This window comes from Micromonospora aridisoli, assembly GCF_056150025.1.
In genome coordinates this window covers 1-57671 of record NZ_JAXCFK010000019.1, presented here as the reverse complement: position 1 = coordinate 57671, position 57671 = coordinate 1, and the positions used below count along the sequence as shown (strand labels likewise).

Annotated in this window: 35 protein-coding genes and 1 pseudogene (1 of these 36 running past the window's edge); 20 read left to right on the top strand and 16 right to left on the bottom strand. The window is 71.7% G+C overall.

Features of this window, described 5'->3' with window-relative positions; all coding sequences use genetic code 11:
• Positions 1 to 878, bottom strand: the beginning of a protein-coding gene (locus SM447_RS27435) for a LuxR C-terminal-related transcriptional regulator (RefSeq protein ID WP_474575768.1). 1906 nt of this gene lie to the left of the window's left edge; the window shows 878 of its 2784 coding nt (coding positions 1-878); the start codon lies at positions 876 to 878; its stop codon lies off the left edge, out of view.
• A gap of 83 nt (positions 879 to 961) precedes the next feature.
• Complete coding sequence (locus tag SM447_RS27430) at positions 962 to 2824, bottom strand: hypothetical protein (protein WP_474575767.1); 1863 nt, start codon at positions 2822 to 2824, stop codon at positions 962 to 964.
• A gap of 293 nt (positions 2825 to 3117) precedes the next feature.
• Between SM447_RS27430 and SM447_RS27425 the strand changes: the two genes are divergently transcribed.
• From SM447_RS27425 to SM447_RS27400, 6 genes are all read left to right on the top strand, one after another.
• Positions 3118 to 3453, top strand: coding sequence for a YciI family protein (locus tag SM447_RS27425; protein WP_474575766.1), 336 nt, complete (start codon positions 3118 to 3120; stop codon positions 3451 to 3453).
• Positions 3450 to 4760, top strand: a complete 1311-nt coding sequence (locus SM447_RS27420) for an RNA polymerase sigma factor (protein ID WP_474575765.1) — start codon at positions 3450 to 3452, stop codon at positions 4758 to 4760. The genes SM447_RS27425 and SM447_RS27420 overlap by 4 nt, the downstream gene beginning before the upstream one ends.
• Positions 4761 to 4865: 105 nt before the next feature.
• The gene (locus tag SM447_RS27415; RefSeq protein WP_474575764.1) at positions 4866 to 5438 is read left to right on the top strand and encodes a hypothetical protein; all 573 of its coding nucleotides are present in this window, start codon (positions 4866 to 4868) and stop codon (positions 5436 to 5438) included.
• A gap of 152 nt (positions 5439 to 5590) precedes the next feature.
• Positions 5591 to 6697, top strand: a complete 1107-nt coding sequence (locus SM447_RS27410) for a hypothetical protein (RefSeq protein ID WP_474575763.1) — start codon at positions 5591 to 5593, stop codon at positions 6695 to 6697.
• A 124-nt stretch (positions 6698 to 6821) separates the two neighbouring features.
• Positions 6822 to 8480: an NAD(P)/FAD-dependent oxidoreductase gene (locus SM447_RS27405; protein WP_474575762.1), complete on the top strand. Its 1659-nt coding sequence runs from the start codon at positions 6822 to 6824 to the stop codon at positions 8478 to 8480.
• Positions 8477 to 9925 carry an ATP-binding protein gene (locus tag SM447_RS27400; RefSeq protein WP_474575761.1) on the top strand — a complete coding sequence of 483 codons (1449 nt, stop codon included), beginning with the start codon at positions 8477 to 8479 and terminating at the stop codon, positions 9923 to 9925. The genes SM447_RS27405 and SM447_RS27400 overlap by 4 nt, the downstream gene beginning before the upstream one ends.
• 53 nt (positions 9926 to 9978) lie before the next feature.
• On the opposite strand, the gene SM447_RS27395 is transcribed toward SM447_RS27400, so the two are convergent.
• The 5 genes from SM447_RS27395 to SM447_RS27375 all read right to left on the bottom strand — a co-directional run bounded on the left by SM447_RS27395 (position 9979) and on the right by SM447_RS27375 (position 19975).
• Positions 9979 to 11379 (bottom strand): rhodanese-like domain-containing protein, encoded by a 1401-nt coding sequence (locus SM447_RS27395; protein WP_474575760.1) that lies wholly within the window; start codon positions 11377 to 11379, stop codon positions 9979 to 9981.
• A 202-nt stretch (positions 11380 to 11581) separates the two neighbouring features.
• Positions 11582 to 15961, bottom strand: a complete 4380-nt coding sequence (locus SM447_RS27390) for an ExeM/NucH family extracellular endonuclease (protein ID WP_474575759.1) — start codon at positions 15959 to 15961, stop codon at positions 11582 to 11584.
• Between the two features lie 129 nt (positions 15962 to 16090).
• Positions 16091 to 16783, bottom strand: coding sequence for a hypothetical protein (locus SM447_RS27385; protein ID WP_474575758.1), 693 nt, complete (start codon positions 16781 to 16783; stop codon positions 16091 to 16093).
• Positions 16780 to 18264, bottom strand: coding sequence for a type VII secretion protein EccE (gene eccE / locus SM447_RS27380; protein WP_474575757.1), 1485 nt, complete (start codon positions 18262 to 18264; stop codon positions 16780 to 16782). The genes SM447_RS27385 and eccE overlap by 4 nt, the downstream gene beginning before the upstream one ends.
• Before the next feature lie 31 nt (positions 18265 to 18295).
• Positions 18296 to 19975: a right-handed parallel beta-helix repeat-containing protein gene (locus SM447_RS27375; protein WP_474575756.1), complete on the bottom strand. Its 1680-nt coding sequence runs from the start codon at positions 19973 to 19975 to the stop codon at positions 18296 to 18298.
• A 187-nt stretch (positions 19976 to 20162) separates the two neighbouring features.
• Between SM447_RS27375 and SM447_RS27370 the strand changes: the two genes are divergently transcribed.
• From SM447_RS27370 to SM447_RS27360, 3 genes are read left to right on the top strand one after another with little or no spacing between them, the layout of a single operon-like run.
• On the top strand, positions 20163 to 20546 hold the full coding sequence (locus SM447_RS27370; RefSeq protein ID WP_474575755.1) for a YwqJ-related putative deaminase: 384 nt from the start codon (positions 20163 to 20165) through the stop codon (positions 20544 to 20546).
• Positions 20543 to 21028, top strand: a complete 486-nt coding sequence (locus SM447_RS27365; RefSeq protein ID WP_474575754.1) for an SUKH-3 domain-containing protein — start codon at positions 20543 to 20545, stop codon at positions 21026 to 21028. Before SM447_RS27370 ends, SM447_RS27365 begins: the two co-directional genes overlap by 4 nt.
• Positions 21022 to 22281, top strand: coding sequence for an SseB family protein (locus SM447_RS27360; protein WP_474575784.1), 1260 nt, complete (start codon positions 21022 to 21024; stop codon positions 22279 to 22281). Before SM447_RS27365 ends, SM447_RS27360 begins: the two co-directional genes overlap by 7 nt.
• Positions 22282 to 22305: 24 nt before the next feature.
• On the opposite strand, the gene SM447_RS27355 is transcribed toward SM447_RS27360, so the two are convergent.
• The 5 genes from SM447_RS27355 to eccCa all read right to left on the bottom strand — a co-directional run bounded on the left by SM447_RS27355 (position 22306) and on the right by eccCa (position 30706).
• Complete coding sequence (locus tag SM447_RS27355) at positions 22306 to 22812, bottom strand: hypothetical protein (protein ID WP_474575753.1); 507 nt, start codon at positions 22810 to 22812, stop codon at positions 22306 to 22308.
• Between the two features lie 30 nt (positions 22813 to 22842).
• A complete protein-coding gene (gene mycP, locus SM447_RS27350; protein ID WP_474575752.1) occupies positions 22843 to 24135 on the bottom strand; it encodes a type VII secretion-associated serine protease mycosin in 1293 nt (430 codons plus the stop codon).
• A gap of 108 nt (positions 24136 to 24243) precedes the next feature.
• Positions 24244 to 25956 (bottom strand): WXG100 family type VII secretion target, encoded by a 1713-nt coding sequence (locus tag SM447_RS27345; RefSeq protein ID WP_474575751.1) that lies wholly within the window; start codon positions 25954 to 25956, stop codon positions 24244 to 24246.
• Between the two features lie 34 nt (positions 25957 to 25990).
• Positions 25991 to 26611 (bottom strand): hypothetical protein, encoded by a 621-nt coding sequence (locus tag SM447_RS27340; RefSeq protein WP_474575750.1) that lies wholly within the window; start codon positions 26609 to 26611, stop codon positions 25991 to 25993.
• A gap of 132 nt (positions 26612 to 26743) precedes the next feature.
• Complete coding sequence (gene eccCa, locus SM447_RS27335) at positions 26744 to 30706, bottom strand: type VII secretion protein EccCa (RefSeq protein WP_474575749.1); 3963 nt, start codon at positions 30704 to 30706, stop codon at positions 26744 to 26746.
• A 142-nt stretch (positions 30707 to 30848) separates the two neighbouring features.
• Between eccCa and eccD the strand changes: the two genes are divergently transcribed.
• Positions 30849 to 32237: a type VII secretion integral membrane protein EccD gene (gene eccD / locus SM447_RS27330; RefSeq protein ID WP_474575748.1), complete on the top strand. Its 1389-nt coding sequence runs from the start codon at positions 30849 to 30851 to the stop codon at positions 32235 to 32237.
• Positions 32238 to 32245: 8 nt separating this feature from the next.
• On the opposite strand, the gene SM447_RS27325 is transcribed toward eccD, so the two are convergent.
• The gene (locus tag SM447_RS27325) at positions 32246 to 32992 is read right to left on the bottom strand and encodes an SUKH-3 domain-containing protein (protein ID WP_474575747.1); all 747 of its coding nucleotides are present in this window, start codon (positions 32990 to 32992) and stop codon (positions 32246 to 32248) included.
• Between the two features lie 141 nt (positions 32993 to 33133).
• Between SM447_RS27325 and eccB the strand changes: the two genes are divergently transcribed.
• The 3 genes from eccB (at position 33134) to SM447_RS27310 (ending at position 35353) form a co-directional block, all read left to right on the top strand.
• Entirely contained in the window at positions 33134 to 34561 is a 1428-nt protein-coding gene (gene eccB, locus SM447_RS27320; protein ID WP_474575746.1) for a type VII secretion protein EccB, read from the top strand.
• Positions 34562 to 34718: 157 nt separating this feature from the next.
• Positions 34719 to 35048 carry a WXG100 family type VII secretion target gene (locus SM447_RS27315; protein WP_093411131.1) on the top strand — a complete coding sequence of 110 codons (330 nt, stop codon included), beginning with the start codon at positions 34719 to 34721 and terminating at the stop codon, positions 35046 to 35048.
• 14 nt (positions 35049 to 35062) lie between these two features.
• The gene (locus SM447_RS27310; RefSeq protein WP_093411129.1) at positions 35063 to 35353 is read left to right on the top strand and encodes a WXG100 family type VII secretion target; all 291 of its coding nucleotides are present in this window, start codon (positions 35063 to 35065) and stop codon (positions 35351 to 35353) included.
• 81 nt (positions 35354 to 35434) lie between these two features.
• Here the strand turns inward: SM447_RS27310 and mycP (SM447_RS27305) are convergent, their stop codons facing one another.
• Complete coding sequence (gene mycP / locus SM447_RS27305; protein WP_474575745.1) at positions 35435 to 36733, bottom strand: type VII secretion-associated serine protease mycosin; 1299 nt, start codon at positions 36731 to 36733, stop codon at positions 35435 to 35437.
• Positions 36734 to 36883: 150 nt separating this feature from the next.
• Here mycP (SM447_RS27305) and SM447_RS27300 point away from each other — a divergent pair, with 150 nt between their 5' ends.
• The 3 genes and pseudogenes from SM447_RS27300 to SM447_RS27290 form a co-directional block, all read left to right on the top strand.
• Positions 36884 to 37276 (top strand): YbaB/EbfC family nucleoid-associated protein, encoded by a 393-nt coding sequence (locus SM447_RS27300; protein ID WP_474575744.1) that lies wholly within the window; start codon positions 36884 to 36886, stop codon positions 37274 to 37276.
• On the top strand, positions 37273 to 37614 hold the full coding sequence (locus tag SM447_RS27295) for a hypothetical protein (protein ID WP_474575743.1): 342 nt from the start codon (positions 37273 to 37275) through the stop codon (positions 37612 to 37614). Before SM447_RS27300 ends, SM447_RS27295 begins: the two co-directional genes overlap by 4 nt.
• Positions 37615 to 37659: 45 nt before the next feature.
• Positions 37660 to 43914: pseudogene (locus SM447_RS27290) on the top strand (toxin glutamine deamidase domain-containing protein); the annotation flags it as partial.
• Between the two features lie 3741 nt (positions 43915 to 47655).
• Here the strand turns inward: SM447_RS27290 and SM447_RS27285 are convergent.
• Positions 47656 to 48048, bottom strand: coding sequence for a hypothetical protein (locus tag SM447_RS27285; protein ID WP_474575783.1), 393 nt, complete (start codon positions 48046 to 48048; stop codon positions 47656 to 47658).
• Between SM447_RS27285 and SM447_RS27280 the strand changes: the two genes are divergently transcribed.
• From SM447_RS27280 to SM447_RS27270, 3 genes are read left to right on the top strand one after another with little or no spacing between them, the layout of a single operon-like run.
• Positions 47941 to 54360 carry a toxin glutamine deamidase domain-containing protein gene (locus SM447_RS27280; protein WP_474575782.1) on the top strand — a complete coding sequence of 2140 codons (6420 nt, stop codon included), beginning with the start codon at positions 47941 to 47943 and terminating at the stop codon, positions 54358 to 54360. The genes SM447_RS27285 and SM447_RS27280 overlap by 108 nt on opposite strands.
• A 2-nt stretch (positions 54361 to 54362) precedes the next feature.
• Complete coding sequence (locus SM447_RS27275; protein ID WP_474575742.1) at positions 54363 to 55232, top strand: DUF6406 domain-containing protein; 870 nt, start codon at positions 54363 to 54365, stop codon at positions 55230 to 55232.
• 46 nt (positions 55233 to 55278) lie between these two features.
• The gene (locus SM447_RS27270) at positions 55279 to 56148 is read left to right on the top strand and encodes a DUF6406 domain-containing protein (protein WP_474575741.1); all 870 of its coding nucleotides are present in this window, start codon (positions 55279 to 55281) and stop codon (positions 56146 to 56148) included.
• Positions 56149 to 56165: 17 nt separating this feature from the next.
• Here SM447_RS27270 and SM447_RS27265 read toward each other — a convergent pair whose 3' ends face one another.
• Positions 56166 to 56708 (bottom strand): hypothetical protein, encoded by a 543-nt coding sequence (locus SM447_RS27265; RefSeq protein ID WP_474575740.1) that lies wholly within the window; start codon positions 56706 to 56708, stop codon positions 56166 to 56168.
• A gap of 67 nt (positions 56709 to 56775) precedes the next feature.
• Here SM447_RS27265 and SM447_RS27260 point away from each other — a divergent pair, with 67 nt between their 5' ends.
• Positions 56776 to 57027: an SCO4848 family membrane protein gene (locus SM447_RS27260; RefSeq protein ID WP_474575739.1), complete on the top strand. Its 252-nt coding sequence runs from the start codon at positions 56776 to 56778 to the stop codon at positions 57025 to 57027.
• The last annotated feature ends 644 nt before the right edge of the window (positions 57028 to 57671 follow it).

Sequence of the window (57671 nt, the reverse complement as noted above, 5' to 3'; positions counted from 1 at the left end):
AGCCCGACCGAGGTCAGGGCCGTTTCGGCGAGGTTCAGCGGCAGGTCGTCGAGGCTGAGCACCAACAGGGCCAGCCGTTGACGCCGATCGAGAGCCTCCAGCCGGAGGCCGAAGTAGGCCTCCATCCGACGGCCCAGGCTCGGCAGCACCATCGTGGACGGCGGTGCCGCGGCGGCACCCTCGTGCAGCAGAGCCGCGCCGAGTTCGACCAGCGCGAGGGGCGTACCCTCACCGAGTCGGACGACCCGGTCGACGGCGGTACGGGTCAGGCCGGGGTAGAGCTCGCGGAGCAGCGCCCGCGACTCCGCCTCGGACCATTCACCGACCTGGTGCAGCCGGGTGGCGACGCCGGCCAGCCGTTCGAGCAGCGCCGCCGAGTCCGGGCCAGCGTCGGTACGCGCGGCGAGCACCGTGACGATCCGCTCGCCGTGCAGTCGGCGAAGGGCGAAGACGAGGCAGGACACGCTGGCTTCGTCGAGCCACTGCACGTCGTCGACGACGAGGGTGGCGCCGCCGGCCCGGGACAGCCCGCGCAGCAGGTCGAGCAGTGCGGTGGCGACGGCGATGGGCCGCAGGGTCGCCGACCCGCCGCGATCCATCCGCAGCGCCGCCCGCAGCGTCACCACCGCCGGACCCGACCGGTCGAGCACGGGTGCGACAAGTTCGTGCAGACCCGCGTACGCGATCCGCGCCTCCGCCTCGTGCCCGGTGGCGCGGAGCACCGGAGCGGGCAGGTCCCGCTCCGTCAGGCGGTCCAGCAGCCAGGTCTTGCCCGCGCCGACGCAGCCGTGCAGGACGACCACCGGGGACCGCTCGTCGTCTCGGGCGGGGTGGGCGAGCACCTTGGCCACGGCGTCGTACGTCTCGCGCCAGCCCACGCCCCACCTCGCTCCCTCGCAGGAACCCTCGCACGGTGCCCGTCGGGCGGCAAGGAGGCCGAAGGGAGGACGGTGGTGGGCGATCAGGACCGTCGGGTGAGCACGATCGTCGGTTTCTTGCCGTCCGGTGCGGCGAAGGAGTACGTCAGGGTGTCGCCGTCGATCACGTAGTCGGCCGTGTTTCCGAGTGCGGTCCGGAACCCGTCGACGCCGGGCAGGGGTGTGGTGCGACCGCCGAGCGTCATCGAGCCGTCCCCCTCGATGTCCGACACGGTGAACGTGAGCCCGGTGTCGGTGTAGCGTCCGGTGAACCGCGCGGTCGCCCGGCCCGTCACGTCGGCAACCCGGCAGGTGGCCTGGTAACCGGCGGAGAACCCACCCTCCGCCGTGAACGTGACCACCCAGGGCCCGTTGCAGGAGGGCATCGTGCCGTACTCCGCCGACATCGCCCGCATCACGTTCGCGACGTCGGTGACCCACTCGCCGACGAGCCCGCCCGACTCGCACAACTCCTCGACGGTGAGCAGTTCGGCCACCACGGCGACCTCACCGGCGGCGGTCGCCCCCACGGCTGCGGCACCCTCTCCCGGTCCGGCCTGGGGCACCCCCGGCCGTGCCGCCCCACCTGGGCAGGCGCATCCCCCCTCGGTTAGGCAGAACAGTGCGTCGCCACCGGGTGCCAGCTCGACCGTGCCGGCGAGCGGCATGGCGACGGCCCCCGCCGCACCGCCCTCGACGGTGACGCGTAGCACCTCGCCACCGGACGCGGCGATCCGTACCGGCAGCGCGCCGAAGGCGGGCACCCGCATGCGGGCCTCGACGGGGACGGCCGCGACGGTCAGGACCGGAGCGACGCGGGAGTCGGTGATCCCCGGACCACGGGACTCCCAGACCTCACCGAGCTCGGGTGAACGGACGAGCGAGGTCGCGACGCGGCGTACCGCCTGGACTGCGGTGCGGTCGAAGAGCGTCTCGACCGCCCGGGCGCCCCGGCGACCCAGCATGGGCAGCATCGTCCGCCACGGATCAGCCCCGGCCGCGTCGGCCACCGCGTACAGACCGATGGCGTCGTAGCTGCGCGTGGTCAGGGCCTTCGCCGGCTGCAACAGCCAGGTGTCCCAGCGCGCCGCGCTCGATCCGGAGCCGCCCACGTAGGCTTCGCCCGCCCACTCGGCCTGACCCTCGACGATCCACAGTGGTGCGCCGTCGAGGTTGCGCCGCGGCGCGGCGTCGTACTGGAAGCAGTGCCAGACCTCGTGCGCGACGGTGCTCGTGATCGAGTCGTCGTCGTCGGAGAAGAGCGTGCGCGGCAGCGCGATGCGACAGGCCTGCGCCCTGCCACCGGCGTCGACCACCGGGGTCATCAGGGCGTCGCCGCCGGTCCTCGCGTCCGCCACCGTGCGTACCCGCACCGGCAGCCGCAGCCGGTGCCCGGTCCGCCCCTCGAGGTCCGCGACGACCCCCGCCACCAGGCCGGTCAGTTCCTCGTTCGACGGCACCGTGGCGGGCGCCACCGTGGTCGACCCGCGACGTGCGGGCGCCTGACCCGGTTGGAGGACGAGTTCCTCCTCGTCGGCGGAGGGCTCGACGATCGTCCTGATCCGCTCGGCGACCGGTGGTTCGAGAGCGGGCAGTGCCTGCGCGACCGTACGCAGGGCCAGTGCCGCCAGCGGCGGCGCGGTCGATCCCGCCTCCGTCCAGGGCTCGACGCCCGGCAGCGGTTCGACGAGGCCGGCCACCATCCGCTGTGCCTGGTCGACCGGTAGCGCGCCGTCCTTGTCCAGCAGCTCACCGAGCGCCAGCAGCGCCGGATCGGGCCGCGCCTCGACCGCGTCGCCGTCGGACTGCGCCGGCTTCTTCTCGGCTCCGGTGCATCCGGAGGTCGCCACGAGCAGGACGGCGAGCAGGAGCGCGGGCAGCGGGCCTCGGCGACCGCGTCGTGACAAGGAGACCTCCGCTTGCTGTCCTGGTCCCGGGTCTGGCGGTCCGCCGCCGCCTGGGCGAGCGGGTAGCCGAGCCGGATGTGCGTCGGTAGACGGTACGGACAACGGGTCACCGGTACATCCGTGACGAGCGCCGGAGTGCAGGGTCGGTTGCCACCCGGACCGGCCGACGGCGGATGCTGGTTCCTCGGGAAACCGGGGTGACCGGAAATGTTGGTCGCGGGTTGTCCGCTCACCCGACCGCCGTTCGTCACGCAGATGAACAGTCGACACGACGAGGTAGAGGGAGACCTGACGTGAAGTACCTGATGTTGGTCTGCACCGATCCGGAGCCCGATCCGGAGCCGCGCAACCACCCCGACGTCGAGGTGTGGGTGGCGGAGAACGACGCCGCCGGCCGGCGCTTGCAGGGCGCGCAGCTGGCACCGGCCTCGGCCGCCACCACGGTCCGCGTCCGCGGCGGCCAGCTGCTGGTCTCCGACGGGCCGTTCGCCGAGGTCAAGGAGATGATCGTCGGCTTCGACCTGCTGGAGTGCGCCGACCTGGACGAGGCGATCGAGGTCGCCCGGGCCCATCCGATGGCCTGGGCGGGTCGCATCGAGCTTCGCCCGTTCGCCGACTTCGAGCAGTGACTGAGCACGCCGCCGTGGATGCGGCACCGCCGGCACCGGCCGGAACCGACGGCACGGCGGCGGGTCGGGAGGCCGGCAACGGGGGTACGGCGGCGGGTCGGGCCGCGGCGGCGGAGGCCGTCGCGGCCACGGCCGTTGAGGCGTACCCGCAGATCGTGGCGGCCCTGATCCGGATCACCGGCGACTGGACGCTGGCCGAGGACTGCACGCAGGAGGCGCTGGCCCGGGCGTTGGCCCGCTGGCCGGTCGACGGGGTACCGGCCAATCCGGCGGGCTGGCTCATGACTGTCGCTCGTAACCAACTTCTCGACGTGCTGCGGCGGGCGTCGGTCGAGCGGCGAAAGCTGCGTGACGTGGCGGTGCTGGCGCTGACCGCCGCGACCGAGGAACCGGTACCCGACGAGGAGGTGGTGGACGACCGGCTACGGCTGATCTTCACGTGCTGCCATCCGGCCCTCGCGCCGCAGGCGCGGGTCGCGCTGACCCTACGGACCATCTGCGCGGTGCCGACCGCCGACATCGCCCGGGCCTTCCTGGTCAGCGAGTCGACCATGACCCGACGGCTCACCCGGGCCAAGGCGAGGATCGTCGACGCGGGCATCCCGTACCGGGTACCGCGTGGTCACGCCCTGACCGAGCGGCTGCCCGGGGTGCTGGGTGTGCTCTACCTGCTGTTCACCCAGGGGTATGACGCGGACGGCGAACCGGCCTTCGCCGCCGAGGCGATCCGGTTGGCCCGGTTGCTGGTCCGGCTCATGCCGGAGCAGCAGGAGGCGGTGGCGTTGCTGGCGCTGTTCCGGTTGCAGCACTCCCGCCGTACCGCCCGGCGGGACACCGACGGCAACCTGATCCCGCTCGACCGGCAGGACCGGTCCCGCTGGGACCACGCGGCGATCGCCGAGGGTGTCCGCCTGCTCGCCGGGTTGACGCAGCCCGGCCCGTACGCGTGGCAGGCCCGGATCGCCGCCTGCCACGCCACCGCGCCCAGCGCCGAGGCGACCGACTGGCGGCGGATCGCCGACTGTTACGACCAGCTGTTTCTGCTCCAGCCGACACCGGTGGTCGCCCTGAACCGCGCGGTGGCACACGGGTACGCGTACGGTCCCGCGGTGGGGTTGGCCCTGCTCGCCGAGGCGCGGGCCGGTGGCGGGCTCGACGGGTATCCGCTGACCCTCGCGGTGGAGGCGGATCTCACCGCCCGGCAGGGTGATCGTGATCGGGCGGCGGCGTTGTTCCGCGAGGCGGCGGAACGGGTGCACGGCGACGCCGAGCGACGGGCGCTGCTCGACCGGGCCCGATCCGGGTGATCGGTTCAGGTTCGAACCGGCGGCCCCGAGGCGCGAAGCCGCATGTCCCGGTCGAGCCGGGCGGCGGCGACGACGGGATCGGTCGATACTGCGAGGGTGACGAGGATGACCTGTGTGGTGGCGGTCGTGGTGCTCGCGTCGGCGGCGGCCTGCGACAGCGGACCGCCGCAGGTCACCCCGGCGGTGTCGACACCCGCGTCCACGACCTCGCCGGGGGAGTTCTCGGCGCCACCGCTCGCGCTGCCCACCGCGGGGCCCGGCGACGCCTGCCCGGTCACCGAGCCCCGGCCCTGGTCCGACAGCGACCAGGCGCACCGGGTGCTCGGCCCCGGCCCGCTGTATCCGGTGGCCGACTATTTCCCGGGCGGCGTCCTGCAACTGCGCGACGAGGACCGGGAGCAGAACGGCACGTACACGAAGAAGGTCCGGTGGATCGGTTCCGGCTACACCGGGCCGGTGCTGGTACGGGCGGCGCGGATCGACGCGCCGGGCGATGCGACGGTGACGTTCTCCTACCTCGGTGAGTCGCGCGACGACGGGCACCACGCCGTGCTGAGCCACCCGGACAGCGACCTGCCGGCCACCACGACGGTCAGCGGCCCGGGTTGCTACGCGTACCAGGTCGACGGGGTGTCGTTCAGCGTGACGGTCGTCTTCCGCGCCGTCCCGGCATCCTGAGCGCAGCTACCAGTCCGGTCGGCTTCCGTCGTGTATGGACGTCCTCACGGATGGCGGAAAAACCGTAGGCGGTGATTGGCCGTGCGGGGGAGGGCTTCCAACGCGCCGTGGCGCAGAGTGACGGTACGGATCCGCTACGGAAGGGGAAGCGTGTGCGGTTCGTTCGGCTGAGCTTGGCGGGAGTCCTCGTCGGTGCGCTGGTCGCGCCGGGGGTGGCCGTCGCGGCGACTCCGTCACCGGCCGGTGTGCCGGTCACGGTCGCCTGGCGGGATCTTGGCACGCTGGGCGGTGCGTGGAGCACGCCCACCGATGTGAACGACGCCGGCCAGGTGGTCGGCTACAGCGAGACCGCCGACGGGGGTAACCGGGCCTTCCTGTGGCATCGGGGCGTCCTCACCGACCTGGGGACCCTGGGCGGCAGAAGTGCGGCGTTCGCGGTCAACAGCCACGGGGAGGTGGTCGGCAGCAGTGACGGCCGTCCGGTCCGGTGGCGTGACGGCGTACCGACCGAACTGGTCGCGGTGCGCGGCCAGGCTGGGGCGGGGGACATCAACGACCGGGGCGAGGTGATCGGCACCCGGGACACCCCGACCAGCGGCATGTACGGCCAAGGGTTCCTCTGGCGCCACGGGCGCAGCGTGGACCTGCCCGGACTCGGCGGCGACACCTACCCAGTGAAGATCAACAATCGGGGTGAGGTGGCCGGTTTCGCCACCACCGCCACCAGCAGTGAGGCGGTCCTCTGGCGAGCCGGTCGGCTGATCCGCCTGACCCCGCCGACCATGCAGGCCAGCATGGCTCACCACGTCGACGACCGGGGCCAGGTGCTCGGCTCGATGAAGATCGACAGCGGCGCCTGGCACGGGTTCATCTGGCGGGACGGAGTCCTCACCGACCTGGGCGAAATCACGCTGGTGGGCGTCAACCTCCGCGGTGAGGTGGTCGGCAACCCGACCGCGGGTCCACATCCGCTGCGTTGGTACCGGGGCACGTTCAGCGAGGTGCATTTCGGCGGCCAGAGCGGTACGGCGATAGCCATCAACAACAGCGGTGGCATCGCCGGTCAGGTCTACGCTCCAGGCCAGGATGTCCGCGGCGTGGTCTGGACCCGGGATCGACTCATCGATCTCGGTCCGCTGCGGTACGGGATCTCCACCGGCAACATCCAGTTCATGAACGATCGCGGACTCGTCGTCGGCGTGCTCAACCACACCGGCGAGGGATACCGCGCCGTGGTCTGGGACACCGCCCGCCGTTAGGGCCGGTGTCGAAGTCTACCGGCCCGGCCCTGCCGCCCACCTCCGCTCGGAGGTCGACCGGCGGGCCACCGGGGCCGTTGTCTTCGGCAACAGCGGTGGAACCCGGACGTGGTTTCATGGGCCCATGGCGAACCCCGTGATCCTTTCCGTCGACGACGACCCGGCGGTCTCCCGGGCGGTCGCACGGGACATCCGGCGCCGATACGGCGACCGGTACCGGGTGGTTCGTGCTGCTTCCGGGCCCGAGGCGTTGGAGGCGCTGCGCGAGGTGAAACTACGCGGCGAGCAGGTGGCGCTGCTGCTGGCCGACTACCGGATGCCGGAGATGACCGGCATCGAGTTCCTGGAAGCCGCGATGGACCTGTTTCCGGCCGCGCGCCGGGTGCTGCTGACCGCGTACGCGGACACCGGTGCGGCGATCGACGCGATCAACCTGGTCGACCTCGATCATTACCTGCTCAAACCCTGGCATCCGCCGGAAGAGAAGCTCTACCCGGTGGTCGACTCGCTGCTGGAGGCGTGGGCGGCCAGCCCGGCCGCCGGGGCGAACGAGATCCGGGTGGTCGGGCACCGCTGGTCCGCCGAGTCCTTCGCGGTCCGTGACTTCCTCGCCCGCAACCTGGTCCCGTACCGGTGGTTCCTGACCGACGACCCCGAGGGCGGCCGGCTGCTCGCGGCGGCCGGGGTCACCCCGGCCGACGTCCCGCTGGTGGTCACCGCCGACGGCAAGGCGCTGGTGGCGCCCTCGGAGGCGGAGCTGGCCGGCCTCGTGGGTCTTGACGTCAGTCCGGCGGCGGATTTCTACGACCTGGTGGTGGTCGGCGGTGGGCCGGCCGGGCTGGGTGCCGCCGTGTACGGGGCGTCCGAAGGACTGCGCACCGTGCTGGTGGAGCGGCTGGCCACCGGTGGGCAGGCGGGGCAGAGCAGCCGGATCGAGAACTATCTCGGCTTTCCCGACGGGGTCTCCGGAGCACAGCTCACCGACCGGGCCCGCCGGCAGGCGTTGAAGTTCGGCGCGGAACTGCTCAGCGCGCGGGAGGTGGTGGGCCTGGAGGAGGCCGGGTCGGCGCGGCTGCTGCGGTTCAGCGACGGCCAGACGCTCGCCGCCCACTCGGTGGTGCTGGCGACCGGTGTGTCGTACCGGATGCTCGGCGCGCCGGGTCTGGCCGAGTTCACCGGCCGGGGCGTCTTCTACGGTTCGGCGGCCAGCGAGGCGCCGAGTTGCGTGGGTGAGGACGTCTACATCGTGGGCGGGGCCAACTCGGCAGGTCAGGCAGCGGTGTACTTCTCCCGCTACGCGGAGCGGGTGCACCTGCTGATCCGGGGCGCGGACCTGACCGCGTCGATGTCCCGGTACCTCATCGACCAACTGGGCCGCATCGCCCAGGTGACCGTGCACCCGCACACCGAGGTGGTGGGGGCAGCCGGCGGCGAGCATCTGCAACGACTGACGCTGCGGGACACCCGGACCGGCGATCAGCGGGACGTCGAGACCTCCTGGCTGTTCGTCTTCATCGGGGCCGAGCCGCGCACCGGGTGGCTGGACGGCACGCTGGTGCGGGACGAGCGGGGCTTCGTGGTCACCGGGCCGGATCTGGTCGCCGGAGGAGGCCGGCCGCCGGGCTGGTCGCTGCCGCGCGATCCGTACCATCTCGAATCGAGCGTGCCCGGCGTGTTCGCCGCCGGTGACGTCCGTGCGGCGTCGGTGAAGCGGGTGGCCTCCGCCGTCGGCGAGGGCGCGATGGCCGTGTCGCTGGTGCACCGCTACCTGGAGGCACAGTGACCAGCGGGGATCCCGACACCGGACCGCGTCGGTTGACCGCCGACGACCTGCGGACGCTGTTCCTGTTCGAGTCGCTCGACGACGGGCAGCTGAGCTGGCTGGCCGACCAGGGCCGGGTCGAGCGGCGGGACACCGGGGCCCTGGTCTACGCCGAGGGCGATCCGGCGGAGTGCTTCTTCGTCCTGCTCGACGGCACGGTACGGCTCTGCCGCACGGTGCACGGCGACCAGGTGGAGATCAGCCGCACCGCGCAGCGCGGCGTGTACGGCGGTGCCACCCAGGCGTACCTGGGTGAGGACCGGCAGTACCGCAACAGCATGTGGGCGCTCACCGACGCGGAGTTCTTCGTGCTGCCGGCGGAGCAGTTCGGCCACGCGGTGCGTACCTGGTTCCCGATGGCCATGCACCTGCTGGAGGGCATGTTCATCGGCATGCGGGACACCCAGACGCTGGTCGGCGAGCGGGAGCGGCTGCTGGCCCTGGGCTCCCTGTCGGCCGGCCTGACCCACGAGCTGAACAATCCGGCGAGCGCGGCGGTCCGGGCCACCGACAGCCTGCGGGAACGGATCGCTGGGATGCGGCACAAGCTTGCCATGATCGCCGACGGCCGGATCGACGGCCGGCGGCTGCACTCCCTGGTGGGCCTCCAGGAGGAGGCGGTCGACCGGGTGGCCAAGGCGCCGACGCTGTCACCGCTGGCGACCAGCGACGCCGAGGACGAGCTGACCGACTGGCTGGACGATCAGGGCCTGACCGGCGGCTGGGAGCTGGCACCAACGCTGATCAGCGGCGGGCTGGACGTCGACTGGCTGGAGCGGGTACGCGTGGCGGTCGGCGCCGAGGATCTGGAACCGGCGGTGCGCTGGCTCACCTACACCGTCGAGACCGAACTGCTGATGCGCGAGATCGCGGACGCGGCGGTTCGGATCTCCACCCTGGTCGGCGCCGCCAAGCAGTACTCCCAGCTCGACCGGGCGCCGTACCAGGTGGTGGACGTGCACGAACTGCTCGACGCCACGCTGGTCATGTTCAAGGGAAAGCTGGCCACCGGGGTCCGGCTGGTCCGGGAGTACGACCGGAGTCTGCCGCCCGTGCCGGCGTACGCCGCCGAGCTGAACCAGGTGTGGAGCAACCTGATCGACAACTCGCTCGGTGCGATGGGCGGCGACGGTGTGCTGACCGTCCGCACCATGCGCCAGGACGACCGGTTGATCGTCGAGATCGCCGACACCGGCCCGGGCATCCCGGAACAGATCCGTCCCCGCATCTTCGAGCCGTTCTTCACCACCAAACCGGTCGGTGAGGGCACCGGTCTCGGCCTGGACATCTCCTACCGGATCGTGGTCAACAAGCATCACGGCGACATCCGGGTGACGAGCGTGCCCGGCAGCACGGTGTTCCGCGTCCTGCTGCCGATCAGTCCGCCGGAGCCGCCGGCCGGTTGACCCGGCTCCGGGCGGCTCGCGATCACCAACGCCGTCGGGCGGCGACGGTGCGGTCAGGTGTCGCGGGCCAGCCGCACGCCGGCCTGCTCGGCATGGTCGAAGAGATCGTTGACGAGCACCGTTTCGCGGCCGGCGTTGGCCAGCAGGGAGGCGGCCAGGGCGGCCCGGTAACCGGACCCGCAGTGCACCCAGACCGTCCCGGCCGGGATGTCGGTCAGCCGGCGGGGCAGCTCGGGGAGCGGCACGTGCACGGCACCCTCGACGTGGCCGTCCCGCCACTCGTTGCCCAGCCGGACATCGAGCACGACCTGCGGGGCGGGCAGACCGGCCGGGGGGTTCCCGGCCTGTGAGGCGGCCAGCGCCGGGAAGTCGGCGACGAGCAGTTCCCGCAGCTCGGTGGGGTCGTCCACCCACTGCTGCGGAGCACCGGTGGCCTGGGCCGCGGGTCGGTCGATGCCGATGCGGACCAGCTCGCGCTGGGCGTCGGCGACCTGCTCGGGCGTCTCGGCCAGCAACGTGACCGGGGTGCCCCGGTCGATCAGCCAGCCGAGCCAGGTCGACATCGGCCCGTCGAGGCCGAGGCTCACGGTGCCGGCCAGGTGCGCGACGGCGTACGCCTTGCGGTGTCGCAGGTCGACCACCCACTCGCCGGCGGCGGTCCGATCCCGCAGCTGCGCGGCGTCCGCGCGGGCCACCGGGGTGAGGTCCACCGGCGCTGGCCCGGCGATGTTGACCACCCCCATGTGCGCGTAGTACGCCGGGTAGGCGTCCAGACCGGCCAGGGTTTCGGTGACGAATTCCGTCGCGGCCAGCCGGAACACCGGGTTGACCTGCTTCTCCCGGTGGATGGTCGAGTCCGGGGCGTCGGCCTGACTGGCCGAGCAGAAGCTGCCGAAGCCGTGGGTGGGCCACACCTGTGCTCCGTCGGGCAGCAGGTCGGCGAGCCGCTTCGCCGAGGCGTACTGGCGGTGGGCCAGCTCGTGCGCGTGTTCCGCACCGAGGAGATCGGTGCGGCCGGTGGTGCCGAACAGCAGCGACCCGCCGGTGAAGACGCCAACTGGGCGCCAGCCGCCCTCGACGGCCTCGTCGACCACGTATGAGAGGTGGTGGAAGGTGTGGCCCGGGGTGGCCACGGCCCGCATCCGCAGCGTCTCCGACACCTCGACGACGTCGCCGTCGACCACCGGAACCCGGTCGAACCCGACCTCGTCGTCGGCGGCCACCAGGTAGTGCGCGCCGGTCACCCGGGCCAGTGCCAGCCCACCGGAGACGTAGTCGTTGTGGACGTGCGTCTCGACCACGTGGGTGATCCGCACGCCGGCCGCACCGGCGAGGTACAGCACCCGGTCGATGTCGCGCTGTGGGTCCACCACGACCGCGACCCGGCCGTCACTGGCCAGGTAGCTGCGGTCGCCGAGGGACGAGGTCGTGATGACCGACACCTGCACCGTCATGCGCAGCTCCTCAACGCCCTGCGGGTTCCGTCTGCCTTCTGCATACCCGGCCGGGGTGCGGAGATGCGGTCCCGATCGGGTAGCTGCATCGACTATACCCAGGGGGGTATGCGACGGACGGTCGGGTGGGACGACCGGGTCGACCGGTGGCCGGTCCGCGGCCGGACTGTTCCGACCGCGGACCAGCGGTTTCACCTACCGGTCACAGGCGCGCGCACTGGCCCGACGCCGGGCCCCGCACCGTGTTCGCCCGGCCCTCGTTCACCGGAGCCGGGGTGTTGCCCGAGCAGGCCAGCGGGCCGCTGATGGTGTTCGCGGCGACGACCACCGGCTGGCTGCCGGAGTTGCCGGTCACGCTCACCGGGCCGCTGACGGCGGCCTCGTCGACCCGTACGCCACCGAGGTTGGCCACCAGCGACAGCGGCCCGTTGATCCGAGCCTTGCTGATCTTCAGGTCGCCGGTGGTGCCGGCCACCGTGACCGGGCCGGAGACCGTGACGCCGGAGAGCTCGAACAGCACCGGCCGGGTGGCGGACACCGGGCCGTTGATGGTGCCGCCGGAGACCCGCAGCGAGGCTCCCGCGGCGATCGACACCGGGCCGGCGATGGTGGCGTTCTCCACGCAGGTCAGGCCGGTGGTCACGATCAGCGGCCGGTTGTACTTGCCGGTGATCGTGGTGGTGCACTCCGGCCCGCCCTGGCCGATCGACGAGCGGGGCTCGGTGTCGGCGGTCACCGGCGAATTCGCGGCGAAGTAGCTCACCAGCATGGTGAGGTCGTTGTCGCCGGTGGTCACCGGGTTGGTGCCGCCGCCGAGGGTGGTGAAGTTGTCCCCGCCGGAGGCGAGGAACGAGTTCACCGTCACCCGGTAGCTGCCCGCCGGGTCGATCGGCGTGCCGTTCAACCGCATTGAGGTGATCCGCGAGCCCTGCGCGGCCTGCGGGTCGTACGTGTAGCTGAAGCCCTTCGACACGCCCAGCCAGAGCACCGGACGGGACGCGCCCGCCGGCTGCCACTGCTGCTCCAGCACCTGCTTGATCTCGGCGCCGGTGTAGGTCTTGGTGACCACGTCGTTGGCGAACGGCTGCACGGCGAAGGCGTCGGCGTAGGTCACCGTGCCGTCGGTCCGGTACAGCAGGTCGGCTCGCAGACCGCCCGGGTTCATGAACGCGATCTGCGCCCCGCCCCGACCGGCATCGCTGGTGCCGGCGAGCTGCACGTCGGCGATGAAGTTGCCCAGCGCCGACTCCTTGCCCCGGTCCTCGTTGCCGTCGGTGTAGGCCCGCCGGATGTCGGCGGTGATCTCACCGAGCTTCCGCTGACCCAACTCCTGGGCCCGCACCTTGGCCGCAGCGACGATCTCGGCCACCGCCGGGTCCTGCGGCGCACCGACGACGTCCACCAGGGACGCGTCAGCGGAGGTCACGGTGTCGGCCTCCGGGTCGAAGGTCAGCGTCACCTTGCCCAGGCGCTTGCCGTAGTCCTCGGCCTGGACGATCGGCCGCAGCTTGTCGGTGCCGGGGACCGGCACCTCGAAGGCGTACGGCTGGTGGGTGTGACCGCTGAAGATCACGTCGATGGTGGCGTCGGCCCGGGTGAACTTGCCGAAGACCGGGTCGCTCGCCAGCGCCTCGGGGGAATCGATGTTCTCCGTCGCGGCTCCCTCGTGGGTGAGCAGCACCACCACGTCGGCCTCGCCGTTGGCCGGGTCGCCGTCCTTGAGCTGACCGGCGACGGCGTTGGCCTCGGCGACCGGCTCACGGAAGGTGATGCCGGCGATGCCGCCCGGAGAGACCAGCGAACCGGTCTGCTCGGTGACCACGCCGATGAAGCCGACCTGCACGCCTCCGATGTTGTGCACCGAGTACGCCGGCAGGGCCCGCTCGTCCCCCCGGTACACGTTGGCACCCAGGTGCGGGAAGTCGGCCCGGGGGATCACCCGGTCGGTGAGGTCCGCCATGCCCTTGTCGAACTCGTGGTTGCCCACCGCCGAGACGAGCAGGCCCATCTGGTTCAGCGCGTCGATCGTCGGGTTGTCGTCGTCGATCGCCGAGATGAAGGTGGAGGCGCCGATGTTGTCACCGGCGGAGACGAACGCGGTGTTCGGGTTCTCCGCCCGCAACTGGTTCACCAGGCCGGCGACCTGAGCGGCGCCGCCGACCGGCTGGCCGCCCACGGTGGCCGGGGACTCCAGCCGGCCGTGGAAGTCGTTGATGCTCAGCAGTTGCAGGTCCACCGGGCCGGTGCCGGCCCCGGTGTCGATGCCCACCACCACCGGGTTGTGGTCGCTGGCGCGGTACGGGTCCGGCGCGTAGAAGGCGGCCAGCCCGTCGTACTGGAAGGCGTACGACTCGACCGCGTTGATCTGCCAGACGTCGACCCCGGTGACCCGCGACGCCAGCGACGGCGAGGCGAGCGCGTGGTCGAGTGAGCCGGACTCACCGTTGAAGACGTAGCTGGCCTTCCCGGTGTCGTTGAGGTTGCGGTACTCCTTGCCGTAGAGGACCTGCATCGGGTCCTCCTGGGTGTACGAGTTGAAGTCACCCAGCAGGATCACGTCGGAGGTGCCGCTGTCGGCCTTCACCTGGTCGACGAAGGCGGCCAGCGCGGTCGCCTGCCGGACCCGGTCGCCGTTCCAGCCGCCCTGACCGTCCCCGGAGTCGGCGTTGTCGCCGCTGCCCGCCCCGCTCTTGGACTTGAAGTGGTTGGTCACCACCACGAAGTCGATCGAGCCGGCGGTGAAGGTCTGCGCGATCGGCTCGCGGGCGTTGAACCAGACGCTCTCGTCGTTCACCGACCGCGACGCGCCCTTCGGCTGCGCCTTGGCCGGCTTGAAGATGATCGCCCCGGTGATGACGTCCTGCTGGGTCGGGGCGGGCAGCTCGGCCGGGTTGCGCACGTAGTCCCAGGTGCCCGCGCCGTCCTTGGTGTTCAGGGCGGCGACCAGGCGCTTGAGCGCCTGGTGCGGGTCCGCCGTGTTGAACCGGACCGAGTTCTCGATCTCCTGAAGCGCGACCACGTCGGCGTCGAGCGCGCTGATCGCCGAGACGATCTTCGCCTCCTGCTTCGCCAGCGCTGCCTCGTCCGCGGCACCCCGGGCGTCGCCACCGAAGTGGACGAAGTAGTTCAGCACGTTGAAGCTGGCCACCCGCAGGTCGCCGCCGACGTCAACGGGGCCGGCGGTACGCGGGTTGGTGGCCTTGAAGGTGGTCCGGGCGGCCGACGAGGTGTCCGCGTCGACCGGGCGGGTCGGCTGGAGACGCCACTCGTTGAAGCCGTACGACAGCACCGACGGGCCGAACGCCTCCACCGAGTCACCGACCCGCAGTGGGCTGCTCGGCGAGACGTACGGCGGCAGCAGACCGGCGGTGGCCAGGTTCGTCGTCCTGCCGTCGTCCACCAGCAGGCGGCGCAGCTTGTTCTCGACGGCCAGGGCCTGGGCGGTGTCGGAGCCGGGGCGGGCCACGTCCGTCGGAGTACGCGCCGGCTTGTCACCGGCGGCGAGCGCCACCTCGCCGTACCGGTTGGTGTTGTACACCTCCGAGACGGTGTAGGCACCGACCGGCGCCACCAGCATCGACTCGACCGACTCGCGGGCGGCCTCGTCGAGCGGGAACTCGACCGGAACCGGGGCGGGCAGCGGTGCGCCCTGCTCGCAGACCTGGACGTCGGTCCGGGCCGCGATGGTGAGCTGGGTGAGGCCGTTGAACTCGCTCGCCGTGCCGCTCACCCGGACCCGGTCGCCGATCGCGACCGACGGGTGGTTCGCGGTGTTGGTGGTGAGGTAGACGAAGATGCCGTCGGAGGCGGTGCCGGCGGCGACGGGGCGCTCCCCACCGCTGCCCGCAGTCTGCACGTACACCCCGTTGTAGCCGCCGCTGCGGTGGTCGGCGGTGACGATGCCCTCGACGGTCACCCGGGTGCCGGCGACCGGCGTGGCGGCACCGGTGCCCTGCACCTGGGCGATGCTGTGGTCGACGGTGACGGTGCAGCCGGTCGGGTCGGGATCGGGATCCGGATCAGGGTCCGACGCGGCGTTGCGCACCCCGAAGGTGTGCGGGGCCGGGGCCTGCCAGCTGCCGTCGATCTTCTGGAGCGAGTGACCCACCGGGGTCGAGGTGGTCTCCTGCACGCCGATGTCGACGCCGGTCCGTCCGTTGGCGGGACCGCCGACGGCGGTGAAGGTGCCCTCGTAGGTCAGGAACTCGGCGACGTCACCGCCGGGGGCGACGAGCGCGACGCCGTCGGGGGACCCGTTCTGGATGCCGTCCGTCGGGTACGTCTCGACGACCACGCCCGCGGCCGGCACCACACCGCTCAACGTCCGGGTGCCGTACGCGGCGCCGTTGGCGCCGTTGTAGAGGACGATCTGCCAGCCGGTCAGGTCGAAGCCGACCGGCGCCTCGATCTCGATCGCCTCGCCGGTGTCCGTGCCGACGTTGTCGTAGTGGATCTCACTGATGAACGGCGTCGTGGACACCGGATCCGCGTAGGCGGTGGTGCCACTGGACAGGATGAGCGCGGTGGCGGTGGCCAGTACGCCCGGAATTGTGAGTAGTCGTGTACTTCTGCTGCGCTGCATGTAAGCGGCCTCCGAGGGAGTAGACCGTCGGAGGATAAGGCGCGCCGGTGTCCAGGCGGGAGCCACCGGGTGTACCAATGCGGCAAAGACCGTGACGTGCCCGCCGGCTCAACGACCGACCCGACGGTCTCAGCCGCCCCGGGCGACCGGGCCGATCAGCTGCCGCTCGGTGCCGGTCATGCTCAGCATCACCCACTGCACCTTGCCCTTGGTGATCAGGCCGACCATCTCCGGATGCAGTTGGGTGAACCAGCTCTGCACGCTCACCAGGCCGAGGGCGTTCGCGGCCGTGGCGGCCTCGGCCTCGGTGAGCCGCTGGAGCACCACGATGTCACTGCGCACCAGGACCTCGACGTCCCAGCCGGCGAGGTCGTCCCGGACCACCAGAGTGGCCCGCCAGGGAGCGCTGAGATTGGTGTCCGGCCCGGTCACCGGGCCGGTGTCGATGACCACGAGCTGCGGTTCTGTCGGCGTCGCGGGCACCGGAGGGGCGACACCGGGCGGCAGGAACGAGGCGATCTCCCGGCCGATGACGCAACGCCGCAGGAAGGCGTCCCACTCCTGCTCCCGCGCGGTCTGGATGAACAGCCGGGCGCCCAGCGCCAGCGACCGGAAGGCGAGCAACTCGGCGGCGCGTACCCCACCGGTCAACATCAGCCGGGTCGGCTCGGCCCGGAACACCCGCAACCCCACCGGCTCCTGCTGCCGGTTGCGGCCGACGACCAGCCCGCCGCCGCCGGCCACCAGCCGCAGGCCGGCCACGGTCGCCCCGTCGGCCACGTGCAGCCCCATCCGGCTGCCGGGAAAAGCGACGCTGTTCACCGCAGGAAGCCTCCCAACGGCAGGGTGGCGGCCACGCCGTGGGCGTGCTCACCGTCGAGTCGTTGCAGACGCCCACCGTGATCACGGATCGCCTGATCGAGCGCTCGGTCGGCGGCGGCCAGCGCGGCCGGATCGGCACCGATGAGCCGGAACGCCACCTCCACCAGGGCGCCGCCGGCACCCGGACGGCCGTTCTCGCGGGCCACCGAGATGGACACCACGCCGGCCGCGGCGGGCAGCCCACGCAGCAGCGGATCCAGCTCCCACGCCCGACCCGGCCAGTCGAGCAGACGGTGGCAACTCTGCGGCACGCCCTGGGCCGACCAGTTTCGCCAGCTCTCCCGGGCCAGCGGACGGTCACCGCCCACCCCGTCGCCGGTGAGATGGGTCAGCTGGGCGATGGCGGCGAGCACCTCGTCCCGATTGAGCAGGCGGGCCGTCGCGCGTTCCTGGCGCAGTTGGCGTCGGGTCCGCCGGATCGCCGCGGTGAGCGCCGGCCGCAGGTCACGGTCGGCGTGGAAATCGGGGGTACGCGGGGCCTGGAGCACCACCCAGGCCTGCCGACTGGCGGGGACGGCACCGTTGGTCAGTTCGCGGTACGCGCGGTCGACCGCCGCCGCCCGGGTACGCGGTGCCGGGGTCACCTGGATCAACATCTGCACCGTCACCGGCGGCGTCTTCGGATCGACCGCCGGCAGCAACGCCACCGGCGACGGAAGGGCCTGGGGCGCACCCATGAGCAGTGCCCCCTCGGTCGGATCGACCTCCAGCACGGCACTGAGCCCACCCCGGTGGGTCAGCAGCACGGCGGGCTGGTCGTCGATCTCAACCTGATCCAGCTCGACGGTGCCCTCCAGATGGCTCAGCAGGTGCCAGGGGGCGTCGGACCCGGTGCCGACCAGGTGCCGGCGTCGCCCCCGGTACGACCACCAGACCGCCAACCACTGGTGAAGCCATCGGCCCCGGTGTCGCAGCATCGTGGGGGAGAGCACGAGCACGGTGACGGCGGCCACGGCGACGGTCAACGGAATGCCGTGCGGTGTGGCCGCCAGCACCGCCGCCGCGCCGGCCTGCCAGGCCACGAGTTGGGCCACGTGGATCCCGCCGACGCGAGGCTGCCGGCGGTGCGGACGTACCACCGGCATCGCGGCGGCGTCCCCGGCCGCGTCCTCGGCGACGGTCTGTCGCACCGGGGCGGCGGGAGACTGCGCCACGGCCCGGCTCTCCGCCGCGGGCGCCGCCGGCGCGGCCACCGCGACCTGGGCCGTGGCGGCGGTCCGGCTGGTGTACGCCGTACCGACGGCGGCCCGCCCCTGCCCGCGCTGGGCGGCCCAGTTGTGGCCGGGCCCGGTGCCGCCGAGCGTCGGTGCCGGCGGCACTCCACCCTGCTGCTGGGGCTGCGCCGCCCGCTGCTGTGGTGCCGCCCCCGGGTGGTGCTGCCAACCCGGCTCGCCCGGCTGTGCCGCACCCGGATGCGTCACCGCACGTCCCTCCCTGACCGGCGCGGCATCGTCAACGACCGATCGCGGCGCGCACGTCGGCGACGGTCACGGTTCTCAATTCGTCGAGGCTCGGGCGCTGCCCGGACTGCCGCAACCGCTGCGCCTGCGTCTTGCGGACACCCTCGAACAGCTTGCGCGCCTCGCGCGCGTTGCCGAAGTTCTGGTCCCGCTCGATGGTCCCGAAGTGTTCCCGGAGCACCTCGGAGACGCCGTCGGCGAGCAGGTACTCGTCGCCGCCGGCCATCCGCTCGACGATGACGACCAACTGTTCCGGCGAGTAGTTGCCGAACTCCACCGTCTTGGCGAACCGGGAGGCCAGGCCGGGGTTGGCGTCGAGAAACTGCATCATTTCGCCGGTGTAGCCGGCGGCGATAACCGCGATCTCGTCGCGATGGTCCTCCATCAGCTTGACCAGCGTGTCGATGGCCTCCTGCCCGAAGTCACCGCCGGTGCCCGACGACCGGGAGAGGGTGTACGCCTCGTCGATGAAGAGCACGCCGCCGCGCGCCAGCTCGAACGCCGCGGCGGTCTTCTCGGCGGTGTGGCCGATGTACTGGCCGACCAGGTCGCGCCGGGAGACCTCGCGGAAGGCGCCACCGGGCAGTGCCCCCAACGCCGCCAGCAGGTCGCCGTAGATGCGTGCCACCGTCGTCTTACCGGTGCCGGGAGCACCCGCGAAGATCAGGTGATGGCTGACCGCGCCGACCGGCAGCCCGGCGCTGCGCCGCCACTCGTTGACCTGGATCTCGTCGATGAGGGCGCGGACCTCCTCCTTCACCGACTCCAGGCCGACCATCGCCGCCAGCTCGGCGAGCAGCTTCTCCACCCGGGCGGTGTCCTGATCGGCACCGGCGCGGGCGGCATCTGCCCCGAAGGCGGCCCTACGGTTGACGGCGCCCTCGACGATGGTCGGGTCGGCACCCTCAGCGATCTCGATCGCCGGTTGGGCCGTGTTCTCCGTGGTGCACTCCTCGACGGTGCCGCGGCAACCCCGGGCGAAGGAGACCGCCGGGCCGCGGGTGTCGCGGATCCGGCACCGGCGCAGCACCGGTGCGCTCTGGTGGACCACCGCCACCCCGGCATGGCCGGTCTGCGAGATGTCGCAGGTCTCGATGGTGGGCCGGCCGTACTGGTACACGTAGATGCCACGGTTGCCGCAGCGGGTCACGGTGCTGGTGCGAATGGTCGGGGCGGCCCCGATCCGCACGATGATGCCGTCCTCGCTGAGATCGGTGAACTCACATCCCTCGACGCTGCCGTCGGAGTCCTCCACCACCAGCCCGTATCGTCCGCCGGTCACCCGACAACGGCTCAGCGCGAACTCCGAACGGCCGGCCACCTGGATCGCCGCGCCGAAGCCCGCACTCAGCTCGCACCCGGTCATGGTGAGCCTCGCCCGATCGGCCACCACGACCGGCGCGTCGCCCGCCTTGAGCACCAGGTCACGCAGCTCCAGCCGCCCCGAGTTGCAGGAGACCGTCGGGTACGTTCCGGCGGACGCGTCGATGGTGACGGTTCCCGGGCCCTGTGCGGCGACCACGGTGACGCCACGGTCGTTGACGAACAGTGCCTCGTGGTAGGTGCCGGGGCTGACCGAGACGACGGTGTCGTCGCTGGCCACCGCCAGCGCCTCCCCGATGGACGGGTAGGCGCCGGGCTGATCCGGGGAGACGAGAAGGGTGCGCGTCATGGCTCCGGCTCTGGACGGCGAAGAGGGGGCTGGACCGACGATATCCCAGGCGGTCGACGCGGTGTGAGCCCCTCGATGCCTGTGGTACCCACACACCGTCCCCGCCGGACCGACGGTGACGGTTAGGCTCGCTGGCGGACCGGCCGAGACCTGGCCGGGAATCCCCTGTCGACATGCGGGAGGACGGATGGGGCAGCCGCGGATGCTGCCGTTGGCAGCAGGTGCGCTGCTGGTCGACGGCACCGTTCACACGCACACGTCGGTACGCGGCGACCTGGCACCCGACCTGCATCCGGTGGTCCGGCGCTTCCTGCACGGACTGCCGTCCGCCCAACGGGAGCGGTACGCCGATCGGTGCGCCGAGGCGGTGCTGGTCTCGGACCGGTTGTACGCCGCCGAGGCCGACGGACCACCGCTCGACGCCGCCCGGGCCCGCGCGCTGCTGTGGGGCGCGAAGGTCCGGGTCAGTCGGGTGCGGGAGGAGGGCGACCCGCGCCACGGCGAGGTCCAGCCGCCCTGCCGCTCCTGCGGCGCTCTGCTCGAATGGTTCGGTGTGGAGGCGCTGACGTGAGTGGACGTTTTCCGCCCCTGGTGGCGCAGACCCTTGCCGCCGCCGGCTGGTCGCCCGACTGGTTCGACGAGGGCCGGGGCCGCGAGTGGGGGCTGCGTATCGCGGCCCACGCCACGCCCGGCGGTCGCCAGCACACCGTGACCACCCGGGCGATCGAGGCGTACGCCGAGTTCGGTGGGCTGCGGGTCCGCCCGCAGGGCGAGGGTGAGCAGGTCGCGGCGAGCGACTTCCACCTCGACCCGTTCCCGGTACGGCACTCGGTGGAGACCCTCGCGGAGCTTGCCGAGGCGATCGGCGCACCGCTGAGCCCGCTCGGCGAGGAGGGGGACGGAACCGGCATCCTGGCCGTCGACGAGCAGGGCCGGGTGTTCGCGCTGGACCACACCGGGGACTGGTTCCTCGGCCCGAACCTCGACGAGGCACTCACCACGCTGGTGCTCGGTCGCCGGCCCGGGCGAGTACGCGCGGACGGCACCTGGTGACCGGCTGGCAGCCGACCACCGCCACCGAGCGCGCCCTGCTGTCCGCCGTCGAGGCAGACGACCAGGAGAGCTTCCTCACCGAACTCGTCACCGGTCCGCTGCTGCTGCCCGTCTCGCCCGGCGCGGCGGCCGGGCGGGAACCGGTGGCGTGGCCCACCGGCCAGCATGACGGCATCACCCACGTGCTCGCGTACACCTCGCCCTCGGCGATCGCCGCCGGGGTGCCCGGCCGATCGGTCAGCTACCGGGTGTCAGGCCTGGTCGACCTCGCCGTCGACTGGCCAGACGACGGATGGATGCTGGCGATCGACGCCGGCCTGCCGATCGGCATCCGACTGACCGCTGACGACCTTCGTGCCCTGACCGCGCCGGCTGTGGAGGCCGAGCGACCGCTTCGCGAGGCGATCCGGCGGCAGGACCCGAACGCCCTGATGGCCGCTCTGCTCCGGACCGAGCTGGTGCTGCCGGTGGATCCGGACGGTTCGGCGACGCGGGACCTGTCCGATCCAGACTTCCCCTGGTGGACGCTCCCCGACGAGCAGGGTCGGGTCAGCCTCCCCGTGTTCACCTCGGAGGCCCGACTGCGGCAGGCGCTGGGTGAGCGTGACCTGGTCGTGGTCAGCAGCCTTCAGCTCACCGACCACTGGCCGGACCTTTCCTGGCAGTTGCTGCTCAACCCGGAGACGCCACTGGCGGCGGCGCTGCCCGGCGAGGCGCTGTTGACCCTGCGCGACTGGCTCGGCGAGCTGCGACAGGTGATCACCGAGGCGGCCGAGCAGGAGCAGCGGCGCCGGGAGACGGCCGCGTACGCCGACCCGTCGACGGTGGGCGTACCGGTGTCCCTTCCGGCACCCGAGCCCGCCGAGGACGACGGGCCCGACCCTGACGCGCCGCTGCTGCTGCAACTGGTCATTCCGCACCGTTACCTGACGTCCTATCTGGACGACGGGTACGACCGCGCGGCGGGGCTGGTGCACGCCTGGCACGGTCCGGGGCGGGACACCCCGGTCCGGCTCTACCGGCGACTGGGACTGCTCGGTGAGGGCTCGCCGTTCGAGGAGGCGGACGAATGGGTGGCGGTGCTGCGCTGGCCGCCCGGCGGGGCCACCCCCGAAGAGTGGGGCCGGGGACAGCCACGGATGGAGTCGCTGGTCGTGCCGGGCGGAACCGAGCTGCGCTGCCTGCACGCCGACGGTCGCGACGAGCTGCTCGCCCGCTACGACGCCACCGCCCGTCGCTGGTCCCCGGCCTGAAATCGGTCGCGGACGCCGGCCGGGTCAGCGACCGCGGCGGGCGAACCAGGCGCGTGCCGGCGGGCTCTTGATCAGGATGAGCGACACACCGGCCAGCCCACCCACGACCAGCGGCGTGACCATCGTCGGTTGGTAGCTCAGTTTGCCCTGCGCCAGCAGCGTGACGATGACGACGACGAAGAGTCCGAAGGTGAAGCCGGCCGGTACGGCCAGCCCTGCCGCGTTGTCGCCGGTCCAGGCCATCAGGATCCCGAGCGCGGCGAGCAGCACCACCAGCAGCGCGATCGCGAGTACGCCCGCGCCGATGCCCACCACCAGGATCTTGCCCAGCCCGTCACCCTCGGTACGCAGCATCGCCCGGAAGAAGGCGATTCCGGCGATCAGCCAGACGACGATCGAGGGCACCATCAGCAGGACGGCGAGGATGACGACGACTGGTCGGCGGCGTGGCGTCGGCCTCGGACCGCTGGAAGGTGTACCCGGGGCCGGGCCGAGGTTGGGTGACTCGCCGGCTGGCGCGGCGGACGACATGGATGCCTCCTCGGAGCGATCGCGATCGGCTCAGCCGGGCGGGCGTTGCCAGACCGCGGCGTCGGTGCGGTCCGCGGGCTGACCGATGCCGACGGCCGGCGTCGCCGGACTTTCTGCCTCCGACGCAGCATCTCCGGAAGCCGACAGGTCCTCCAGCGGCTCCTCGTCGGCCGACTCCGCCTGACGTCGGCGTGCGCGGTCCCGCAGCAGCATGACGGTGCCCACGATCCCGCCGACGATGAGCAGGAACACAGCAATGATCACCGCCCACACGAAGACCAGGATGCCGTCCTCGCGCTCGCGGGGATCGGCCTGCCACGGCTCCAGACCACGATCGCCCGGCGCAGCGCCGGTGGGGCGGGTGCCCCGGCCGTCCGGCTCACCTGTCAACGCCTGCCGGATGTCGAGGGCACCCCACCCGTAGTGCAGGTCGTGGCCGGGTTCACCCTCATCACGAGTGGTCTCCAGCAAGCGCTGGAACATCTGGTAGCCGTTCAGGTCCGGATATTTGGCCCTCACCAGCGCCAGCGCGCCGGAGACGATGGCCGCGCTGTTGCTGCTGCCGAGCCCGGTTTCGTAGCTGTTGCCGGGGAGGGCAGAGACGATCTCTTCGCCCGGCGCGGCGATGTCGACCTCTTCGGCCGGTAGGGAAGCCTCTTTGCTGATCGTGCCGTTGCGGGCGGTGCCGTTGACAGCCATGGCGCTCCGGTGTGAGGCCGGGTTGCCAATTATCGAATCCTTACGATTGCCGACGGACGCGACGACGATCACGTTTCGCTGGTAGGCCCGTTCGACGGCTCGGTTCAGTTCGTCGTTGAAGCTGCTGGACAGCGAGACGTTGATGATGTCGGCCCCGTGGTCGACCGCCCAGTTGATCCCTGCGGCGATGGCGGTCGGCTGGATCAGCGGGCTCCGCTCGCTCTTGATGGTCACCGGGAGGATCTTGGCCTTCGGGGCGATGCCGAGCACGCCGTCGCGCTTGCCCGGCCCGTGCCCGTGACCGGCGATCAACGAGGCCATGGCGGTGCCGTGGCCCACTCGGTCGACCCGGCCCTTGGCGTCGTCGTCGTAGAAGTCGACTCCGGGCAGTACGTTGTCCTTGAGGTCCTGGTGCTTCGCGTCCACCCCGGTGTCGATTACCGCCACCACGACACCCTCACCCTGAGTGATTTTGTGTAGCTCGGGTATCTCCAGGGCCTTCAGGTGCCACGATTTGTCCCTCGTGGAATCGGCCATTGCGGGTGCCGCAGGCAGCCCCACGGTCGCCAAGACACTCGCGGCGGCGATCGCCAAGATGGCTGCCGGTCGGGCGAGGACACGCATGCCCGTCTACCTTCCTCTGTCGGGCCATAGCCGGGACGGCCAGGTCGGACGGTCACTGCATGGTACGGGTCGGTCACCCATCGCTGGGTGACCGACCCGTACCACATATCAGCCTTGGCCGAGGGTCTTGCCCTGCTCGCGGGGACGGTGCTCGGTCGGGGCCTCCACGACGCCGACGGCTGACGATTCGGTCACCCAGAGTTCGTCGTCGCCGTCGCCGTACTCCCAGGTCTCCTGGTCTGCATCGCGTGGCGCACCCTTACGCGGAGCCGGGGTGGTCGGCCCGCCCCGCCGGCCACCCAGCGAGGGAGCCGGCCCGGTCGTCGGCGCGGGTCGGCCGGTGCCCGCTCCGGCGCGTCCGCTCAGGTCGGGCCGAGCACCTGTGGTGCCCCCGCCGGTCGTGGGCTTGCCGGTCAGCGGTGAACCGGCGCGCGGCGGCGTGCCCGGAGCAGCACCGCGCTGGCCGCCGAGGTTCGGTGGGGGTACGGCAGGTCGACCCGGGGCGGCACCGCGCTGACTGGGGCGGGCGGTGGAGCCGGGCAGACGTGGGCTCGACGGTGGTGGGGTGGCCGCAGTGCCCGGTCGTCCTCCCAGACCCGGCCGGCCCCGGCCGCCACCGGGGGCGCCGCTGCCGGTGGTGCCGGGCAGGGTCGGGCGGTTCGGAGCCGTACCCCGTCGGCCACCGCCGGGTGCCCCGGAACCGCTGCCCGGGCCGCCGGCACCGGGAAGGGTGGGCCGGTTGGGCCCCGGCCCGCGGCCACCGGGCGCGCCGGGGCCACCCGCACCCGGCAGGGTGGTCCGTGGCGCGTTCGGTCGCGCTGAGTTCGGTGCGGACAGGCCGGGATTGACCGGTCGCGGCCCGGGTGGCGCCACCGGCGGCACCACCGGGCCCGGCGTCACCGGGGCGGTGGGCGCGGTGGTCACCGGCGGGGCGGTCGGCGGTGGGGTGACCGGCGCGGCGGCGCCGCCGGCCAGACCGACGCCCTCCGGAAGGTTGGGTGGCGGTGGTGGCGCCGAACCGGCCGGCGCGTCGCCCCCACCGGGCCGAGCTGGCAGATCGGGACGGTTGGGCATGTCGGGCCGGTTCGGCGCCGGCCCGGGCGTTCCGGGTGCTGCCGGTGGCGCTCCCGGCGCTCCCGGCCCGCCCGGCATCCCCGGCTTGTTGATGACCGCGTCGGTCGGGCCCTTGAACTTCCCGCCACGGGAGATGTTCGAGATGTAGACATCGATGTAGAGGTCGGCCAGCGGCTTGGCGATGTCCCTGGCGCGTTCGTGGAACTCCTGCTGGACCTGCTCGTGCGACTTGTGCCGGTCGCCGAAGATGTCGCCGAAGGTGACCTTGGCCTTGTCCTCGTCGTAGATCTGCTGTTGCCGTCGCTGCTCCGCCTGGTACTCCTGCCAGAGCCTCTTCATGTCCTGCTGAGCAGTCCCGATCTTGCTGGCGAGCTGGTCCAGGCCGATGGCGTTGTTGCTGGCCACGTCCTTCCACTCGTCGAGCGAGTGCAACGTGGCGCCGACCCGGGACATGAAGACCCGGGCGGCCGGTGAACTCCACTTCGCGTGGAGAGAGTCGGCGTGGCGTTGAAGATTGTCCCGGGTGACCTGCAGCAGGCTGGCTGCCCGCCGCCACATGTCGGCCAGCGCCGTGGTGCGCTCGTCGCTCTCCTTGCGGACGTACTCCCACATCTGCTCGATGGTGACGTCGCCCCAGACCGTGGGCTCGTACGGCGTGGCCTGGGCAGCCCGATCGGCCGCGTAGTCATCCGACACGCCGGAGTACATGTGGTAGCTGGGCGGCTGCCAGCCGTAGTAATCGCTCATCCCCGCTCCTCAGCTTCCGCGCCCGAGCCGACCATCACCGCCTGCTCGTCTGGTCCAGCGCGAGGTGATCACCGTGCATCTGCTCCGAATCGCCCTGAATCACGTACGCACCGGAACCCTCACCGACGACCTCTCGCTGGGCCCACTGAGGGGTTTCCTCGCGCTCGTCACCGGTGGGGCAGGAGTCCATGCCCTCGTAGGGCGACATGGGCGTCGGGTTGACGGCCTCCTCGGGGAGGCTATTCGTTGGATCCCCCTCGCCCTGCTGCCAGAGACCGCTGAGCGTCTCCTGGCCATCCACCGCAGAGAATGCGTTGTATACGTCCTCGTTCGTGGCCTCGGCGAGCGCATCCCCGGTGAGGTACTCCGCCGAGATGGACATGGCGGCCGTACTGAGGGCGACGAGCCCCTTCATCACGTCGCCCATCAGCTGGGAGACGGCCATCCGGCTCTCGTCGTGCCGCCCTCGGAAGAACGCGGCCTCCTTCATCCCGCCGCCACCGAACGGGGCCTGCACGGTGAGCATGGGACGCAGGCCATTGTCAAAACTGGGCTGGAAGTTCTGCTCCATTTCCTTCTGGATGGCCAGCGCGAAATCCTTCAGCTGCTGGATGTCGACGTCGATCTGTTCGTCGACGAGCCACTCGTCGCCCATGTTCCCTCCCCCGTTCGCTCACACGATGCCGGCGCGGCTGCTTCCCCCTCCGACGTGTCGGGGGTCATGCAGCCGCGCACCGTAAGTCCACTCTGGCCGACAGTAGCCTGATCGGGCAACCCCGTACCGGGCTCAGGAGCGCGGCGGCAGGTGCACCAGTTGCACCAGCCGGGTGCCACCACGCCGGGACACCAGCCAGCCCCGGCCCGGCGGCAGCGGTCCAGGCCGGACGGTGCCGAGCAGCACCCCCTCGTCCCGGTTGCCGGACATCACGATGCCCGGCGTGCTGATCTCGCGCAGCCGCATCAGCACCGGTTCGTAGAGCGCCCGACTCGCCCCACCGGTACGGCGGGCGATGACCAGGTGCAAACCGATGTCCCGGGCCTGCGGGAGGAACTCCAGCAGCGGCGTTAGCGGGTTGCTGCCGGCACCGGCCACCAGGTCGTAGTCGTCGACCAGCACGTACAGGTCCGGACCCTTCCACCAGTCGCGGGCCCGCAACCGCTCGGCGTTGATGTCCGGCGGGGGCAGTCGGTCGCGCATCACCCCGGCCACCTCGGTCACGATGCCCTCGGTGACCTGCGCGGTCGAGCCGTACCCGATCAGGTGCGGTGTGTCGATGTCGCCGAGCAGGCTACGCCGGTAGTCGACGATGACCAGCCGGGCCTCGGTCAGCTCGTTGCGGTCGACGATGGTCTGCGCGAGGGCACGCAGGAAGGTGCTCTTACCCGACTCACCGTCGCCGAACAGGATGAAGTGCGGGTCGGCGGCGAAGTCCACGTGCACCGGCTGGAGATCCACCTCGGCGATGCCGATGGGCACACCCGGGCGGCCGGTGCTCGGCAGGCTTCCGTACGGCACCACGGGCGGCAGCAGCCGGATCGGCGGGGCGCCCGGTCCCTGCCAGGCGGCGGCCAGATCGGTGACCAGCTTGCGGGCGCCCTCGGAGAGGTTCTCCGTCTCCTGGGCACTGTCCGCGCGGGGCAACGCCGCCAGGAACTGCTGCCCGTCCGGCGTGATGCCCCGGCCCGGCGACTTCTCCGGCACGTTCATCGCCGCCCGCCGGTCCAGGTTGGAGTCGCTGGCGTCGGCCAGCCGCAATTCCAGCCGGGTGCCGAAGACGTCCCGGACAGCCGGACGCAGGTCCATCCAGCGGCTGGCGGTCACGATGAGGTGGATGCCGAAGGACAGGCCACGATTGGCGATGTCGTTGATCGTGGGTTCCAGGTCCTCGAACTCGGCCCGCAGGGTCGCCCAGCCGTCGATGATCAGGAAGACGTCGCCGAACGGGTCGTCGTCGTGCTGGCCGTGCCGCCTGGCCCGCCGGTACTCGGCCATCGAGTCCACGCCGCGTTCGGCGAACCGCCGCTCCCGCTCGCCCATCAGCAGTTGCAGCTCCGCCACCGTACGCCGGACCAGGCCGGCGTCGAGGCGCGTCGCCACCGAGCCCACGTGCGGCAGGTCGCGTAGCGACGACAGCGCGCTGCTGCCCAGGTCGAGGCAGTAGACCTGCGCCTCCCGGGGAGTGTGGGTCAGCGCCAGCGACGTGACGACGGTCCGTAGCAGGGTGCTCTTGCCGCTCTGCGGGCCGCCGACGATCACCGCGTGACCCGCCGAACCGGCCAGGTCGAACCAGAGCACGTCGCGGCGCTGCTCGAACGGCTTGTCGACGATGCCGACCGCCACCTGCAACTCACCGAGCAGGCCGGCGTGCGCGACGGTGACGCCCCGGGCCGGATCGGCGGTCATCGGTGGCAGCAACTGGTCCAGCGTCGGCGGCTCGGCCAGCGGCGGCAGCCACACCTGGTGCGCGGGCTTGCCCCGACCGGCGAGCCGACCGACCAGAATGTCCAGCACGCTCTCGCCCACGCCGTCGGCCGGTTCGGGTGTCACCTCCTCCCTGGGAGCGCGGGCCACCGGCGGGGCGACGTAGGCGGTGGTGTACTCGCGTACCCGGTCCTCGCCGTCGCCGGCCGCGACCGCCGCCGCGGTCTTGCTCCGGTAGGTGCCGGAGACGTACGCCGCCTTGAACCGGACCAGCGGCTCGGTGCCGAAACGCAGGTAGCCGTGCCCTGGCGAGCGGGGCAGCTCGTACGCGTCGGTCGCGCCCAGCACCACCCGGGACTCCATGGCGGAGAAGGTCCGCAGACCGATCCGGTACGACAGGTGGGTGTCGAGCCCTCGGAGCCGCCCCTCCTCCAGGCGCTGGCTCGCCAGCAGCAGATGCACGCCGAGCGAACGACCGACCCGGCCGATCTGCACGAACATGTCGATGAAGTCCGGCTTGGCGGTCAGCAGCTCGGAGAACTCGTCGCAGATGATGAGCAGGCTCGGCAGCGGGGACAACGGTGCGCCCGCCGCCCGGGCCTTCTCGTAGTCGCGCTGCGAGGCGTAGTTGCCCGCCGCGCGTAGCAGCTCCTGCCGACGGACCAGCTCTCCGTTGATGGAGTCGGTCATCCGGTCCACCAGCGGCAGCTCGTCGGCCAGGTTGGTGATCACGGCACTGGTGTGCGGGAGGCCGTCCAACCGGGTGAAGGTGGCGCCACCCTTGAAGTCGACCAGCACGAAATTGAGGCTCTCCGAGGAGTGCGTGGCCGCCAACGCCAGCACCAGGGTGCGCAGCAGCTCGGACTTGCCGGAGCCGGTCGCGCCGATGAGCAGCCCGTGCGGCCCCATGCCGTCCTGTGCGGACTCCTTGAGGTCCAGCTCCACCGGCCCGCCGTCGGTGCCCACCCCGATCGGCACCCGCAGCTTGTCGCGGTTGGGACGGGGCTGCCACGCCCGGTCGACGTCGAATTCGTACGGGTCGCCGATGTCGAGCAGTTCGGCCAGGCCCAGCTCCGTGGTGAGCGGAGTGTCACCGCTGCCCCGGGACGCGGCGGAGAGGCGCAGCGGCGCCAGTTGCATGGCCAACGCCTCAAGCTCCGCCACCCGGCAGTCGTCGGCCCGACCGATCTCGGCCGGGCCGTCAACGGTGATGCTGTGCAGCTGGCGATCCGCGGTCACCTCGAGCACCAGGCGTGCCCGGTCGAGCAGGCGCGGTGCCGGAGTGGACAGGTCGAGCAGGGTGACGCCCTCCACGCCGCCCTCGGTCATCAGATGATCCGAGCCGGCGGTGTCGCCACCGTCGATGACCACCAGTACGTGCGGCCCGGCGACCTGCGGCGTCCCGCCGCTGGGGTTGAACCGTGGGCGGCTGGCCAGCACGTCGTCGAGCATCGCCTCCAGGCCGGTCACCGAAGGCGCCACCAGTCGCAGCTGACCGAGGGCGTCGGTGCGCGACGGATGCAGCGCGTGCGGCAGCCACTTCGTCCACTCCCAGTCGGCCCGCCGGTCCGGTGCCACGCAGATCGCGATGAGCAGGTCGTCCGGTGCGTGGAATGCGGTCGCCTGGGCGAGCACCGCCCGGACCATGCCCCGGGCGGCGTCGGTGTCGCCACGCAGGTGTACTCGCGCGAAACCGTTGAGCGCCATGGTCACCGGCAGGTCCGGCACCTCGCCGTACGTGGTGAGGAAGCGGCGCAACGCGAGCGCGCACATGGGTTCCAGCTTTTCCAGCGACGTGGCCGGTGGCGGCACCAGTGGGGTCGCCAGCTCCTGGGGACCCAGGCCGATGCGGACGGTGGCGAAATCGACGTCGCCGCGACGCCGCTCCCACAGCCGGGGCCCCAGCGGCAGAGACCAGAGCGAGTCGGGATCCGGGTGCCGATAGAAGGCGGCCTCGCGCTGCTTACGAATCGTCTTGAGGACGCGCCGCCGCTGGCGGGACAGGTGCGTCATGTACTCGCGGCGCTTCTGCAGCATCTCCTGTTTGCCCGGCCCGCCGGAGTTGTTCGTCAGCTGCGACGCGAGCATGCCGATGGCGGAGAGTCCGAACAGGCCGCCGGTGACGTAGCCGAGGGTGGAGCCGCCCCGGCCGGCGAACATCAGCGCCATCGCGAAGGAGCCGGCGAGCATCGGCAGCAGCATCAGCATCTGCCCCCACGCCTTACCGCTCGGCGCGGGCACCTCGGGCGGCGCGTCCAGCAGCACCTCGCCGGAGGGGTACTCCGGCTCCGGCTGGCGGGCGGGTCGTTTGACGACCACCGTGCTCACGTGGCAGACCTCCGTCGCCTCTCCTGGGTCTGGTGCGCCGCGCGGTGAACCGCCCCCCGCGTCACCGGCACATGGTAGGTAGCCTTTGCCCGTCAGGACAGCCGCGGGCCGTCGGCCCGCTCCTCGTACCGAGGGGTCGTCAGTGGTCACCCAGGCCGGAACCGGACTCGCGCGCATCGCCGTCGTCGCCCCCAACCGACGGTTGGATCTCGCCCTGCCCGAGCATCTGCCGCTCGTCGGGCTGCTACCCGCGGTGCTGCGGCAGGCCGACGAGGAACCCTCGGACGGCACCAGCCACGGTGGCTGGATGCTGCGCCGCAGCGACGGCACCGCAGTGGACCTGACCCGTACGCTGGCCGCCCAGAACGTCCGCGACGGCGAGACGCTGCACCTGGTGCCGCGGCGTACCGAGTGGCCGGAGCTGGCGTACGACGATCTGATGGAGGCCGTCGCTGACGGTGCCCGACGGCGCGGGGTGGTCTGGAGCCCGTTCGCGACCCGGCTGACCGGCCTGATCGTGGCCGGAGTGCTGCTCCTGCTCGGCCTTGTCGTGATCGTCACCTCCGAGGAACCCGGCTGGCTCGGCGGCGCGGTAGCCCTCGGCGCGGCCGGTCTGCTGCTGGTCTGCGGGATCGTGCTGTCCCGGGCGATGGCCGACTCCCTCGCCGGTGCGGTGGTCGCCGCCGCCGGCCTGCCCTACGCCTTCGTCGGCGGCGTGCTGGTGATTGGCACAGGCGAGTCGGTCTGGGCGCTCGGCGCCCCGCACGTGCTGCTCGGCTCCGCCGTGCTGCTGCTCTCCGGGCTGCTCGGGCTGCTCGGTGTGGGCGATGCGACCCGGGTCTTCGTGGCCGCGGTGTTCGTCGGTTTCTGGGGCATGGTCGGCGGGTTGATCGCCCTCGGCGCCATGGACGCCGCACAGGGCAGCGCGATCGTGGTCGGCGCGGTGACGTTGCTGCTGCCGGCCATGCCGCTGCTCTCCGTCCGGCTCGGGAAGATGCCGATGCCGGCGTTGCCGCGTACCGCCGAGGACCTGCTGCGCGACGAGCCGCAACCCAAGCGGGAGGTGATCTACCAGGCCACCGCCCGGGCCGACGAGGTCTTCACCGGCATGATCTTCGGGGCGTTCGTCGTCACCATCGCCGGCCTGCTCGTCCTCACCGCGACCGGCACGCTCTCCGCGCTGCTGCTCGCCGGCATCATCTCGCTGGGCTACCTGCTGCGGGCCCGGCTGGTGTCGACGGTCCGGCACCGGGTGCCGATGCTCGCCGTCGGGCTGGTGGGCCTGGGCCTGCTGCCCCTGGTCGGCGCGAGCGACGCGTCCACCGGAGCCCGGGTGCTCGCGGTGCTGCCGGTGGCCCTGGTAGCCGCCGCGCTGTCGGCCGCGGCCGGCCTCGCCTACAGCCGCCGTCCCCCGTCGCCCCGACTGGCCCGCCTCGGTGACATGTTCGACATCCTGCTCCAGCTCGCCGTGGTGCCGGTCGCCTGCAGCGTCCTCGGCCTGTACGCGTTCATGCGCGCCCTCAACGGCTGACGTCCGCCTCACCAGTCACGGTCGCTGGCCTCTGGCATGTCGTTGCCCCGGATCAGGTTGACGATGGCGGTGTCGATGTCGGGGCCGACGAAGAAGTCGTCGGCCCAGTGCAGCATGAAGACCCGTCCTTGGGCGTCGGCGACCAGTTCGGACGGCCCGTCCTCGTTGTTGCCGATCGGGTAGACCGGGTTGTCGAACTCCTCGGCGAATTCGCGCGCCGCCTCTGTCACCACCCCACCCTCCGTGGGGTGGATATAACTGGTGAAGCCGCCGCCCATGTCGCCATCGTTGCCGAACTGAGGCAGATGCAGGCCACCGAATTCGACCAGCGCGGCGCGTACGACCGGTGGGCATTCGAGACCGGCCAGTTCGTCGGCGAAGCGGACCATCCAGTGGTCGACCGCGGCACCGACGTCGCGGCCGGGAAACCATCCGGCCTGCTCCAGCACGTATCGCACGTCGGGCGGGAAGCGGCCCTCGGCAGCCCGCCGCTGGGCGTACCGCTCGGCGATGGTCTGCCACGGCAGCGAGGGCCACTGGGACACCTCGCCGCTCTCGTGATCGATGACCGCTCGGGGGTATCCCGTGGCCGGAGGAGGCAGCGGCGGACCGTCGGACGCGACGGCGACCGGTTCGACCAGGCAGGCCACATAACCGAGGTTGAACTCGTACAGCTTCACCTCGGGTGCCGGCTCCGGCTTGCCGGCGCTGGCCCATTCGCGGGCGATGGCCAGGGCCTCGTCGCGGCTGATCATCGAAGGACTCCTCGGGCTGCCGTCGTCGGTTCCGTTGGCCGGCGCCGGATGCGGGCACCGGGCGCCTCGACGCCGTGCCTATGGTAGGCACCGCGGTCCGGAGTTCGTGACCGTGCCGGCGTACGCCAGGGGAGGGGTGCCATGCCGTCGCGGCGGGACCAGGTCCAGTCGTACCAGTTCTTCGTCCAGCGGATGACCTCCGCGCTGGTGGCGCGCGAGCCCGATCCGGAGGCGGCGCCGTTCCGCCGGTTGGGTGGCGCCGGCTTCGCGAGCGTCATGGTGGCCGTGCTCTGTCTGGCTGCGGTGGGGGTGTACGGCCTGCTGCGGCCGGGCGGCGCGACCAAGTGGAAGGAGGGCGGTGCGGTCATCCTGGAGAAGGAGACCGGCACCCGCTACCTCTACCGTGAGGGCCGGCTGCATCCGGTGCTCAACTACGCCTCCGCCCTGCTCGCCATGGAGACGGCGGCACCGACCATCTCGGTCTCCCGCAACTCCCTGCTCGGCACCCCGCGCGGGCCGCGAATCGGCATCCCGTTCGCCCCGGACGCGCTGCCGCCGCCCGGCCGTATCCTGGACGGCCCCTGGACGCTCTGCACCCAGCCGGCACGGGACGCGGCCGGCGGGACCGTCGCCACCACCGTGCTCACCGTGGGACGGGCACCGGAGGGCGGACGGGAGCCGGGAGACACCGCCCTGCTGGTTCGCGATCGCAAGACGAGCCGGCTGCACCTGGTCTGGCGGGACCACCGGTACGAGATCCGCAACGAGAAGGTCGTGCTGGAAGGTCTGACCATGAGCGCCGAGCCGGTGGTCGAGGTCGGTGGAGCGTGGTTGAACGCGTTGCCCGCCGGCGAACCGATCGCACCCCGTCGGGTGGCCGACCGAGGGACGCCCTCGACCGCGTTGTCGGACGCCCGCATCGGTCAGGTCTTCGTGGTCGAGAGCCAGGGCGGCAGCCGCCAGTACTACCTGGCCGAGCGGACGAGGCTGCTTCCGATCACCCCGGTTCAGGCGGATGTGCTGATGGCCGACGGCGAGACGCAGTTGGCGTACCCGGGAGAGGCGAGGCCGTACCCGATCGAACTGGCCGCCGGCACCGCCGCCGCGGCGCCGAAGGCGGCGGCGCCGGCCCCCGGGCGGCACCGGGCGCCGGAACAACGGCCGGAGATCGCCCGGTTGGCCGGCGACCAGCCGGCGATCTGCGCGGCCTACCAGCCAGGTGCGGACGAGCCGACGCTGCTGCTCGACGCGCAGGTCCAAGCGGTGCGCGAGCCGGTACGCACCGGTGAGCAGACCGGTGACGGCATCCCGCTGGCCGACCGGGTCGTCATCGAGCCGGGACACGGTGTCCTGGTGGCTGCGGTGTCCTCGCCCGACCAGGAGGCGGGCACCCTCAACCTGGTCACGGACCTGGGCCACCGCTATCCCCTGGCCTCCGAGGGGGTACCCGCCATCCTGGGTTACGCGGGAGTGCAACCGGTCCGGCTGCCCGCCAGCCTGGTGGTCCGGCTGCCCGCCGGGCCGGCACTCGATCCGACGACGGCGAAACTCGCCCTCGACCCGGAGTGACGTGACCAGCCACAATGGAGGTACGGGACGAGCCGCGGTCTAGCGCGGGCTGGACACGACCCGTTACCGTTCGTACGACGATGGTGCGCCAGCACCGACTGACAGGACGCCCCCGACGAAGCGGGGCGATCAATTGAGGACGGGGGTGACTTCCGCCATGTCGATGAATACCGACACCGGCTTGATGCTGAAGACCGAAGGTGACGTCGATGCCGTCGCCGATCGGCTCACCGGCAACCTCAACTCGCTGATGGACCAGCTCGCGCCGCTGTACGACCAGTGGAAGGGCGCTGGTGCCGGTTCCTTCCAGCAGGTGCGTGAGCGGTTCGACCAGGACATGGCCCGACTCAACGTCGCGCTGCGGGCGATCGCCGAAGCGGTCGGCTCCGCTGGTAAGGACTACGACGTCAGCGACGAGGAGATCCGGGCCGACATGGACGGTGCGGGTGCCACCGCCGGCCAGATCACCGCGGCGCTGAAGCTCTGACGGGGGGACGTTTCATGACGGAGATTCGGTACAACTTCGCCGGGCTGAACGCGGCGGCGGACAGCTGCAGCGGCGCGGTCCGGAACATGACCGGAGAGCTCGACGGGCTCAAGTCCGGTATCGCTCCGCTGCTGGCCACCTGGGACGGCGACGCCCGCGAGGCGTACTTCCAGCGGCAGACCGAGTGGGAGTCGGCCGCCAACGACCTTCGTGACCTGCTCGGTCGGATCGAGAAGGCGCTGCGCGAGTCGGCCGCGAAGATGCAGGCCCGCGAGGCGGCGAACCGCGCCAAGTTCGGCGGCTGACACCAGACCGCAGCATTCGATGGCCCGGCCCGCGCCGGGCCATCGTCGTCTGCACGGGACGCCACCCGTCGACGCGCGCCGTCAGCCGCGCGGCATCGAGTTCGGTACCCGAAAGAAGATCTCCTCGGGCTCGTCGATCTCCGGCCCGGCCGGTGGCGGAGCCGACGGTCGGGTGGGCCGCCACCGCGTCCGCCGGCCGCGTGGCAGCAGCGTCGCCAGCACCGCCACCCCTACCGCGACCGTGGCCAGCGTGAGGCCGATCCAGAGCCCGAGCCGTCCGAAGACCGCCCAGCGCTCCGCCCGAGCCTGCGCCGCCGCGTCGTACGGCACGTCAGGCAGTGGAGGCTGGGTCACCGGCGCTCCGGAGGTGAGCCGCTCGGTGACCGCCCGGTACGGATTGACCACCCCGCTGCCGTACCCGCGCGAGGCGTCGCCACGGGCCGGATCGGCAGTGGCCAGGATCCGTCTGGCGACATCCCGGGCCGACAGGTTGGGTTCTGCCGCCCGGATCAGCGCGGCGGTCGCGCTCACCATCGGGGTGGCGAAACTGGTTCCGTCGTAGACGTTGTGCCCGGCCAGCCGAGTGGCGGCCACCACGGCTCCGCCCGGGGCGGTGATGTCCACGTACGGCCCGATCTGGGACTGCCGGAGCCGGGCGCCGTACTGGTCGATGGCCCCCACGCCGATCACGCCCTCGTAGGCGGCGGGGTAGGGCACCGGATCGGGGCGGGCACCGTCCTGATGCTTATTACCGGCGGCGGCGACCAGCACGACGTCCTTCTCCAGCGCGTACCGGACGGCCTGCTCCACATCCGGATCCGGCTGGTAGAGCGTCACCGACAGATTGATCACGTCGGCACCGTCGTCGACCGCGCGTCGGATGGCCTGCGCGAAGACGGTGCCGGTGACGGTGTCACCACCGGCACCCGGGCCCTCGTTGGCGTTGCGTTCGCTCACCCGGATCGGCACGATCGTGACGTCCGGCGCCAGGCCATGGAAGCCCACGCCGTCCTGCCGGCGGGCGGCGATGATGCTGGCGACGGCGGTGCCGTGCGAGACGCAGTCGACGTCGCCCCCGGGGGTGCCGCGCAGGGCGTCGAAGCCGGTGGTCACCCGACCGGTCATCTGGGGATGACTGCCGTCGGTGCCGGAGTCGACGACCGCGACCCGGACTCCTGCGCCGGTGCTGAGTGGCCAGACCCGTTGTGGGGCGAGCCACCGCTGATGCCAGGGCGTCTCGGTGTTGACCTCTCCCGGATCGCTCGGATTATCGCAAATCGCCGGGGCGGCAGCCGCCGAGCCTGCCCCGGGAAACGTCAGCGTCGCGGCCAGTAGCGTTCCCAGCAGCACGAACGTCGCTACAGGACGGTCCCGGAACATTCTTGCGCGCCTCCCGTCAACCGGTCCCGCTGCATCCTAACGGCGGGCGGCTGCCGGACCGGGCACGCCGATGTCGCTCCCATTCAGTATGGTCGAGTCGTCACGCCCGGGCGTGGGCGACGGATGGACGTGCGCGGGGAGGAACACGCCATGGACGTACAGGCGCTGCGCGCCCGTGCCGACGAGCTGATGGCGCAGTTCGAGCGGATGCGCTCCGGCGTCGGCGACCTGCAGCAACAGCTGAAGGCGGTGAAGGCCACCGTCACCTCCGACGACGGCCTGGTCACCGTGACGGTCGGGCCACGCGGACAGGTGACGAAGGTCGAGTTGGACCCGCGCATCTACCGGCGGCCGAACTCGAAGGAGCTTTCCGCCACCGTCACCGAGACGATCCACCGGGCGACCGAGCAGGCCATGGCCGAGGTCGAGAAGCTGGTCCGACCGTTCGTACCGGACAGCCAGTTCCAAGCCTACATCGATCACGATCTCGACGGCATCTTCCGTCAGCTGGACAGCGACCTGCCCGGGGAGGAACGACGATGAGCGAGCTGCGGGAAACCTTCGTCAAGCCCGACGCCGCCCTGGAGGGCGCCAACGAGCTCGGCGCGGCCGGTGCTCGGCTGGCCATGACCTGGCAGAACCTCGCCGCGACCATCGGCACGTTGAACGGCGGCCGGCCGTGGGGCGACGACGAGCCGGGTAACGAGTTCAACAAGAACTACCTCGGCGGTGACGACCAGCCGGCGCAGCGGGTCCTCGACCTCGCTGCGGATCTCGTACCGCTGGTCGAGGTGCTGGGGCCCACTGTCAAGGGGGCGGTCGAGGGCACCGTCGACACCGACGAGATGGTCAAGACCCTGTTCGGCGGCGACGACAAGTAGCAGCTCACCGGCTACGGGTCGACATCGGACAGAGGAGCTTTCGGGGTGGCGGTACCCAATCCCAGGAACTCGCTGGGCGAGTACGCATGGGTCTGGGACGCCATCTGCTGGGTCAGCGCGGGGGAGGCGTGGCCCAGCGGCGACGAGGATCGGATGCGGGAACTGGCCGACGCCTGGCAGGCGTTGGCGGACACGGTCAGCGAGACGCTCGGTCAGGCCGACCCGGCGGTGATGAAGATCCTGCAGAGCTGGGGCGGTGGTGCCGGCGAGGCGTTCGGCGGGTTGTGGAACCAGATCGGTGTCGATCCGAACACCGGCCTGCCGCTGATCCAGGAAATCTCCGCCGCGTACGCCGCCGGCTGTGACCAGGCTGCCCTGGAGATCGAGTACGCGAAGCTGACCGTGCTGATCGCGGTCATCATCACCGTCATCGCGGTCTTCGTCGCGCTTCTGATGGCCTGGTTGGGCGGGGTCTCGGCCGGTGCCATCCCGGGCATCCTGGCCGGTGGTCGGCAGGCGGTGACGATCGCCTTCCGGCGGTTGATCGCCCAGATGGGCCGGCAACTGCTCACCCGGGCCGGCATGCGGGCGGCCCTGCGGCTGGCCGGCACCCGGATCGGACAGGCGGTCACCAGCCAGGGCTTCCGGCAGGGTCTGAACCGTCTCGGCCGCGAACTGCTGGAAGAGATCGGCGAAGAGCTGATCATCGACGTCGGTGCCCAGGCATACCAGATGCACAAGGGCGAGCGACGGCAGTGGGACGGCGCCCGGACTCTCACCGCCGGCGTGGGCGGTGCCTACGGCGCGGTGCTCGGTACCGGCATGAACTGGGCCGGTCGGCGGGCGGCACCCCGCATGCCGTTCTCGTTCAGCCCGTCGCAGCTCTCGTTCCGAGGCAGCGGCATGGTTCGCTGGGGCAGCAGGAGCCTCACCTCCGGTGCCCAGAACGCGATCATCTCTCCGGCCGCCAGCGTCCTCGCCAACGGCACGGTCAACGGGCAGTGGGCCATGCCGGGCGCGGATGCCTTCCTGGGCGGGTTCGCCAGCGGTGCCGGCCGCACCGGCGCGACCCTCGCCGGCGGCGCCACCGGCAATCTGATGGCTCGGGGCACCAACCTGGCCCTCGGCGGGATGGGGATCGACCTCGCGCCCGGTGCCGGGCCCGCTGCGGGAGGGCTCGGCCCGGGCCTCGGTGCCGGGGGTGCGAACGGCCTCGGCGACCTCGGCGGTACCAATGGCGCAGGTGCCGGCGCGACCGGTGGTTCCACGTCCGGTGCCGGCTCGGCCGGTGGCGGTGCGGGCTCGGCGTCCAGTGGGGGTTCGGCCGCCTCCGGTGGCGACAGCGGGACGAGCGCTGGCGGGTCCGGTTCGGACGGTGCCGGAAACACGGGCGGGGCGGGCGGTACCTCCGGTGCCGGCACGACCGATACGGGTGGTGGCACCACGCAGAACGGCACCGGCACGGTCCCGGGCAGCGGAGCCGGCTCGATCAGCCTCACGCCTCCGTCGGTGGATGCTCCGGTGTCCCCGACCGGCGACGCTGCCGCCACACCGACCGTGGATGGTGCTACCCCCACCGGTGAGCCGGCCACGACCGACGGCGTGTCGCGCGCTGACGGCACCACGGGGAGTCTGGCGGGTGTGCCGGCCGACGTGGTGGGCACGGACCCGAACGGCTTGCCGAGCGACGGCACCCGGGTCGGAGATGCCGACAGCAACGGCCAGGCCGGCGCGCCGGAGGGCCGGGGTGCACCGGTCACCGACGCGCCGGGCACCGTCCGGACCGCCGTCGACACCGAAGCCAGCGCCAGCGACCGGACGACGAGCGGGGCGACGGACCAGACCGGCGGCGGACAGGTTGCCGGACCGCGAACGGAAGCCACCACGACCCCGCCCGGCGGCGTCACCACGAGCCCGCCGGGCGACGCCACCACTGGGCCTGGCCGCACGGTGACCGACACCCCGATGCGTGACGGCACCGACGCCGGTCCGGTCGACACGGGAAGTCCGTCCGTCACCGCGGACGCGCCACCCGCCGTGCTGCCCGGGATGACCCCGGTGGCCGCGCCGCCCGCCGCACCTGTGGTCGGGGCGCCGGTCGGCAACACGACGCCGACCGGCCCTACCGCCCCGGCGAACCCGGTGCCCGCGACCGGCACACCCGCCGCGACCGGCCCGCAGCCTGCGAGCACTCCCAACGCCGCGACGTCGACCGCCACCGGCACGCCGACGACCGGCACGAACACCACGCCCGCCACCGGGAACACCACCACGCAGCCCACCGCCGGCCGAGGAACAACCGTCGGGCCCGTCGTCAATCCCGCGGCGGCGAACACGGCAGGCTCGATCTCGCTCGCTCCGGCTGCCAACCCGACCACGGCCAACCCCGCCCAGCCCGCCAGTTCCACCACCCAGCAGGTCGGGTCCCCCCAACAGCCAGGCGTACCGGCGAACACGCAGGACAGCCAGGCCCAGCCAGCGCCGTCCCCCGGCCGACCGGACCCGCGTACCCCGGTCGACGCGCTCGCCCCGACGGTGCCGGCACAGACGGCGGGCATCGAGCCGACGACGGCCTCTCCGGACGCCACTCCCGCTCCCGACACCGAGATTGATCCGAACTCGGACCGGGCCGATCCCGCTCAGCGGACCGCCGACGGACCGGTCGTGGTCCCGGTGCCCACCAGTACCGGGACCCTGCACGGCGATCCGACCACGCCGCGCGCCGAGACGGGTCGGGTCGACCCGCAGACCCTCAAGCGTTCGGAGGGGCCGACCGGCCGCGGTACCCACAGCTGGCACCTGAACCCGACGTCGGTGGACGGCGACCCCAACGGTCCAGAGGCGGAACGCGTCCTGATCGAGGCGTCACGGACGCTGGCCGAGACCGTCCGCAGAGAGGTCAAGGCGGGGACGGTATCCAAGGGCAAGCAGCCCGGCATGGCCGGCGCGTTGCTGATGCCCAACGGCGACATCACGACGCACACCAGCATGACCGCCGACAAGAGCACCAACCCGGCCACCCAACCGGCCGTCCATCCGCTCGCCCAGGCCGCGCTCGATCGAACGGCAGCCGCACTTGGTAAGGGTGCAGGGAAAGGACACGGCAAGTGCGCCGAGGTGGCCCTGGTCTCCGATCAGCTCTACCTGCTTGAGCAGCAGTGGCGGGAGGCGGGCGAACCAGGCAGTTTCGAGCAGTATGCGCTGGACGCTCTCCAAGGCGCCAAGATCGTCACGCACCAGATCAAGCCCGCTTTCTCCAATAAGGTTGCCTACGACCTCGGGCACTATCGGCCACCGTGCAGCTCCTGTGCGCATGTCCTGCCGCAGCTGAACGTTGAACCGATTACCGACCCGGAACGGGACGTCAGCGTCTACCAGCCGTCTGTACCGGGCATGGTGGGAAATGGGCCGCCGTTGAGCCAGTTCCGGCCATACGGTCGGCCGGATGGCCTGGTGCCTCCGGATCAGGCTGATCAGGACGCCCTCGACTCAGCCGTTCCTCGGGACGCAGGCACGGGGCGTCCGGTCGTCCACCCTGATCCTCGCGTCGGCCGGTGGGCGAATTTGATCAATGACGGTGGGCCAACCGTGGCCGGCCGGGACAACAACTGCGCCGACGTCGGACTCTCCGTCCTGTCCGCCTGGTTCGGTCGGCCCGAGGTCGCGGCACCAGCCGCGCCCTCGGCCAGGGTCGAGACCGGCAGCACGGCCCGGCAGGAGCAAGCACTCGGGGCGCCCTTCACCCATCAGGGCACCGGAACAACCGCGCTGGACGCCGTCGCCGAGGCTCTCCGGGCGGCGGGTCCGGGATCCGCCGCGTTGATTGTCACCAGTTGGGCTGACGGAACTGGCGCACACACCTGGAACGCCGTCAACCATGAAGGCACGATCATCTGGCTTGACGGCCAGAATCAATTGATTTCCGACAGCGTGCCGCCACATGCCGCACGGGTGGATGGCGTCTGGTCGATCGTGCTGGATGCCGAGGGCGATCCGGTGCACAGGTCCGCGCCCGAAGTCAGCCCACCGGCTCCGGTTCCGCCGGCCTCGACCGCGGACCCATCGGCGGACGGACGGGACCGGAACACCGACCCGGCCGGCCGTCCCGTTGCCGACGTCGACCCGAGCCGCTCGGACCCCACGCCGGGTAGTCCGACACCTGAAGGCGACCTGGGGTCGATGGAGGTGCAGCCCGCCCATGCCGATGAGCAGGGAGGAAGCCCGGCAGCTGATGACCAGGCTGCTGGGGACGGACAACCCGGTGGCGGTGTTCCCGTTCGAGTTCGGCTGGGCAGCCCAGGAGACGCTCTCCCCGCAGCAGCGGACGCAGGGCCGGCAACTGGGCCAGGGGGTCTTCATCATCGATCAGACGGGAGTGGTGACCGTGCATCCCAGCCTGCCGCCACCGCTGATCATGAAACGGTACGCGGCGGCCCGACGGAAGGGCCGGACCACCGGCCGGCAGGTCTGGCCGACCCCGGACCCGACGGACTGAACGACTCCGACGCCGCACCCGATGGTGATCCCGCCGGAAGTCCCTACCTGGACGGGCTCCCGGACACCGACCGGGCCACCCTGCTCGACGTCCTGACCGAGGCGCGGACGGACGCCGACCAGATCCTGGCCGACCTGCACAGCGTGAACGCCGAGGTGAACGCGCAGCTCGGACTGACCGGTGCGGACGCGTTGAGCACGCTCGGCGAACAGCACCGCGTCAAGGGTGCCGAGTCTCTGGCCCGCAAGTACCGCACCGAGCTGGAACCACTCGGGTACGACATCGGTTCGGCCCTGGACACCGTCAACGACGTGGTGCGGTTCTCGGTGCGGGGACCGGAGTCCGAGGCGTACGGGCCGGCGGTGGACGCGCTGCTGTCCACCTTGGAGGCGCAGGGCTACCAGGTCACCGACCTGAAGAACTTCTGGCATCCGGGAAACCGGTTCTTCGGCTTGAACTGCACGCTGACGGCACCGTCCGGGCGTACCTTCGAGCTGCAGTTCCCGACCGCGACCAGCTACAACGTCGGCAAGCAGACGCACGACCAGTACGAGGTGATGCGCGATCCGGCACAGTCGCCGGCCGCCCGCGTCCACGCGTTCCTCGACATCCTGGCCGTCAACAGGGCCTACGGCATCGCGGCGAGCATGCCGGGGGGCATGGACAGCGCCCGGTTCGACACGCCGAAGGACACCAGCTTCGCAAAGTGGATGGGCTCGCCGCGTCAGGCGAGTATTCGGGAGTCGTACCTCGACTGGCTCGGACAGCAGGGGCTCACGTTCGCCGACGTGCTCGCCGCGCGAGGATTGGCCGTGTCCGACCTGCCGGGTCTGGACCCTGACCTGATGGGGGGCGTGCATGGCACCGCTGACGTTCGGCTACTTCCTCCTTCGGAGACCGGACAATCCGGCCGGCCCGCCGGTAAACCTGATCGCGGAGGCGAACAGCGCGGGCCCGACCCAGGCGGTGACCTGGGACCGGCAGCGGCAGGCGTGGACGTTCCGTCCGGACGTGGCGGCGGCGATCCTGTGGGCGAATCCGGAACGCCACGAGATCGAGGAGGTCGACCGGGCGACGGCCGAGCGCCAGGTGGCGCACTTCGCGACGGAGCCGTTGCCGACGGAGGTCGAGTTGACGGAGATCTGCCGCTCGGCGGCCTGACCGTCGATCCGTCCTCGTCGGTGCCGCTCGACACCGACCACGGGCTGGCGCAGACCCGGCGGCTCGGGCCGGGTGAACTGGCGCCGTTGGAGGATCCGAGCCACCAGTGGGACGTCGAACGGAGCCTGCGCACCCCCGACGGGTACGCGGTGTTCGCGGACCCCTCGACGCATCCGTACGGCCAACTGGTCAACGACGGCGGGACGAACCAGCCCGGTCGCGCCAACAACTGCCTGGACTGCTCGCTCTCGGCGCTGTCCAGCTTCTACGGCGACCCCCGGGTCTCCTTCCCCCGCTGGGCGGACATCCGCCCGGACGGCTCGATCGAGACCGTGACCGGTGAGGCGAGTGGACTCGACCGAGCCGAGGAGTGGCTCGGCGTCGAATGGTCAGGTGGGTCGGAGGGGCTGCCCACCACACCGGCCGAGCACGCGGCGGCGGTGGCCGACCAGTACGCGCAGCTTCATCAGCGTGTCGCGGCGGCCGGTCCCGGCTCGGCGGCCCTCGTCGTGGCCGAATGGGTCAGGACGGATCCCCGCACCGGTGAACTCGTCCTGGACCGGGGACACGTGCAGGTTCAGGATTCGCACGCCTTCGTCCTGGTGTACCCGGAGGGGGCCGACGGGCCGGTCTGGTGGGATCCGCAACGGGGGACGACGTGGCCGCAGCCCCCGGCCGCGTACCTGGCTCAGACGTATGCGCTGTGGTCGATGGAGATCACGGCGGAAAGGGTTTCCGATGACGGAGGACGAGGCGCTGACGTTGATCAGACGCCTGCTGGGCACGGCGAACGAGATCGAGCTGCACCCGTTCGAGTTCGGCTGGCTGGCGAAGGAGCAGCTGTCACCACAGGAACGGGCGGAGGGCAGGCAACTGGGCCACGGGAGCTACATCATCGACCGGACGGGAGTGATCACCGCTCAGATGAGTTTGCCGGTACCGCTGCTGATCACGGAGTACACGCAGGCCCGCCGGGAGGGCCGGATGACGGGTCGACAGGTCTGGCCGACGGAGGAACCGACGGCCTGACGGCGCCGGACGAAACGGCCGCGGGGGTCGGGCCACCGCCGGTGGCGGGCCACTCCAGTCCCGTGGCCGACCCCGACGGTCCCGACCTGCGGCAGGCAGCATCCGGTACGACCTTCGGTGGCGCGCTGCTCGACCCCGACCCCGGGCGTACCGCGACCGCCGTCGAGGCGGCACTGTCCGCAGGACCACTGCCCGACGGGGCCGGTGCCGACCCGGCCACCGCCACGGTCACCCTGGCCACCCTCGACGGCCCCTATCCGGTGCGCGTCGAACTGACCCCGGCTGCGGCCGACGCGTCGGTCGTGCCGGTGGCCACCATCCGCTACACCTCCGACGGGGCCGTCGTGGAGGTGTCGACGAGCGCCCACCCGGACCACGTCCGGCGGGCGGTGGCGGCGGCGCTCGCCGAGGTGGACACCGTCGCCCAGCAACGGTCCGAAGGGCTGCGGTTCGACGCCACCACCGCACTCGCCGAAGGGGCCCGGCCGGAGGGCGACGGCACCCGCGTACTGACCGCGCGGGACATCGGCCGGCTGGCCGAGCTGCGGGTGGTGCTCGCCGACAGCGCCACCGTCACGGATCCGGGAACCGCCGGTCAGCTACGCGCCGAGGCGTTGAGCCTGCTCGTCGCCTCCGGCCTGCTCGAACAGGAACCGGCGCACCTCGTGCACGGGCTCGGCAGCAACACGCCGGTCGTCGGGCCGGAGGCGGCCCGCGCCCGCCTCGACCTGATCCGCCACCACCTGGGTCCGATCGCCGCCGAGATCGACAGCCTGATCGGGCTCGCGCAGAGCGACGGGCGGCAGCTCGTGGCGGACATCCGAGCGGCCCAGTCGGCGGTCCGGGCCGAGGCTCGGGCCTGGGCACAGCAGGCCACCGAACTGCGCGACCAGGCCGACCTCGCGCTGACCACCCGGGTGGACGCGACCCTGGGCGTGGCACCCGACCACGTCTTCGACCGACTCGTCATCGGTGGTGGCTGGGCCGCGACCGCCGACTTCGTCACCATGGGGGCTTCCGCCGACGCCGGCCACGGCCTGCCGCCGGTGCTCTGCATCTCGCAGGGACACGACCCGTGGGCGGAACGCCAGGCGCTGCTGATGGGACAGGTCCCGTCGGAACTGGAGATCCCCGGCCTGCCGTTCCAGCCGGGTGACCTGGCCGAGGAGGGCACCCAGTTCACCCCCTCCGACGTGTTCGCCGACGCGGTGGGCGCGGCGCGTGCGCTCTCCGGCATGCCGACCTACCAGGGCACCGCGACCTCGATCACGCCCCGACCGGCCGACGCCACGGGCTGGCCCGACGGCGCCAACTTCCGAGTGACCGTCAACGGCCGGGCCTTCTACACCACCTCCGTCGACATCGCCAGTGGGCCGGGGCCGTCCCGGGTACCGAGTGTCCCGGCCAACGCCACCGGCAGCTACGTCGACCCGACCACCGGCTACCGCGTCGAACGATCCGCCAGCGCGGCGGCGTTCCATGACCCGGACGGCAACCCGATCGCACCGGAGACCCTGCCGCCGGCCGTACGAGCGGTCCTGGGTGGACCGGGCACGAACCGGTCGGACCTGCCGCTGCTCGCGGATCTGAGCGGGCGGCCCACCGATCCGCTGGTGGTCGATCCGACCTCCGGGTACACCGTGGACGTCACGACCGGCCAGGTTTCCGACCCCGACGGCACGCCCGTGGACGTTGGTGCCGTGCCGGCCGAGGTCGGGGCCCGGTTGGGCTTCGCTCCGGACGGTTCCTTCCGTGATCCCCGGCCGTCCGCGCCGCCGGTCGACTTCGGCGGGCAGAACCTCGCCGACGCCTACCGTCCCGGGGACCGGGTGCTCGTCTTCGGTGCGGGCGCGTCCGGTGCGTGGGACATCGAGCAGGCCGTGGCCTCGGCCGCCGCGAGCGTCGACTGGTCGGCCCGCGCGATGGATCCGCCGCCCGACCAGCTCACCGGTGATCCCGTCCAGGACGCGGAGGCACGCCTGCGGCACAGCTTCGGGGGTGGCTACAACCGGCGGAACACGCTGCCCGATGTGGGTGCCTACGCCGACACGGTGCAGAGCCAGGTCGACCGTTCGTTGCGGGAGATCGTCAGCCTCCGGCACACCGTCGACGGTGGCTTCCAGGTGGAGTTCACCGACGGCAGCCGACAGACGTACGACCGGGTGGTGCTCTCGATCGGCCAGGCAGCCGAGTTCCCCGGCGGTGTCGCCGACCTGCTGCCCGACATGGACCTCGCCCCCATCGAAGGGCTGGCCACCGAACCGGTAGGACCCGCCGACGTGCTGGGACTGCGAGACGACAGTGGTCAGCTGCGCGTTCTCGGGGCGGCGAGCGTGGCCGGCCCGGTCATCAGCAGGGTCGACGAGACGGTGGAGGGGGCGATCCGCCGCCAGGCGGCGGCCCTACCGGCCGATTCCCGGGGCATCGCACCCAGCATCCGGTTCCATGCTCAGCGGATCGCCGAGGCCAACCGACCGGGACCGCCGGCAGCCACGAGCGACGGCCCGACCCTGCCCGGTCCCCCGGCCGGCCCGGACGCCTCAGACGTCGTCGTATCTCGGGGGACCCTCCCAGGCCCAGCGGACGTCGAGCCAGGGCAGCGGTCCGTACCGGTCGAGGAGACGCTGCCCGAGAGCGGGCACCTCGACCCAGGTCGGCCTGCCGTCGATGTCCTGGCCGATGCCGTACGGCAGGATCTCGGCCCGGTTGCGGTCCAACTGGACGTAGCGCAGCCGGGGGAGGTTGCGGCTGGCCGCCAGCGCCTCGACCCCCTCGGCACCGATGTCGCAACGGGACAGGCCGAGCCAGCGCAGCCGGCCCAGGCAACCGGAACCGGCGAGGTGCCGCACACCGGCGTCGCCGATGGGATTTCCGCCCAGGTCCAGTCCGACCAGCGTCCCCAGCAGGGGCAAGGCGGCGATGTCGGCGGTGTGTCCGGCGACATCGGTCAGCACCAGGTGACGGACGGGAACGGTACGCCAGACCTCGATCCCGTGGTCGAGGAAGGCGCCGGCGCGCATGGTGACCGACTCGACGAAGCCGCGCCGCAGCCGCCAGCCGTCGACCAGATGCGCGACCGGCCGGGCGAGCCGTGGCCCGACTCTTTGCCGGAGCAGCAGACGTCGTGGGGTACTCCCGCCGGCGAGGTCGAGGCGGATCAGCTCGGCGTGCTCGGGGTCGGAGGCTTCGACGGCGTCGGCGTAGCGTCGCCGCAGGTCGAGGTCGTCGGGGTCGACGAGGATGGCGGCGTAGAGGTCGGCGGACGTGGCCATGACGGCAGCGTATCGACGGACGGCCCGGTCACCGCCGGTGCCGATCCGACCTCGACGTCCCCTCAATCCCGGTCCGAGCCGTCCTCAGACCTCCTCCCAGCCGACACCGAGCCAGTGCCATCCCCATTGGACGTCGAGCCAGGGCAGGGCTCCGTACCGGGCGATCAGTTCCTGCCCGAGCGGGGGCATCTCGACCGACATGGGCTTCCCGTCGATGTCCTGTCCGTGGCCCCGGGCAGTGACCTCGACGGGGTTGCGTCGCAGGTCGACGTAGCGCAGGGCGGGCAGGTTGCGGGAGGCGGCCAGGGCCTCGGCTCCGGCCGCACTGATGCCGCAACGGGCCAGGCCCAGCCAGCGCAACCGGCCCAGGTGCGGGGAGCCGACCAGCGTGGCGAGCCCGTCGTCGCCGATCGGGTTTCCGCGCAGGTCGAGGGCGACCAGCCGGTTGAGACAGGTGACCTGGGCGACGTCCGGCATGAGTCCGGCGGCTTCGACCAGGACCAGGTGGCGGACGGGGTGGTGGGCCCAGATCTCGTCGCCGTGGTCGATGAAGGTGCGGGCGGCCATGGTGACCGACTCGATCAGGCCATTGCGGATCCGCCAGTCGACGAGCAGGTGGGCGACGGGATCGGCGAGGCGCGGGTGGATCCGCCGGTGCAGCAGCATGATCTCTCGGGTATTGCGGATTCCGGCGAGGTCGAGGCGGATCAGCGCGGCGTGTTCGGGGTCGGCGGTTTCGATGGCGTCGGCGTAGCGCCTTCGCAGGTCGAGGTCGTCGGGGTCGGCGAGGATGGCGGCGTAGAGGTCGGCGGGCGTGGCCATGACGGCAGCGTATCGACGGACGGCTCGATCACCGCCGCCGCTGGCCCGTCGTTGCCGGAGAGCCGACGGTTCGGCCCGGGTGAGCTGGCACCGCTGGAGGACCCACGCTTCCAGGACGATCTCGCGGCGAGCCTCGCCACCCCGCAGGGGTACGCGGTCTTCGCGGATCCGTCGACTCACCCGTACGGACTGCTGGTGAACGACGGCGGACCGGAGCAGCCCGGTCGCGCCAACAACTGCCTCGACTCGTCGCTGGCGGCACTGGCCAGCTTCCACGGCGACCCGCAGGTGTCCGTGCCGCGCTGGGCGGACCGATTCGAGGACGGCTCGATCGACCGCGTCTCCGGTGAGCGGGGTGGGCTGGAGCGCGCCGAAGCCTGGATCGGCGGGCAGTGGCTCGGCGGTACCGGCAATCTGCCGACGGACCTGTCCGCCCGTACCGACGCGGTGGCCGCCCAGTACGCGGACCTCTACCGGCAGGTGGCGGAGGCCGGCCCGGGAGCCTCCGCGCTGGTGGTGGCGGACTGGCTGCTCCTCGACCCGGCCGGGAACGTGGTCCTCGACGAGGCCGGCCAACCCGAGGTCGACGGCTCACACGCCTTCGTGATCGTCTTTCCGGCAGGCGCCGACGCCCCGGTGTGGTGGGATCCGCAGACCGGGACGACGTCGACGGAGATGCCGGCCGCCGATGTGCGGGAAACCCACGCCCTCTGGGCGATGATGGTGCCTGACGGAGAGGGGCGAGTTGACCGAGGACGAGGCGCTGACATTGATCAGCCGGCTGCTGCGGACCCGGAATCCGATAGTGCTTCGGGAGTTCGAGTTCGGCTGGCTGGCCCGGGAGAGACTCTCGGAGCAGGAGCGGGCCTCGGGGATGCACGTGGGCCAGGGGAGCTACATCATCGACCGGTCGGGAGTGATCACAGCGCACACCAGCCTGCCACCGCGTCGGGTGATGGAGGAGTACGCGCAGGCGCGACGCGAGGGCAGGATCAAGGGTCGCCAGGTGTGGCCCGAGGTGGATCCGACGGTCTGACCCGGTCCGAGGGCACTCCGGCCGCGCCTTCGCCGGACGGCGGCGGTTCCGCACCGCTGGACTCGCCGTCAGACGTAACGCAGCGCGGGCAGGTTGTGGGTGGCGGCGAGGGCCTCGGCCCCGACCGGGCCGATGCCGCGGGTGACTCGATTACTGCCGGTGCGGTTCCGGGCTCCACCTTCCACGGTCTGGGCCGACCGGTCGCCGACCCGGCGGCGGTGCTGGATCTGGCCCGGTCCGCGCTGCCGCAGATCGCCCCGTACGCCCAGGTGGACGCGGTGGTCGCGGTCGGACCGGATCTGTTCGAGATCCGCTCGGCCGGGCAGCACCCGCTGACCGTACGGCTCACCAGTGGCCCGTTGGGCGACGGTCTGGTGGCCCGGTCGAGCCGTGACCCGGACGGCGCCTTCACCGTCACCGTTTCCGACCGGGCCGCCGACCAGGTGGTGGCGCGGGCGCTCGCGCACGAGGTCGCCGAACTGGTGGCGCTGCACGAGTCCGGTCGGGCGCTGGTCGGCCCGTTGGACCCGGGCAATGTCCAGGGCCCGATCGATCCGGCCGGACTGACCGCCCACGATCGAGGGCGGATGGCGGAGATCCGGCTACTCGCCGCCACGTACGCCGACGTCGACCCGGCCGCCCGACCGGCCGTACGCGCCGAGATCGACGCCCTCGCCGGTCACCTCGGCCTACGCGTCGGCGACCCGGACGTCCGGTCGCGGTGGGCACTCATCCCACGCGACGTGCTGGCGCACCTGATGCAGCTCAGTGTCCCTTCGATCACGCCCGAAACGGTCTCCACGGTGCTGGCGGGTGCCGCCACCCTCACCGAGGTCGAGCGGATCAGGATGATCGACTACCGGGCCCGGCTGGCGCCGGACTTCCAGGTGCCCCAGCAGGCTGACCTGGACACCCGGCTGCGGGAACTGGCGACCGAGGCCGAACACGCGCAGTCTGGTATGCCGCGGATGCCCGCCTTCGCCGGGCAGATCGTCGGCATCCCGCAGGCCCAGCTCAACCGGATCCGGGCGGTGGATCCGCAACTCGCCGACCGGCTCACCACCGAGGGCATCTACGTCGACCTCACCGGCCGTTACGACCTGCGCCCGTACATGGTGCCGGGCGTGCCCGCCGTCGATCTCGGCGCCGCGCGCCCGGCGTTCGACCTGACCGGCGAGGCCGGGCGGCGCGCCCAACTGCACGAGGACCGGCAGCGCGCTCGGGCCGCGCTGCGCAGCCTCCGTGGTGACCAGGCGGCGGCCCTGCTCGCCGGACACGACTTCCACTACCAGGGAACCGCCAGGTGGATGGGCCTGGTGCCGGACGTCCTGACCGAGGCCCTGCGCAGCATCACTCCGGCGCCCACGACCACCGCCGCCACCGTGGAGAACTCCGCGACCCAGGAGTCGTCCGCAGAGATCCGGGTCGCGGCCGACCGGGTGACCCTGCCGCCGGAGTCGGCCAGCCAGCCTGGTCCGGTCTACGGGCCGGCGTTGGACGCTCGCACCGGGCAGCCGCCGCCACTGTTCGACGGGCCACCGAAGCGGGAGGACGTGCAGCAGGGCGCGCTCGGCGACTGCGGCATGATCGCCGTGATCGGTTCGGTCGCCGGTCACCTGCCGGACACCGTCGCGCGGATGTTCCACCCGAATCCGGACGGCTCGGTCGACGTGGTGCTGCACGAAACAAGTGGACCCGGCCGCACGATCACGCCGACCGGCCGTCAGCTGCGGGTGACCGTCTTCCCCGACGTGCCGTTGCACCCGAACTCGAACGGCCACAGCGCGTACGCCGACCAGTCCACGGTCGGCGCGTCCTGGGCGTCGCTGCTGGAGAAGGCGATCGCGGCGATCGACCGTACCTGGACGCAGCAACGGCACGACCAGTGGCAGCAGCAATGGACCGCCCGACCGGGCGTGGACGCCGCCCAGGCGGCTCCGCTCGGCTACGCCCGACTGGACAACGGCAGCAGCCGCCTGGTGCAGGCGGAGTTGCTCAGCCAGCTCACCGGCCTGCCGACCGGCGTCAGTGAACTCGACCCGACACCGGGTCGGGAGGCCGACGCCGAGGCGCGGCTGGCGGCCCTGCTGGCCGCCGGCAGCCCGCTGATCACCGGCACCCGGCCGGCCGCCGCCTACGCGGCCCAACCGGGCGGCAAGCCGCCGTACGGGCTGGTCGCGGGGCACGCGTACGAGATCGTTTCGGTGGCGAACGGCGAGGTGCAGCTGCGCAACCCGTGGAATTCGAGCCATCCGTCGCCGATGCCGCTGCGCGCCTTCCTCGACCTGATGAGCCCCTGGTACGCCCACGTCGAGTTGGCGCGTAGCACCGTGACGGCGCTGCCCGGCTCGGCGTTCCACGGTCAGGGTCGACCGGCCGCCGACATGCCGGCCGTGGTGGACCGGGCCCGAACGGTGCTACCGACCCTGGCGGAGCAGATCGGAGCGGAACAGGTCGTGGCGGTCGGGCCCGAGGCCTTCGAGCTGCGCGCGACCGGTACGGAGCCACTGCGAGTCCGGGTCACCGCCGCCCCGTTGGCCGACGGCGTCGTGGCGCAGACCATCCGCAACCTGGACGGCACCTTCACCCTCACCGTCTCCGACCGCGCCGGAGACATGGCGGTCGACCGCGCGGTGGCGCACGAGACCGCGGAGCTGCTGGCCCGGCACGAGAACAACGAGGCCAGGGCCGGGCTCTTCGACCAGGGCGCCGCCGAGGCACCGATCGATCCGGGCGGCCTGTCGGTCCGGGACCGGGGCAGGGTGGCCGAGCTGCGCCTGATGGCCGCCTGGTACGCGCAGGCCGACACCGCCGCCCGGCTCGCCCTGCGAGCCGAGATCGACACCCTGGTCGACCGGCTGGGCCTCCGCTGGGGTACGCCCGACGCAGCCGCCCGCCTCGCGGTCCTGCCCACTGACGTGTGGACCCACGTGATGCAGCTGAGCCTGCCGGTGATCACACCGGAGGCGGTGGCGGATGCCCTGGCCTTCAAACCCGACCAGACGGCGGTCGAGCGGTTCCGTGCGATCGACTATCGCGCCCGGCTCGCTCCCGACTTCCAACCGCCGCCCGCCGCCGAGCTGGCCGCGAAGCTGCGTGAGCTGGCCGTTCACGGGGAGCGTAGCCAGTCCTCCCTGCCCCGAATGCCCGCCCTGGCCGGGCAGGTCATCGGTCTGCCGCCGAACCTGCTGGACCAGGTCCGTCAGGTCGACCCACGACTCGCCGACCGACTCGCCACCGAGGGTGTGTACGTCGACCTGACCGGCCGCTTCGACCTGCGCCCCTACACCCTCGACGGCGCCCCCGAGTTCACTCTCGAGAGGTCGGCGCCCGCGTACGACCTGAACACCCCGGCCGGCCGGAAGGCGTTGCTGGACGAGGACCGGACGCGGACTTACGCCGCGTTCAACGTCGAGTACGGGTCGAATCCTGCCGCCGTGGCCGTGCTCGCCACGCACAGCTTCCACTACCTGTCCGACGCACGGCGGATGGGACTGGTGCCGACGGCGCTGACCGAGGCGCTGCAGGCGATGATGCCACCCGACCCGGCCGCCGAGGCCGAGGTCACCCCGACGGTGACGGCGGGCGAGGTCGCCGTGATGGCCGACCGGGTGACCCTGCCCGACCCAGACCCCGATTATCCGATCGAGTACGGTCGCCCCCTGCTCCCCGCAACGGGCCAGCCGGCACCGCTCTTCGACGGCCCGCCCGGACAGAATCAGGTGCAGCAGGGCGTACTGGGCGACTGCGGGATGCTGGCCACGATGGCGGCCCTCGCCGGACATCGACCGCAGAGCATCCCCCAGCTGTTCGAGCCGAAACCGGACGGCACCGTGGATGTCCTGCTGCATGAGAGCGTGTTGCGCGGAGACGAGTCGGCGGCGACCGGGCGGCGCATCCGAATCAATGTGCGACCCGACGTCCCAGTTCATGCCGGCAGTTCCTGGGCCGCGTACGCCGACCAGTCAGAAGTCGGCGTCGGGTGGGTGGCGGTGTTGGAGAAGGCGCTCGCTGCGGTGGATCGAACCTGGACCAAGGAGCGGCACGAGCAGTGGCAGCGCGAGTGGCGGGGGTGGGAGAGCAAGGACGACCCGCACCGTGCCGCTCCGATGGGCTACGGGCGGCTCAACGTGGGCAGTACCACTCTGATGCAGGCCGAGCTGCTCACCCAGCTCACCGGCCTGCCGGCCCGGCAGACGCTCCTCGATGGCACGCCGGGGCGAGAGGCGGCGGTCGAGCGTCAACTGGCGGCCCTGCTCGCGGCCGGCAGCCCGATCACCATCGCGACGTGGCCGATGGACAGCTATCCCGGGCGTACCACCTTGCCCTACGGACTTGAAGAAAAACACGTCTACGAGATCCTCGCGGTGCGGGACGGCCAGGTGCAGCTACGTAACCCCTGGAACCGGAAGCACCCACCACCGATGCCGGTGCGTGCATTTCTTGACCTGATGCAGCACTGGTGCGCGCACCTGGAGCAGTCACCGCCTGGCGGTCCGCCGTCCCCTTCGGCGGCCGGTGGCCCCGCAGCGAACGTCCAGCCGTCCGTGCCGTCGCCCCGATCGTCCGCCGAGGAAATCGTCAACCCGCCGCTGGCCGTTCCGAGCCCGGGCTCCCCGCTGATCGATCAGCCCGTCTCGTTGGCTAAGCCCGTGTCACCACCGCGCACTCTTGGTCGCACTCACCTCGATGACGAACGGTACGCGATCAGCTACTTCGCGTTGCTCGCCGGGGACGGTAGCGTGGCTGGCCTGATGGTGTCCGAGGTCGGCGGCCCGGGACGCGCGCTGCACTGGACTGCCAGCGGCCTGGTGCCGGGGCAAGCGACGCCGGCACCGGTGGATCGTGCGGAGGCCGAACGGATCGCCCGCGACGTGCTCGGTTTCGCGCTTCCCGCCGAGCCGGTGCTGTACGACATGCTGGACACCTGATCGTGCCTGAGGGAGCCGGGAGAGAACTGGTGCGCTCGTTTACTCATGTGGCCTCCGTCCGAAATAACACGACGACGCCTGTCGGGCCGGCGCGGTTCGGGGTGCGCTGGGTGGATGTCGGGCCGCCGGTGCGTGCCGAGATCATCGTCATGCCATTCCAGCGCGACGAGAGCTTCGCCCACGAGGTCACGCTCGGCGAGACCTTTCCGGTGGGCGAGGAAACCTGGCGCTTCGCGGATCTGGACATGTCCAGCGCTCACGACTGGAAGGTCACCGTCCGCCGGGTGGACGAGGACGAGGTGATGGAGTCGCCGACCGGCCGGCTGTGGAAACACGCTCGGCTGCGGCCCTACGGCCAACTGGACGAGAACCAGCTCCAGTCCTTGGAGGCCGCGCTCGGGGCCCAGTTGCCGCGGGGCTACCGCATCTGGCTGGGACGTAACAACGGGGCGCAGCCCGAGGTGCCGCACCACATTCCCGGGATGCCGATCGCGCTGCTTCCGCCGGGTCCGCTGTTCGGCGTCCACCCTGAATATCCCCCGTTCGACCTGGTGCACGCCCAGCGTCGACACCGGGACCGCTGGCTGTCACCGGCCTGGCTGGTCATCGCGAAGGCGGTTAGTGGGTTGCTGGTCGTCTCGGCGGAGTTGGGCAACGAGAGCGTCTACTTCGTGCATGATTTCGACCTGGTCGGCCCGGCTGGCCCGGCCGCGACGGCCGCCCGGGAACGGAAGCTCAGGGCGGTGGCCTGGTCGATGCCCGAGTTCATCGGCCGGTTGACCCCGATGGAGCTGGACCACCTGCCTCCGGCGCAGATCCACCCGCCCGGCACGTTCACGGACCCCCGAAACTACGAGAACGGGCAACCATGAGCCCGCCCGCCGGGCCGGCGCTGGGCGAGTTGCTGACCAACTGATCGTGGTGACCAAAGAGCCGGGAGGGCAGTTGCGCTCGTTCACTCATGTGGCCGTCGTCCGGAACAACGCGACGGCGCCTGTCGGGCCGGCCGGGTTCGGGGTGCGCTGGGTGGATGTCGGGCCGCCGGTGCGTGCCGAGATCATCGTCATGCCGATTCGGAGCCAGGACTCCTCGCACCATGAGGTGACTCTCGGCGAGACGTTTCCGGTTGGCGAAGAGACCTGGCGCTTCGCGGACCTGGACATGGCCAGTGCGGACGAGTGGAAGGTCACCGTCCGCCGGGTGGACGAGAACGAGGTGCTGGATCCGCCCACCGGTCGGCTCTGGAAGCCGGCCCGGCTGCGCCCGTACGGGGAACTCGATGAGGCGCAGCTCCAGTCGCTGGAAGCTGCGCTGGGGGTGCGGCTGCCGCCGAGCTACCGGGACTGGCTGCGCCGGACCAACGGGGCGCAGCCGGAGGTGGAGCATCACATCCCCGGCGTGCCGTTCGGTCTGTTGCCGGAGTGTCCGTTGCTCGGGGTGCATCCGGAGTATCCGCCGTTCGACCTGGTGCACGCCCAACGCGTACACCGGGATCCCTGGCTGTCGCCGAACTGGCTGGTGATCGCCCGCCCTTCGGGTGGCCTTCTGGTCATCTCGACGCAGTCGAGTGACGGGGGTATCTACTTCGTGCACGAGATGGATCTGGTCGGGCCGCCCGGCCCACCCGCGTCGGCCGCCCGGGAACGGAAGCTGCAAGGGGTGGCGCGATCGATGGGGTACCTCCTCGGCCGGCTGACCCCGGTGGAGCTGGACCACCTACCGCCAGCCCAGATGGTGCCGCCGGGAACCTTCACCGACCCTCGCAATTACGAGGACGGGCCGAGGTAGCCGGAGAGTGAGGCGCTTCAGCCAAGCCGCGGGAGCATCCCCGCGTACGCGTCACGAACGGCGGTGAGTCGATCCCGCCGGAACCGTCCGGGCTCGCGCTGGTGCAGCTGCCGGCCCCGGTCGGTGGTGAAGGCGTCCGCGGGGACGCTGTCGCCGCCCGACGGGATGAACTTGACGACCTCATCGAGTGCGGCCACGGCCCGGGTCAGCGCGGCCCGCGCCCGCTGCCCGGCCTCGCCGCTCGCGGGTTCCGCCGGGACCTGACCGGCGTACGCGTCGGACACCAGCAGCCACTCTCCCGGGTCGAGCAGCTGTGACGGTTCGTCACCCCCGTAGCGGAACCCGCCGCCGGCCGTGGCAGCCAGGGGCGGCAATCGAAAGACGAACTCCCGAGGCTGGCCGCACTCCGGGCAGGCGCCCGTGTACCGGCTGGCCAGATCACCGTCATCGAGCGCCACGACCGCGCTGTCCCGGGGGAAACGGGCCTCCCCGCAGGCGCACGGGTGCAGGTCCATGTAGAGATGCGCCTCCGCGTTGGTGCGGCTCAGCAGCGGGGTCATGCGCCCACCGTACCGATCGGACACTAATGTCGGCGTCCCCGTCCGGCCGCTGGCATACTCGCCGACCATGGTGTTGTCACGCGGCTGGGCGGTCTTCCTCACCGGGGTCGGGATCTGGACCTGGGTGATCTGGCCGAGGTTCGCGGTGGCCATCTGGAATGACCCCAGGTCGTGGTCAAGCGGTGTTGTCGGAGCCTGGCCGGCGACCAACTTCCTCTGGATACACGCCCTCCTCATCGCGGCGTCGCTGGCCATCGGCACGGCCGTGGGCATGCTGGGCCTTCGCGGATGGCGGGCGTCCCGCCGCGGTACGCGCTGAGCCGATGCCCAAGGACGGTGCAGGCCCGGTGCTGGTTTGGAGGACCTCCGAGGTGTCGGTGCGAAGCCTGGGAGCAGAGTGTGACCGGGACCGCATCGCGCGGATTTGACGATCAACTCGGTGGACGCGTAACTTTCTCTCTGCCAGCGAGGAACGGGCAAACAGGGCGAAAGTCCTAGGGGTCAGGTCCGAGTTGGCACCGGGTTCGCGAGGATCGCTCCTCTGTGGACGCGGCCGGGTGGGGCTCGATCGAACCGCCGAGGGGCGGATTTGGTGGAGCGGAACCGACCGGGTATGGTTGACGACCGGCAGGGCCCCAGGCGCGCTAACGGGTAACCGCAGCGGCTGGCCTGCCAAATCCGATGATCGAGTCAAGCGGGAAGCCGCTGCGCTCGATCGCGGACGCCGAACCGCCTGAAGCGTGACAGACCGGGACAACCCAGTTTGACTCGCCGCAGAGGGTGAGGTAACGTAGTAAAAGTGCCCGGTGCGGTTTGGTCGGGTGTGGTGCCCCGGATGGTGGCCTGCTGTGGTGGGTTGTCTGGTGGTGTGTGGTTGTTCTTTGAGAACTCAACAGGGTGCTTGATAAGCCAGTGCCAAGTTTGTTTCTCGGGCTGGCCAGTTTTTCTGGTTGGTTTGGGGTT

Coding starts and splice junctions, on each gene's coding strand:
- SM447_RS27345 (WP_474575751.1), bottom strand. CDS start 25,956: ATGAGCGATTACTACGGCTGGCAGCCGCCCAGCTACCACATGTACTCC.
- SM447_RS27415 (WP_474575764.1), top strand. CDS start 4,866: ATGACCTGTGTGGTGGCGGTCGTGGTGCTCGCGTCGGCGGCGGCCTGC.
- SM447_RS27395 (WP_474575760.1), bottom strand. CDS start 11,379: ATGACGGTGCAGGTGTCGGTCATCACGACCTCGTCCCTCGGCGACCGC.
- SM447_RS27285 (WP_474575783.1), bottom strand. CDS start 48,048: ATGCCGGACGTCGCCCAGGTCACCTGTCTCAACCGGCTGGTCGCCCTC.
- SM447_RS27375 (WP_474575756.1), bottom strand. CDS start 19,975: ATGACGCGCACCCTTCTCGTCTCCCCGGATCAGCCCGGCGCCTACCCG.
- SM447_RS27315 (WP_093411131.1), top strand. CDS start 34,719: ATGTCGATGAATACCGACACCGGCTTGATGCTGAAGACCGAAGGTGAC.
- SM447_RS27325 (WP_474575747.1), bottom strand. CDS start 32,992: ATGATCAGCCGCGACGAGGCCCTGGCCATCGCCCGCGAATGGGCCAGC.
- SM447_RS27265 (WP_474575740.1), bottom strand. CDS start 56,708: ATGACCCCGCTGCTGAGCCGCACCAACGCGGAGGCGCATCTCTACATG.
- eccB (WP_474575746.1), top strand. CDS start 33,134: ATGCCGTCGCGGCGGGACCAGGTCCAGTCGTACCAGTTCTTCGTCCAG.
- mycP (WP_474575745.1), bottom strand. CDS start 36,733: ATGTTCCGGGACCGTCCTGTAGCGACGTTCGTGCTGCTGGGAACGCTA.
- SM447_RS27295 (WP_474575743.1), top strand. CDS start 37,273: ATGAGCGAGCTGCGGGAAACCTTCGTCAAGCCCGACGCCGCCCTGGAG.
- SM447_RS27260 (WP_474575739.1), top strand. CDS start 56,776: ATGGTGTTGTCACGCGGCTGGGCGGTCTTCCTCACCGGGGTCGGGATC.
- SM447_RS27390 (WP_474575759.1), bottom strand. CDS start 15,961: ATGCAGCGCAGCAGAAGTACACGACTACTCACAATTCCGGGCGTACTG.
- SM447_RS27370 (WP_474575755.1), top strand. CDS start 20,163: ATGGGGCAGCCGCGGATGCTGCCGTTGGCAGCAGGTGCGCTGCTGGTC.
- SM447_RS27405 (WP_474575762.1), top strand. CDS start 6,822: ATGGCGAACCCCGTGATCCTTTCCGTCGACGACGACCCGGCGGTCTCC.
- SM447_RS27310 (WP_093411129.1), top strand. CDS start 35,063: ATGACGGAGATTCGGTACAACTTCGCCGGGCTGAACGCGGCGGCGGAC.
- SM447_RS27340 (WP_474575750.1), bottom strand. CDS start 26,611: ATGGGCGACGAGTGGCTCGTCGACGAACAGATCGACGTCGACATCCAG.
- SM447_RS27355 (WP_474575753.1), bottom strand. CDS start 22,812: ATGTCGTCCGCCGCGCCAGCCGGCGAGTCACCCAACCTCGGCCCGGCC.
- SM447_RS27300 (WP_474575744.1), top strand. CDS start 36,884: ATGGACGTACAGGCGCTGCGCGCCCGTGCCGACGAGCTGATGGCGCAG.
- mycP (WP_474575752.1), bottom strand. CDS start 24,135: ATGCGTGTCCTCGCCCGACCGGCAGCCATCTTGGCGATCGCCGCCGCG.